This window comes from Spirillospora albida, from assembly GCF_000718255.1.
Lineage (GTDB): Bacteria > Actinomycetota > Actinomycetes > Streptosporangiales > Streptosporangiaceae > Spirillospora > Spirillospora albida.
This window is the reverse complement of sequence record NZ_JOFJ01000016.1, coordinates 1-55410: the sequence shown is the minus strand read 5'-3', so window position 1 is coordinate 55410 and position 55410 is coordinate 1. Positions and strand designations below refer to the sequence as shown.

Genomic DNA, 55410 nt, shown 5'->3' with positions numbered 1-55410 from the left:
CGATGACGCGCAGCGGGGCGCCGGTGTCGACGGCCGCCTGCACGGCGGCCTGCACCTGCTCCTCGCTGGAGACGTCCGTCTTGACGAAGACGCCGCCGATCTCGTCGGCGAGCTTCTTGCCCTTGTCCTCGTTGAGGTCGGCGACGACCACCTTGGCGCCCGCGGCGGCCAGCGTGCGGACGCAGGCCTCACCGAGGCCGCTCGCGCCACCGGATACGACGGCGGAAACTCCGTTCAGTTCCATAAGCAGCACCTTACGTCAGGGACCGAATGTGGTTCGGGGTGATGTTACCCAGACGTCACCCCGGGCTCTGCGCACGGCCCGCCCTCTAGCGGACCGCGAAGTTACCTGTGGGTCACCATACGGGGATGTTTGCCCCCCGCGCCTCCGGGCACCCGCCCGCCAGGACGGATCCCAGGGGGAGGAACGACCGGATGAGCGGAACCCCGCGCGCACAGACCCAGCCCTACCCGGGGCGCACCGAGGACATGTCGCCCGAACCGCGCGACGAGATGCGCGACTACACCGGCGCGGGGCATCTGGCCGGCCGCCGGGCCCTGATCACCGGCGGCGACTCCGGCATCGGCCGCGCGGTGGCCGTCGCGTTCGCCAAGGAGGGCGCGGACGTCGCGCTCACCTACCTCAGCGAGGACGACGACGCCCGGCGCACGGCGGAGCTCGTCCGGGCCGAGGGCCGCACGTGCGCGACCTTCGGCGGCGACCTCGCCGAGGAGCGGCACTGCCGCCAGGTGGTCGAGCACACCGTCCGCGACCTCGGCGGGCTGGACGTGCTCGTCCTGCACCACGGCACCCAGGCCCCGGTGAAGGACGTCCGCGAGATCGACGACGCCCAGCTGCGCCGGACCTTCGAGGTCAACGTCTACGCCCTCTTCTGGACGGTCCAGGCCGCGCTCGACCATCTCGGGAAGGGCTCGTCCATCATCATCACCGGCTCCATCAACGGGCTGCGCGGCAACAAGGAGCTGATCGACTACGCGGCCAGCAAGGGCGCCGCGATGGTGCTGGCCCAGTCCCTCGCGCAGAACCTCCAGGATCGCGAGATCCGCGTCAACTGCGTCGCGCCGGGCCCCGTCTGGACGCCCCTCATCCCCGCCACGTTCCCCGACGAGAAGGTGGAGGGGTTCGGGAAGCAGGCTCCCATGGAACGGGCGGCCGACCCGGACGAGATCGCGCCGTCGTACGTCTTCTTCGCGTCCAACCGCCTGTCGTCCTACTACACCGGGCAGACGCTGGTGCCCGCCGGCGGCGAGATCCACCCGGGCTGAGCGGATGGATCTGCGGCGCAGCGACCCCGCCGAGCCGGGACTCAGGCGGGTGAAGTGCGGCAAGGGGTTCCGCTACATCGGGCTGGACGGGCACCCCCTGAAGGACCCGGCCGAGAAGGCGCGCATCAAGGCGCTCGTGATCCCGCCCGCGTGGCGGGACGTGTGGATCTGCCCCGACCACGACGGCCACATCCAGGCGATGGGCACCGACACGGCCGGGCGCCGCCAGTACCTCTACCACGACGCCTGGCGGGAGCAGCGCGACAAGGAGAAGCACGACCACGTCCTGGAACTCGCCGAGCGCCTGCCCGATGTGCGCGCGACCATCGCGACCCATCTGGCCGGACGCGGGTACACGCGCGAGCGCGTCCTCTCCGCCGCCGTCCGCCTGATCGACCTCGGGTTCTTCCGCATCGGCAGCGAGGCGTACGCGGCGGAGAACGGCACCTACGGGCTCGCCACCGTCCTGAGGGAGCACGTCACCTGCGGCAAGGGCGAGGTCGCGTTCGACTACCCGGCCAAGGGCTCCAAGGAGCGCTTCCAGCGCGTCGCGGACGAGGAGGTCTGCAAGGTCGTCCACGGGCTGCGGCGCCGCCCGGACGACTCCCCCGAACTCCTCGCCTACCGGACGGACCGCGGCTGGCACGACGTCACCGCGTCCGACATCAACGACTTCATCCGGGAGATCACCGGCGGCGACTTCACCGCCAAGGACTTCCGGACCTGGCACGCCACCGTCCTCGCCGCCGTCGGCCTCGCCGTCTCGGTGCGGGCCGCCGGCAGCGACACGGCGCGGAACCGGGCCATCGTCCGGGTCGTCAAGGAGGTCGCGCGGTACCTCGGCAACACCCCCGCGGTCGCGCGCGCGTCCTACATCGACCCCAGGATCATCGAGCTGTACGAAGAGGGCAGAACGATCGCGCCCGCCCTGGGGGAACTGGGCGTCGACGCGGAGGTCGGCCAGCTCGCCACCCAGGGCCCCATCGAGCAGGCCGTCCTCGACCTGCTCCGCGAACGCGGGTCCTAGACCGAAACGGGCTCCTCGGAGAGCGAGTGCGCTCCCGCCGACTCGCCCAACTCCAGGCAGTACACCGCGTACGCGTGCTGGAGCACCGGCAACGCCACGTTCCTGACCCGGACCCCGCCCTTCGTGAGGCCCTTCTCCGTCCCCTTGTGGGCGTGCCCGTGGACGGCCAGCGCCACGTCCCCCGGCGCGTCGATCGCCTCACCGATCAGGTAGCTGCCGAGGAACGGGTAGATCTCCAGGGGCTCCCCTTCCAGCGTGTCCGGAACCGGGGAGTAGTGCGTGAGGGCGACCCGGACATCGGTGTCCAGATCAAGGAGCGCGGCTCCGAGCCGTCCGGCGAAGTCCTTCGTGTGCTGGATGAACGCCTTCGTCTCCGGCTCCCCGAAATCGCTCGCGCACCGGCCCTCGAACCCGCCGCCGAAGCCCTTGCCGCCCGCGATGCCGAGGGTCAGCCCGTTGATCTCGAGGACCGTCGACTCCCCTTCCAGGACGATGACGCCCGCGTCCCGCAGCGTGTCCGTGATCTCCTCCTCCTCGTCGGAGTGGTAGTCGTGGTTGCCGAGCACCGTCACCACCGGGACGCCGAGATCGCGGAGCTCGCCCGCGGCGACCCGGCCCTCCTGGAGCGTCCCGTGCCGGGTCAGGTCGCCCGCGACGAGGAACACGTCCGCGCTGTCGCGCAGGCCCGCGAGCCGCTCCCGGTACGCCCCGGCCACCTCGGGTCCCACGTGCAGGTCGCCCGCCGCCGCCACCCGGATCATGAAAGCGTCTCCTCCCCCTCCGGCTCGATCGCCGACGTGACATGGACCTCGTTGCAGATCCGCCGGCCCTCGGCGGCGGCCCGCGCCGCCTCCTCGACCGCGTGCCGCCGGTCCTCGCTCATGACCTCGCCGCTCAGATGCACCACGTCGCCGCGGACGTCCACCCGAATGCCGAGCTCGTGCGCGTGATGCGCCACGCTCTCCTGGATGTGCGCCGACACATATCCCTCGGTCACAGCACGCTCCCTTCGATGACGTCGAGCCGGGCCAGCAGGGTGAGGAACGCGTACGCGTACGGGGACGACGCCGTCCGCTCCGCCACGTACGGCCAGTCGACCTGCTCCCGCAGCGCCCGGCTCACATGCAGGAAGCCGCTGAAGTCGCAGGCGATCTCGGTGAACGCGAGCAGCCGCATGACGACCAGCTCGGTCGCGGGCAGGACGGGCATCAGCACCGCCCCGACCGTCATCCGCTCCGCCCGTCCGAGCAGCTCGGGCTCCACGGGGCGGCCCGACGGCGTGTGGATGAGATCGATGAGGTGCTCGCCGTCGTAGACCTTCTCCAGCCAGTTCTCCGGGCTCTCCTGATGGCGCATCCCGGCGGCGCACAGCGCCTCCACCGCCGCGCCGACGCTCTCCTCGCACAATACGAAGTCGACGTCGTGGGTGGACACGGCCGCGCCGTGCGCGTAGGCGGCGAACCCGCCGGCGAGCGCGAAGTCCACCCCCGCGTCCAGCATCGCCGCCGCGGCGCGTTTCAGGGACACCAGCAGCCCGTTGCCGACGGCATCGGCGACGGTCTCGGCGACGGTCGCCTCCCCCTGCCGTGTCTGCGTCTCCCCCACGCGCTCCCCCGGGTTGTCGGTGGTAGCGATGGCGGTACCCGGTCAAGGGCGGGTCATTCGGGTCGCGGTCAATCCGGTGCGGACGGCCTGCGCGGCGCCGCCCCGGCGTCAGCGCGGCGCCACCCCGGCGGGCGGTGTCGGCGTCGTCCCGAAGCAGGTGGCGATGGGATCCTCGATCGAGCACCAGCCCGGCCTGCGCACCGGCACGTACCCTTTCGGCACCCCCCGGTTCGCGATGATCGTCCGGTAGGTGGGCACGGCGTCGGTCGGACGGCGTGTCAGCGCCGGGTCGGTCCGGACGTCCACGGTGTAGAGCCCGAACCGGGGCCGGTAGCTGCCCCACTCGTAGTTGTCGGTGAGGCTCCAGTAGTTGTAGCCGATCACCTTCACGCCTTCGGCCATGGCGCGCTGGATCCAGTACAGGTGGTCGCGGAGGTGGTCGGACCGCGTGTAGCCGTCCGCGCGGGGCTTCCCGTCGTCCATCGGCCACCCCTGCTCCACGACGTAGACGGGCAGGTGCGGCAGCCGCCGCTGGTAGTTCTTCAGGACGTGGTAGATCCCCTCCGGCTCGGGGTCGATCTTCCACAGCTCGTTCGTGAGCGTGTACACGGCCGTCAGGTTCTGCAGGTTCGCCCCGTAGTAGTAGTCGATGCCGATGAAGTCGAGCTTGTCGGTGGTGTCGTTGAACAGGGCCGCGTCGAACAGCCCGTTGATCAGCGACCCGTAGGCCACGTTCGCCGACACCGGCGCCCCCGGGTCCACCTCGTGGATCATGTCGTAGGCGGCGCGGTGCGTCCGGATGAGGGCGTCGCGCATCGTCACCACCTGGCCGACGTTCAGCGGCCGCGTCGTGAACTCCTTGAAGATGTAGGCGCTGGCCTCGTTGAACGTGATCCAGATGACGCCCTGGCCCTTGTACCGGTCGACGATGAAGCGGGCGTGGCGGAGCCAGTCCCGCTCGGTCCTCCGGTTCTGCCAGGCGTCCTGGTCGTCCACCCAGCCGGGGTAGACCCAGTGGTCGAGGGTGAGCATCGGCCGCATCCCGGCGGCTTTGATCCGCCGGACGAGATCGTCGTAGTAGGCGAGCGCCTTCGGATCGCGAAACCCCTTGCGGGGCTCGATCCGCGCCCACTCGAGGGACGTCCGGAAGGTGTTCACTCCGAGCCCCCTGGCGAGCTTCAGGTCGCTCGGGTACCGGTGCAGGAAATCGACGGAGTTCCCATAGGGATGCTCTACTCCGCGTGCCTTTCTCGCCACGTAGCGCGTCCAGTTGGAATCGGGGAAGGAACCCTCGCCCTGGAAGCCGGACGTGGAAACACCCCACAGGAATCCGGGCGGGAACGGGACGGTGGCGGGTTTCCCGGCGGACGCCGGGGACGAGAGCGAGATCACCAGAAGGGCGGCGAGGACGGCGGCGAGAGCTGGGCGCACGGGGGGCTCCTCACGACGTGACCTACACGGATCACAAGCGCCCGAGCACGGTCCGTCAACGCCGCCGCGATGACCGGATCCGGCCATCACCCGGTGTGGCGATCATCACAGAACGATTAACCAATGCGGTCGGTGTCCTTTATCACCGCCCGTAATTCCGGCACCGCTCCTCATTCTGAAGATCACGCCTCGCACCCCGTCCCAGCAGCCCCTTTGTAGAACTGTGTCCCAGCTCACAGAACTTCCGAGAAACGCCAGGCAGCGGCTTGATCAGACCTGCGCGCCGAGCACCCGCCACCCAATGCAATGGCTTCGAGATTTGCCACGCCCCGCGAACCCTGGCTACGTTCCTCAACGGTTCGCGGCATCGTCAGCCGCCCACGACAACAGAAGACGCACCCCCCGACGCGCGGCCAGTGACGCCCCGAAGGCCGTCCCCCCGCAGCGGCCGCCGTCGATTCGCCGAGTCCGTGCAGTCACGAGGCACGGAGCCGGAGGCGGCCCTCAGCGCCGCACGGCATCCCCGTCACCCTTCCAGCGGTGACGGCTGCCCCGGCAGGCATCGTCCGCGAGGTCTGGAGTCATTCTGCATACCCCCCGAAACCCCCTGAAGACCGGCATGTCCGTGGCCGGTGGCATGGTGCTCGCGCTCGGCGCGTCCCTGCTCACCGCGGCCCCCGCCGAGGCGGCCGCCCCGTCCCGGCAGGCTCCCGTCACCGCCGCGAAGCTCTCTCAGGCGAGGATCGCCAAGCAGAAGCAGCGTGCCGCGTACGCCGTCCAGTACGCCTACAAGCAGATCGGCGACCCGTACCGCTACGGCGGCACGGGCCCCGGCAAGTGGGACTGCTCGGGCCTCGCGGGAGGCTCCTGGCGGAAGGCCGGCGTGAAGGTGCCCCGCACCACGCAGCAGATCTACCGCTCGGTCAAGTACAAGGTCTCCTGGAAGGGCGCCGTCAAGGGCGACCTCCTGTTCTTCTACGGCGGCCGCACCCACATGGGCATCTACGTCGGCAAGGGCTACATGATCCACGCCCCCAGCTCCGGCAAGCGCGTCAAGAAGGTCAAGCTGAACCGCTACTACAAGCGGAACTTCAGCGGCGCCGTCCGCCCCGGCTACTGAGCCGAACGTGAAGGCCCCCGTGCACGCACGGGGGCCTTCACGTTCGCCCGGGACGCGCGTGCACCCCGAGCCCTTCCGTACCCTGCGGTCACTCGGGCACCGCGGCCCCGGCCCGGCAGGCGATAACCTCGTCGCCAACCCGTTGCCGATCTCGGTACCCTGTCACGACGGGTCGCTAGCTCAATTGGCAGAGCTCCGGACTTTTAATCCGTAGGTTGTGGGTTCGAGTCCCACGCGACCCACCTGCTTCGACCGGCGCGGACGCCGTCCGCCGCGTCCGTCCGCGCCCGCCCCGCCACGATCCGCCGAGCGGGCCGTAGCGGGGCGCGGGCCGCGAGCGGCGTCAGGCGCGGGTGCCGCGGCCCCGGGGGGCGAACAGGCCGAGGGCGATCATGCCCAGGCCCAGGACCATGTGCAGCCAGTTGTCCGCGGTGTTGAACGGGACGAAGTTGGCGGTGCTGTGGTGGTCGACGACCATCCCGTACAGCCACAGGGCCAGGTAGACGGCGCCGCCGCCGATCAGGAAGCCGCGCGCGCCGGACACGCTGCGGGCGAGCACGAGCCCTGCCGCCCCGAAGAGGACGTGCACGATGTTGTGCAGGACGGACACCTGGAAGAGGCCGAGCAGCCGGGCCTCCGACTCGTGCCCGGCGAACTTCATCGTGTCGTAGTCGGTGGTGATGCCCGGGATGAACCCGAGGATGCCGACCAGCAGGAACACCGCGCCGACCACCAGAGCGGCCAGCTGGATCGGCGTCCGGGTCGTCCCGGTTCTGCCGTGAGACATGGATATCGGTCGTGCTGACATGATCGCTCCCGCTTTGCAGAGCCGTTACCGCTGTGGCAGCGGCGAGGTGACAGCGCGGTACCCGCACGAACCAGGACTACACACCGTCCCGGCCTCCCGGCGCTGACGCGGGGCACCGGAGTTCCTCAAGAGCCGCCGGCCACCGCCGATGGACGTGCGTCACCCCGAAACGCACGGGCCGCCATCTGCACCTCCCACCCCCGCAGCGCAGGCGGCGCAGAAGATGAGGAACGCCACTTGTCCGCTCTGCCGTACCCCCTCCCAGGACGGCGCCACCTCCGCCGGACCGTCCTGCTCGGTCTCACCGGCGTGGCCGCCGCCGGCTTCGCCACCCTCTCCCAGGGCACCGCTCACGCGACCCCCGAGCCCGGGAACGCCGGCACCGCCTCCACGGGCATGCTGGGCGAACGGACGTTCGACGCGGCCCCGTCCGACTGGCTGAACTCCCGGATCTCGGAACTCAACGAGCGCATCAAGACCCCGCCGAGGCGCCCGGTACAGGTCGTGATCCCGCAGCGGGCTCCGTCCTCCACCGTCCAGCAGGGCTTGCCCGCGCAGGTCCAGCCGGTCGCTCCGGGCGGGGCCGCAACCGCGCAGCGCATCGTCGCGACCGCCCTCGGCCGGGTCGGCGAGGGAGAGGCCCGCGACGGCACCTCGTCCTTCGGGACGTGGTACGGCAAGTACACCCGGCAGGCCGGCTTCGCCGCCGCGCCCTGGTGCGACATGTTCCTCACCTGGGCGGCGGCCCAGCACGGCGCCCAGAAGGTCACCGGCGTCTTCGCCTACACCCCGGCCCACGCCGCCTGGTTCGACGAGCAGGGCCGGTTCGACCGCAAGCCCCGCCTGGGCGACTACGTCTTCTTCGACTGGAACGGCGGGCGCGCCATCTCGGGCATCGACCACGTCGGCATGGTCACCGCCGTCAACCCGGACGGCAGCGTGTCCACGGTCGAGGGCAACATCAGCGACAAGGTCGTGACCCGCAAGCGCACCATGGGAACCATCGTGGGCTTCGGGCACCCGAACTACCCCGCCTGATCACGGGATCAGTCGATCCAGCCGTCGGCGCGGGCCCGGTCGAGGACGTCGTCGGCCTCGCGGGTGTCGAGCATCTCCAGGCCCCGGGCCGCCCAGAAGCGCAGCGCCTCGTCGGTGTTCCGCAGTTCGTCCCGCAGCAGGAGGAACGCCCGCGGGGCGCGGGCCTCGGCGATGAGCTCCAGCAGCAGGCGGCGGAGGTCGTGGTCGTCGCGTTCCGCGGCGAACTCGGCGATCAGCTCGTCGGCGTAGGCGTCGGCGTGCTCGCGCAGGAAGTCGAACCCGTCCCCGCGCGCCCGCGGGTCATCGCCCCGCATGCGGAGCACGGCCTGGTCGAAACGTCGCCTGGACATGGGCCGAGCCTACGGCGGGCCACCGACAGCGGACGGTTCCGGCAGCCGGGCAGCCCGAAATCCCGGCCGGGTATCTTCACGATCTCGACCGGTTCGCGCCGCCGCCGAATTTCCTTCCGCGCCGCCGTGGAGGCGGACGTTCCGCGGCCCGTCGCTACGGGTTCTCCTAGAGCTTGTAGAGCTTCGCGAACGGGGCCAGAATCTTGACCTTGCGGGTTCCGAAGTCGACCAGGACGGCCCGTCCGGCCTCGACGGCCAGAACGCGGCCGAGACCGTACTTGTCGTGGGTGACCTGGTCCTCGAGCTCGAACTCCTTGGCCGGCGGGGCCGGAGCCGGAGGCTGGAAGGGACTGGTGGGCAGGTGGCGCCGCCTGGCGCGTGCACTGTGTTCCATTACTTGCCAGTATGCGCCTCGCCGGGGAATTTCGGGGACGTTCACCACCACCCGACGGAAAAATCTTCATGACCCGCGTCACCGGGCTGTGCCCCTCCCGGAAGCGTGTGCTACAGTCGAAGAAGTTGCGGTTCCCATAGACATTGCGCCTGCCGGATCCTTTCTGCGGGCGCTTTTTTGTTGTTCTGGATCTTCCGGATGGGCCATCGCGGCGTCACCGGCCGTGCATGTCGTACGGTCGGGACCGACCAACAGGAGGCGGCCATGGCCACCGGCACAGTCAAGTGGTTCAACTCGGAAAAGGGCTTCGGCTTCATCGAGCAGGACGGCGGCGGCGCCGACGTCTTCGCCCACTACTCCAACATCGCGGCCCAGGGCTTTCGCGAGCTCCAGGAGGGCCAGAAGGTGACGTTCGACGTCACCCAGGGCCAGAAGGGCCCGCAGGCGGAGAACATCGTTCCCGCCTAGTGGCGACATGAGCGGCGGGCGTGCCCCTTTGGGGCGCGCCCGCCGTTCGCGTTCCCGGCCCTCGTGCGGCGCCGCGTTCGCCGGCCACGAGCCCGCCGCCGGTGCCGCTGTTAGCGGGACGACGGCGGGGTAGGGGCCGCACATGGAGAGCAGCGCCGTTCATCGGTTCCTGACGATCTACCTCAACGACCACCTCGCCGGGGCGGCGATCGGTGTGGACCGGATCGCGAGCACCGCCCGGGCGCACCGGAACTCGGCCCTCGGGGGGCCGCTGCGGCGGCTGGCGACCGATATCGCCGCCGACCGCGGAGCGCTTCTGTCGATCATGGTCTCGCTCGGGGTGCCCGTCAGGCGCTACAAGAGCGTCGCGGGGTGGGCGGCGGAGAAGGCGGGACGGCTCAAGCCGAACGGCCGCATCACCGGACGCTCGCCGCTGACCGACCTGGTGGAGCTGGAGGCGCTGCGGATCGGCGTCGAGGGGAAGGCCGCGTGCTGGCGCACCCTGCTGACCTTCGCCGACGAGGCGTCCGGGCTGAGGCCGAGCGAGCTGCGGCTCCTGGAGGAACGCGCCCGGTCGCAGATCACCGTCCTGGAGGAGTTGCGCCTGTCGGCCGCCGACCGGCTCTTCCACGCCGGCGCCGCCCCGCGGAGCGCTCCGTCCACTCCGGCCCCCGCGGGCCGCGGGCACACCGTCTGACGCGGGTCGCGGGCGCGACCGCCCGGAGGACTCCGGGCTCCGGAGGCGCGGCCGATCGTCGGCCCTGGAGCGTAGAGTGAGATCTTCTACGCGGGCATGAACGATCCGCCGGCCCGCGGCGACGGACGCGAACCGTGTGCATCGCGTGGGTCGTGTGGCATGGAGGAGCGCATCCTGTACCGCTGGAGTCAATGGACGGCGCACCGGTCCCTCGGATCGATGGTGCTGGAGCGGTTCCAGCACCCGGCGCAGGTCGTCGTCACCGGGTTCGCGGTCGTGATCACGGCCGGGACGCTGCTGCTGTCCCTCCCGCAGGCGACCACCGGCAAGGCATCGGCGTCCTTCGTCGAAGCGCTGTTCACGGCCACGTCCGCCGTCTGCGTGACGGGGCTGGTCACCGTTGATCCGGGCACGTACTGGTCGACGTTCGGCCAGATCGTCCTCCTGATGCTGGTCCAGGTGGGCGGGCTCGGCCTGATGACGCTCGCGACCCTGTTCGCCGTGCTGCTGACGCGCCGGCTGGGGCTGCGGGCGCGGATGGCCGCCCAGGCCGAGACCAAGACCCTGCGGATCGTCGACGTGCGGCGCGTCGTCCGCAACGTCGTCCTGTTCACGGTGGTGTCCGAGGTGCTGATCGCCGCGGTGCTGACCGTGCGCTTCACCGCGGCGCACGGGGAATCACCGGGCCGCGCCCTCTACCTCGGGGCCTTCCACTCGATCTCGGCGTTCAACAACGCCGGTTTCGCACTGTGGCCGGACGGCATGGTCCGCTTCGCGACGGACCCGTGGATCACCCTGACGCTCTGCGCGGCGGTCATCGTCGGCGGCCTCGGCTTCCCCGTCGTGTTCGACCTCGCCCGCAACTGGCGCTGCCCGGGCGCCTGGACGGTCCTCACCCGCGTCACGCTCGGCATGACGGGGCTGCTCCTGGCCGGGGGCTGGATCGTGCTGACGGCGACCGAATGGCGCAACCCCGCGACGCTGGGCGGCCTGCCGGATCCGGCGCGGCTGACGGCGGGCTTCTTCCTGTCGGTCATGCCGCGCAGCGGCGGCTTCAACAACGTCGACATCACGCAGATGCGGCCGGAGAGCCTGCTCGTCACCGACATCCTGATGTTCATCGGCGGGGGCAGCGCCGGCACCGCGGGCGGCATCAAGGTCACGACGTTCGGGTTGCTGGGATTCGTCCTATGGGCGGAGATGCGCGGTGAGCCCCGGGTGAACGTCGGCCACCGCCGCCTCCCCGAGGGCACCCAGCGGCAGGCGATGTCGATCGTGCTGCTGGGCATCGCCCTGGTCACAGCGGGAACCTTCCTGCTGCTGATGATGACCCACCATTCGCTGGACCTGGTGCTCTTCGAGGTCGTCTCCGCGTTCGGCACCGTCGGCCTGTCCGCCGGGATCACCGCGGAGCTGCCGCCCGCCGGACATCTGCTGCTGACCGCGCTGATGTTCCTCGGCCGCATCGGGCCTCTGACGTTCGCCACCGCGCTCGCGCTGCGCGAGCGCACCAGCCGTTTCGAACTACCGGAGGAGCGACCGATCGTTGGCTGAGCGCAAGAAGGACCCGGTCGTGGTGATCGGGATGGGGCGCTTCGGCAGCGCGCTGGCCCTGGAACTGGCCAGGCGCGGCACCGAGGTCCTCGCCATCGACCACCGCGCCAAGATCGTCCAGACGCTGTCCGGGCGGCTGACGCACGTCGTCACCGCCGACGCCACCGACCTCGAGGCGCTGCGCGAGCTCGGCGTCGGCGAGTTCCGCCGAGCCGTGGTCGCCATCGGAGGCGACCTGGAGGCCAGCATCCTCACCACGTCGATGCTGACCGAGCTGGAGATACCCGACATCTGGGCCAAGGCCGTCACCCACCAGCACAAGCGCATCCTGGAGCGGATCGGCGCGCACCGCGTCGTGCTGCCCGAGAACGACATGGGCGAGCGCGTCGCCCACCTCGTCAGCGGGAGCATGCTCGACTACATCGAGATCGACGAGGACTTCGCGCTCATCAAGACGCATCCGCCGCGCGACATCGTCGGGATGTCGCTGGGCGAGACGCGGGTCCGGTCCAAGCACGGCGTGACGGTCGTGAGCGTGAAGTCGGTCGGCGAGCGGTTCACCTACGCCACCGCCGACACCGTCCTGCAGTACGGCGACGTCATCCTGATCGCCGGGCCCATCGACAAGGTCGAGCGCTTCGCCGAGCGCCTGTGACGGTCAGCGCGGCCGCAGGCCCGCCGGGGCCGCCTCCGTCGGCCTGACCGCCGCCGGGTCGGGGCGCGCGTCGGCGATGACGAACCCGCTGCGCGGCCGGGCCGGGACGCGGCGCAAGGAGATCCGCATGTCCTGCTCGGGGACGTCGTAGCGCAGCCGGACGAGCCCCAGCGCGATCTCCCTGAGCACCGCCACGGTGATCATCTCGCCGGGGCAGCGGTGGCCGGTGCGCGGATCACCGCCGCCCTGCGGAACCAGCAGGTCCGGTGCGATCGGGCCGTCGAGGAACCGGTGCGGGTCGAAGCGGTACGGGTCCCGCCAGAGGTTCTCGTCATGGTCCTGCCCGTACAGGTCGAGGAGGACGATCGCCCCCTCGGGGACGGGCTCGCCCTTCCAGGACAGGTCCCGCGCGGCCACGCCGCCGACGAACGGCGCGAACGGGTAGAACCTGCGGACCTCTTGGACGAACGCGTCGATGAGGGCGACGTCGCCGGCGGCCATGGGCGCGCGGTACCGGTGCCACCGGTGCAGCGCGTGGGCGGTGAACGCGGCGAACCAGCAGACGGCGACGGTCGGGCGCAGGACGTTGAGCAGCTCGACGGCGGCCGTCCGGGCGTCCAGCGGCACCCCGTCGGCGTCGTGGTGGCGGGCCACCACCGCCGCCGGTGACACGCCGTGTCCCTCGCGCAGCTCCTCGATGAGGCCGGCCAGCCACTCCTCGCGGCGGGCGCGCGCCTCCCGCGCCCGCCAGTGGCGCGGACCGGGCGTCGCGAACCCGTCGACCATGGCGACCAGGTCCCGGGCGAGCGGCGCGACCTCGTCGTCGGCCGGCGGCACGCCCGCCCACTCGCAGACGGCCCTGGTGAGGATGCAGGCGGTCTCGTCGAACAGCACGATGCGGGGCCGCCCCGGCCAGGTGGCGGCCGCCTCGTCCCACCGGGCGCGGACCAGGTGGGCGAGCCGCCCGACGCCGTCCCCGTCCATGAGCAGGGACACGAACAGCTGCTTGCGGACGCGGTGCGCCCGTCCGTCCAGCGTGTGCACCGCCCCGTGGCCGACCAGAGTGCTGAGCACCGGCTCCGGAAGGGCGCCGGCCCGCCGCACGTGGTCCTCGTCATAGAAGAACCGCACGGCCTCGGGACCGCGCAGCGCGACCGTGTGCCGCCCCAGCAGCCGTGTCCGGGCGAGCGGCCCGCCGGTCCCGCGCCACAGGTCCGGAAGCCAGGCGTATCCCCTGGTCAGCAGGGACAGCGAGCCGTCCCATAGGGGTGTGGGCGAAAGCTGCATGCGGGCCGGATTCCCGTCCGGCCCGCGCACAAACGCTGCCCCCGGCGCAGCGGCTCCGGGCCCGCGTGATCGTTCCGGTCATGGGTCGGCCAACGTCGGTTCAGGGGTGGGCAGGGGCCGTGGCGCGGAGGCCGGACGGGGGTAGTCCGCCCACATGAACGGGTGCGAGGCGCGCAGCCTGCTCCATCCCTATCTGCTGCTGCTGATCCACGAGCGGCCCGCGCACGGCTACGAGCTGATCGAGCGGCTCGGACGGCTCGGGGTGTCGGACGTGGAGCCCGGCCACGCGTACCGGGTGCTGCGCGGGATGGAGCGGGCGCGGCTCGTCGTCTCGACCTGGGAGGCGTCCGGGGCGGGCCCGGCGCGCCGGCGGTACGAGCTCACCGAGGAGGGCGTCCGGGACCTGCGGGAATGGGTGCCGAGGCTGAACCGCCTGGGCGAGGCCATCTCCTCGTTCCTGACCCGGTGGGACGCGTCCGGCATCCCCGGCGTGTTCGCCGGGGATGCCGGGGATGCCGGGGCGCTTCAGCGCCCGCCGGTCACGCGCGGTTCGTCCTGAAGCGGCGGATCATCGCCGGGTACTCCCGCCAGACCACCGCCGCGAACGTCGCGGCGATCAACATCGTGAACATCGGCCGGCGCTTCGGCCTTCCCTTGTCCTTCATCTGTCTCCCTCGGTTCTCGGCCAGGTCACAGGTCGCCGCCGGGCATTCCCTTCGGACGGCCGAATTCCGGGCGGCGCCGCTCCCGGTATAACAACGCCCCGCCGCGCCGGGTAAGTGGCGTCCGCCGATAGGTGACGGGGACACCTACCGGCCGCCCCCGGGCCCTGGGGCGGGCGCCGGTTACGTCCCCGATGCCGGGGAAGGCGAGACGGAGGCGGGCGCATCGAGGGGGAAGGGCACCGTGCGGACGGAAACGGGCAGGCGGGCGGCCGCGGTGACGCTGGCCGCGGCGATCGCGCTGGCGGGATGCGCGGACGGCGACGAGCCGGCGGCGCGGCGGACGACCACGGCACCGGCTCCCCCGGCCGCCGGTGACCGGACGGCGACCGACCTCCAGGAGACGTACGAGGAGGTCGTCCGCACCGTCCTGCCGTCGGTGGTGCAGATCGAGACCGACAAGGGCGAGGGGTCCGGTGTCGTCTACGACGACGCCGGGCACATCGTGACGAACGCGCACGTGGTGGCGGGGGCGAAGAAGATCCAGGTCGTCCCGGCGAGCGGCGGCGCGCCGATGGCGGCGACGCTCGCGGGCGCCTTCGACCCCGATGACCTCGCCGTGGTCAAGGTCGAGGGCGGCAGGCTGCCGAAGGCCGCGTTCGGCGACTCGACGAGACTGGCGGTCGGCCAGATGGTGCTCGCCATGGGCAACCCGCTCGGGCTGTCGGGCAGCGTCACGAACGGCATCATCTCCGCGATGGGGCGCACCGTGTCGACGCGTCCAGGCGGCGCCTTCCCCGGCTCGACGATCTCGCAGGCCATCCAGACCAGCGCCGCGATCAATCCGGGGAACAGCGGCGGCGCCCTCGTCACGCTGGACGGCAAGGTGATCGGCATCCCCACCGCAGCGGCGGGCAGCCCGTCCGGCGGCGCGGCGCCCGGCATCGGGTTCGCCACGCCCAGCGCGACCGTGACGGCGATCGTCCCGCAGCTGATCCAGGACGGGAAGGTCACCAACTCGGGACGCGCCGCCCTGGGCGTCACCGTCCGGACCGTCGTCAACCTCAGCAACGGCCGGCCGGTCGGCGCGGAGGTGGTGAAGGTGGAGAAGGAGGGCGGGGCGCTCAAGGCGGGCATCCAGCCCGGCGACGTCATCACGGCGCTGAACGGCACCGAGACCCCCACGACGCAGGCCCTCACTCAGGTGCTCGCCGCGCTGAAGCCCGGCGACGCCGCCGAGGTCACGGTCATGCGGGGCGGCGAACGCCGGACGCTGGACGTGACGCTCGGCCGGCTGCCCGCAGGGTGACGGCTACGCCTCCGGCGCCGGTGCGGCGAGCCCGGCCGTCACGAACGCGATGACGGTCCGGGTGCCGGGCGGCGCGGGCGCGTGCTCCGGATCGGGCGCCAGCGGACGGCCGTAGATCTCCAGCAGCAGCGTGAACGCGAGCCGCCAGCGCTCGGCCACCTCGCGCACCGGCAGATCGGGGCGGGCCCGGCCGAGCATCACCTCGAACGGCGCCGGGCCGAACCACGGGGAGGGATGGGGCGGGCGCATGGTGGGCAGGACCGTGCGGGCCACGAGATGGCAGAGCATGCGGCCCTTCGCGGTGCGGGACAGCTCGTCGAACGGCTCCACGATCGCGGCCACGAGGTCCTCCACGGTGAAGGAGACCTCGCCCTCCGCCTCCGCCCGCTCGGAGATCGCACCGAGGCGTCCCGCCCAGATCGGCAGAAGTTCGCGTTCCAGGAGCGCCGCGATCAGGCCGTCGCGCGAACCGAAGTGGTAGTGCACCGCGCCCGGGTTCAGGCCCGCCGCGGCGTTGATGGCGCGGACCGACACCCGGTCCGGCCCCTTCTCGAGGAACAGGCGCTCCGCCGCCCCGAGAAGCCGATCGCGCGTCGATGCCTCTGTCACGCCGCCATTCAACCCTATACAGTGATGCCAGATTTCAATCAGTGATTGAAAGGTGTCTGGAGGCCCCCATGACCGACGTGTTCGAACCGGCCCGGCTGGGGCCGCTCACCCTCCGCAACCGGACGATCAAGGCCGCCACCTTCGAGCACATGGCGCCCGGCGCCCTCGTCTCGGACGAACTGATCGAGTTCCACCGGCGGCACGCCGCCGGCGGCGTCGCCATGACCACCGTCGCGTACTGCGCCGTCGCCCCCGAAGGCCGCACCGAGGCCGACCAGCTGTGGATGCGCCCCGAGGCCCTGCCCGGCCTGCGCCGCCTCACCGACGCCGTGCACGCCGAGGGGGCCGCCGCGTCCGCGCAGATCGGGCACGCCGGGCCGGTCGCCAACGGCAGGTCGAACCGGACGCCCTCGCTCGGCCCGTCCCGCATGTTCAACATGCAGAGCCTCCGGTTCACCCGCGAGGCGACGCCCGCCGACATCGAGCGCGTCACCGCCGCGCACGCCGACGCCGCCGGGCTCGCCGTCGAGGCCGGATTCGACGCGGTCGAGATCCATCTCGGCCACAACTACTTCGCCAGCGCGTTCCTCAGCCCGCGCATCAACAAGCGCACCGACGAGTACGGCGGCTCCCTCACCAACCGCGCGAGAGTCGCCCTGCGCGTCGCCCGCGCCGTCCGGGAGAGGGTCGGCGACCGCATCGCCGTCCTCGCCAAGCTGAACATGGACGACGGGGTCGGCGGCGGCCTGCGTCCCGACGAGAGCGTCCAGGTCGCGCGGTGGCTCGAAGCCGACGCCGGCCTGGACGCCCTCGAACTGACCGCCGGCAGCTCCCTGCTGAACCCGATGTACCTGTTCCGCGGCGACGCGCCCATCGACGACTTCGCCGCCGTGTTCCCCCAGCCGCAGCGGCTCGGCATCAAGATGGTCGGCGCCAGGTTCATCCGGAACTACCCGTACGAGCCCGCCTATCTGCTGCCGACCGCGCGCCGGTTCCGCGAAGCCCTCGGCATGCCGCTCATCCTCCTCGGCGGCGTCACGGACCGCGCCACCATGGACCTCGCCCTGTCCGAGGGATTCGAGTTCGTCGCCATGGCCCGCGCCCTCCTCCGCGAACCCGACCTGATCAACCGGATCCAGGCCGAGCCCGGCACCCCGTCACTGTGCATCCACTGCAACAAGTGCATGCCGACGACGTTCAGCCGCACCCACTGCGTGTACGCGACCGACTGACCGGATCTCTCGGAGGAAGGCCCTGGAACGGCGTCAGGGGACGCGCGCCACGGCGCACCACATCGAGACGTCCTCGGCCGTGGGGCGGTGATCCTGCTGGTCGGCGCCGGGAACGAGACCACGATGCCCATGCTCGGCAACGCCCGGCACGCCGCCCGGCGCAACCCGGACCAGCGCGCGAAGGCCCTCGTCGGCCACATCACGGACCGGGTCGACGAGACCCTCCGCTACGCCCCGTCCACGCAGGCGGTCGCCCGGACCACCATCGAGGACGTCGAGCTGCACGGCGTGCGGAGCCCGGTGGGTCAGGCGGCGGCCGGCGGGGACCGCCGCAGTTCGGTCCGCATCGCCGCGAGCGACACCGCGCCGGCGAGGACGGTGCCGTCGGGGAAGCGGAAGACCGGGACGCCGGCGCCGTAGGAGCGGCGCGTCCGCACGAGCTCCGCGCGCACCCGCGCGGTCCCCCGGTCCGCGCTCCAGGGCACGCCCGTCTCGGACGCCAGCGCCCGCAGGACGTGGGGGTCGGCCACGTCGAGGCCGTCGGTGTAGTAGGCGCGGAACAGCCGGGCGGCCATGGCCTCGGCCCGGCCGTGCTCGGCGGCGAGGGCGACGAGCCGGTGGGCGTGGAAGGTGTCGGCGGCGACGACCCGGTCCAGGCTCATGATGAGCCCGTCCTCCGCGGCCGCCCGGACGATGCGGTCGGCCCTCTTCGCGGGGCCGAGGCGAAGTGCGCGGACCCCGCCGAAGGGCGCCTCCGCCGGTTCGGCGTCCGCTGCGATCCGGTACGGCCGGTAGACCACGTCGAGCTCGCCGCCCTCGGCCCGGTACTCCTCCGCCGCCCGGCGGAAGCGGGCATGGCCCAGTGCCGACCACACGCAGGCGATGTCGTGGGCGATCTCAACCTTCATGGCCGTGCTTCCTCTGCTTACGGCACGAACCGTTCCGTGCCGGAACAGAATGCCCATGTCAGCGGATCGAGTCAAGACGGCACGTTCCGTGCCGCCAGAGCGCTATACTGGCCCCATGGCCACCCGACGACCCGAGCGCCGCAACGAAGAGTCCGCCAGCGCGGTGATCCAGGCCGCGCTGGACCTGTGCCAGGAGGTCGGGTACCGCAAACTCAGCATCGAGGGCATCGCCGCCAGGGCGGGCGTCGGCAAGAACACCATCTACCGCTGGTGGCCCTCCAAGGCCGCGGTCCTGCTGGACGGGCTGCTGTCCACCATGACGATGGACGCGTCCTTCCCCGACACCGGGGACGTCCGCGCCGACCTCAAGACGCAGATGGCGGCGGGCATCCGCACCCTCGGCGGCCCGGGGCTCCTGCCCCACTACCGGGCGCTGATCGGTGAGGCGCAGCACGACCCCGAACTCCACCAGGCCCTCTGGGACCGCTTCGTCTCCAAGCTGTCGGCCGCCGCCGCCGCGCGCATCGAGCTCGCGCAGAAGCAGGGGCAGATCCGCGCCGACGTCGATCCCGTCCTCATCATCGAACTGCTCTACGGCGCCGGCTACTACCGCCGGCTCCTCACCCCGCGCACCGTCGACCAGGAGCAGATCGACGCCATCGTCGACCTCGCCTTCCAGGGCCTCGCCCCCTGACGCCGAGCCGCCCTCCAGCGGCCCTTCCGGACACCCGCCAAAGGGAAAGGCCCCTTCCGACCGAGCGGTCGGAAGGGGCCTTTCGCCGAGGTGTTACCGGTTGTACTGGCCGAAGTCGTACTCCTCCAGCGGGACGGCCTCGCCGGAGCCCTGACCGAAGGCGTACTCGGCGCCGTCATCGTAGGAGCCGACGGAGTAGACCGCCGCCTTCGCCTCCTCGGTCGGCTCGACCCGGACGTTGCGGTACTGGGGCATGCCCGTACCGGCCGGGATGAGCTTGCCGATGATGACGTTCTCCTTGAGGCCCAGCAGCGGGTCGCTCTTGGCGTGCATCGCGGCCTCGGTGAGGACCCGGGTCGTCTCCTGGAAGGACGCCGCCGACAGCCACGACTCGGTCGCGAGCGAGGCCTTGGTGATGCCCATCAGGACGGGACGGCCGGCGGCGGGGACCCCGCCCTCGGCGACGACGTTGCGGTTCGTCTCCTCGAAGATCGGACGCTCGACCAGGTCGCCCGGCAGCAGGTCGGTGTCACCCGACTCGAGGATGTTCACCCGCTTCAGCATCTGGCGGACGATGATCTCGATGTGCTTGTCGTGGATCGACACACCCTGCGACCGGTACACCTCCTGGACCTCGTGGACCAGGTGGAGCTGGACGGCCCGCGGGCCGAGGATGCGGAGCACCTCGTGCGGGTTGATGGCACCGGCGATCAGCTTCATGCCGACGTCGACGTGCTCGCCCTCCTTGACCAGGAGGCGGGAGCGCATCGGCACCGGGTAGGCGATCTCGTCGGAACCGTCGTCCGGGACGATGACGACCTTGCGCGACTTCTCCGACTCGTCGATCTTGACGCGGCCGGCGACCTCGCTGATCGGGGCCACACCCTTCGGGATGCGGGCCTCGAACAGCTCCTGGACACGCGGCAGACCGTGCGTGATGTCGCCACCGGCCACACCACCGGTGTGGAAGGTGCGCATCGTCAGCTGCGTGCCGGGCTCACCGATGGACTGCGCGGCGATGATGCCGACGGCCTCACCGACGTCCACCCGCTTGCCCGTGGCCAGCGAACGGCCGTAGCAGGCGGCGCAGACACCGATCTTGGCCTCGCAGACCAGGGCGCTGCGCGTCCGGACCTTCTCGACGCCCGCCTCGAACAGCCGGGTGACGACCGCGTCCGACAGGTCGGTGTCGGCCGGGTAGATCACCGTGCCGTCGACGACGACGTCCTCGGCGATCGTGCGGCCCGACAGGCTGGTCTCCGTGGTCGGCAGCTTGATCACGCTGCCGTCCGGCTGCCGCTCGACGATCTCGAAGGGGATCGTGCGGTCGGTGCCGCAGTCCTCCTCGCGGACGATCACGTCCTGCGCGACGTCCACCAGACGGCGGGTCAGGTAGCCCGAGTCGGCGGTGCGCAGCGCGGTGTCGGCGAGGCCCTTGCGGGCGCCGTGCGTCGAGATGAAGTACTCGACGACCGACAGGCCCTCGCGGAACGACGACTTGATCGGACGCGGGATGGTCTCGCCCTTGGGGTTGGAGACCAGGCCGCGCATACCGGCGATCTGGCGGAGCTGGAGCGGGTTCCCGCGCGCGCCCGACTGGATCATCATCCAGATCGGGTTCGTCTTCTGGAACGCCTTCTCCATGTCCACCGCGACCTCCGCGGTGGCCTTGTTCCAGATCTCGATGAGCTCCTGCTTGCGCTCGTCATCGGTGATCAGACCGCGGTTGAACTCGCGCTGCACCTTGTCGGCGCGCTGCTCGAAGCCGCCGAGGATCTCCTGCTTGTTCGGCGGCGTGATGACGTCGTCGATGGAGATCGTGACGCCGGACCGCGTCGCCCAGTGGAAGCCCGCGCTCTTCAGCGCGTCCAGGGCGTTCGCGACCTGCACCTTCGGGTAGGTCTCCGACAGCTCGTTGACGATCGCGGAGAGCTGCTTCTTGCCGATCTCCGCGTCGACGAACGGGAAGTCGTCCGGCAGCGTCTCGTTGAACAGGGTGCGGCCGAGCGTGGTCTCCAGCCGGTACGGCTGGCCGGGCTCGTAGCCCTCGGGCGCGATCCAGTCCCGCGGGGGCGGGACGTCCTTCAGCCGGATCTGCACCTTGGCCTGCAGGTCGAGCTCGCCCCGGTCGTAGGCCATGATCGCCTCGGCGCCGGACGCGAACGAGCGGCCCTCGCCGAGCGCGCCCTCCTTGTGCGTCGTCAGCCAGTACAGGCCGATCACCATGTCCTGGGTGGGCATGGTGACGGGCTTGCCGTCGGACGGCTTGAGGATGTTGTTCGTCGACAGCATCAGGATCCGCGCCTCGGCCTGCGCCTCGGCGGACAGCGGCAGGTGCACCGCCATCTGGTCGCCGTCGAAGTCCGCGTTGAACGCGGTGCAGACGAGCGGGTGGATCTGGATGGCCTTGCCCTCGACGAGCTGCGGCTCGAACGCCTGGATGCCCAGGCGGTGCAGGGTCGGCGCCCGGTTCAGCAGGACCGGGTGCTCGGTGATGACCTCTTCGAGGACGTCCCACACGACGGGGCGGGCGCGCTCGACCATGCGCTTGGCCGACTTGATGTTCTGCGCGTGGTTGAGGTCGACCAGCCGCTTCATGACGAACGGCTTGAACAGCTCCAGCGCCATCTGCTTGGGCAGGCCGCACTGGTGCAGCTTGAGCTGCGGGCCGACGACGATGACCGAACGGCCGGAGTAGTCGACGCGCTTGCCCAGCAGGTTCTGCCGGAAGCGGCCCTGCTTGCCCTTGAGCATGTCGGACAGCGACTTCAGCGGGCGGTTGCCCGGCCCGGTGACCGGGCGGCCGCGGCGGCCGTTGTCGAACAGCGCGTCGACGGCCTCCTGCAGCATCCGCTTCTCGTTGTTGACGATGATCTCGGGCGCGCCGAGGTCGAGCAGCCGCTTGAGGCGGTTGTTCCGGTTGATGACGCGCCGGTACAGGTCGTTCAGGTCGGACGTGGCGAACCGGCCGCCGTCCAGCTGGACCATGGGGCGCAGGTCCGGCGGGATGACCGGGATGCAGTCCAGGACCATGCCGAGCGGGCTGTTGCGGGTGTTGAGGAACGCCGAGACGACCTTGAGCCGCTTGAGGGCGCGGGCCTTCTTCTGGCCCTTGCCGGTGCGGATGATCTCGCGGAGCTTCTCGGCCTCGGCCTCGAGGTCGAAGTTCTGGAGCCGGGCCTGGATGGCCGCGGCGCCCATGCCGCCCTCGAAGTACCTGCCGAACCGGTCGCGCATCTCGCGGTAGAGCAGCTCGTCGCCCTCGAGATCCTGGACCTTGAGGTTCTTGAACCGGCTCCACACCTCGTCGAGGCGGTCGATCTCGCGCTGCGAGCGGTCCCGCAGCTGCTTCATCTCCCGCTCGGCGCCGTCGCGGATCTTGCGCTTCTGGTCGGCCTTCGCGCCGGCCTCCTCCAGCTCCGCGAGGTCGGCCTCCAGCTTCTGCTGGCGGGCCTCGACCTGCGCGTCGCGGGCCTGCTCGATCTGCTGGCGCTCCACGGAGATGTGGGCCTCCAGCGTGGGCAGGTCGCGGTCGCGCCGCTCCGCGTCCACGCTGGTGATCATGTACGCCGCGAAGTAGATGATCTTCTCGAGGTCCTTGGGGGCCAGGTCCAGCAGGTAGCCGAGCCGGGACGGGACGCCCTTGAAGTACCAGATGTGCGTGACCGGCGCGGCCAGCTCGATGTGGCCCATCCGCTCACGGCGCACCTTCGCGCGGGTCACCTCGACGCCGCAGCGCTCGCAGATGATCCCCTTGAACCGGACGCGCTTGTACTTGCCGCAGTAGCACTCCCAGTCCCGGGTCGGACCGAAGATCTTCTCGCAGAAGAGCCCGTCCTTCTCCGGCTTGAGGGTCCGGTAGTTGATCGTCTCCGGCTTCTTGACCTCGCCGTGCGACCACTGGCGGATGTCGTCAGCGGTCGCCAGGCCGATGCGTAGCTCGTCGAAGAAGTTGACGTCAAGCAACTTGATTCCCCTTGAGTTGATCAGACCTCTTCGACACTGCTCGGCTCGCGCCGGGACAGGTCGATGCCGAGCTCCTCCGCGGCGCGGAAGACGTCCTCGTCGGTGTCGCGCATCTCGATGGACATGCCGTCGCTGGAGAGCACCTCGACGTTCAGGCACAGCGACTGCATTTCCTTGATGAGCACCTTGAAGGACTCGGGAATGCCGGGCTCGGGGATGTTCTCGCCCTTGACGATGGCCTCGTAGACCTTGACCCGGCCGAGGACGTCGTCGGACTTGATGGTCAGCAGCTCCTGCAGGGCGTAGGCCGCGCCGTACGCCTCCAGCGCCCACACCTCCATCTCACCGAAGCGCTGGCCGCCGAACTGGGCCTTACCGCCGAGCGGCTGCTGGGTGATCATGGAGTAGGGGCCGGTCGACCGGGCGTGGATCTTGTCGTCGACCAGGTGGAGCAGCTTGAGGATGTAGATGTAGCCGACCGAGATCGGGTCCTTGTAGGGCTCGCCGGTGCGGCCGTCGAACAGCTTCGCCTTGCCGCCCGGACCGACCATGCGGTTGCCGTCGCGGTTCGGCAGCGTGCTCTCAATCAGGCCGGTGACGTCGTCCTCGCGGGCACCGTCGAACACCGGCGTGGCGGTGTTCGTCCAGGGCCCGGCCTCGTCGGCGCCGATGGCCTTCAGCGCGCGCTTCCAGTCGGTGTCGTCGCCCTCGACCTTCCAGCCGCGGGAGGCGACCCAGCCGAGGTGCGTCTCCAGGACCTGGCCGACGTTCATGCGGCCCGGGACGCCCAGCGGGTTCAGGACGATGTCGACCGGGGTGCCGTCCTCCATGAACGGCATGTCCTCGACGGGGAGCACCTTGGAGATGACGCCCTTGTTGCCGTGCCGGCCGGCCAGCTTGTCGCCGTCGGTGATCTTGCGCTTCTGGGCGACGTACACCCGGACGAGCTCGTTCACGCCGGGCGGGAGCTCGTCGCCCTCGTCCCGGGAGAACACCCGGACGCCGATGACCTTGCCCTGCTCGCCGTGCGGCACCTTCAGGGAGGTGTCGCGGACCTCGCGGGCCTTCTCACCGAAGATCGCGCGCAGCAGCCGCTCCTCCGGGGTCAGCTCCGTCTCGCCCTTGGGCGTGACCTTGCCGACCAGGATGTCGCCGGGGACGACGTCCGCGCCGATGCGGATGATGCCGCGCTCGTCGAGGTCGGCCAGGACCTCCTCGGAGACGTTCGGGATGTCCCGGGTGATCTCCTCGGGGCCCAGCTTGGTGTCGCGGGCGTCGACCTCGTGCTCCTCGATGTGGATCGAGGACAGGACGTCGTCCTGGACGAGGCGCTGCGACAGGATGATCGCGTCCTCGTAGTTGTGGCCCTCCCACGGCATGAACGCCACGAGGAGGTTCTTGCCGAGCGCCATCTCGCCGTTGTCGGTGCAGGGCCCGTCGGCGACGACCTGGCCGAGCTCGACCCGCTGGCCCTCGGCGACGATCGGCTTCTGGTTGAAGCAGGTGCCCTGGTTGGACCGCTTGAACTTGGCGACCCGGTAGGTGGTGCGGGTGCCGTCGTCGTTCATGACGGTGACGTAGTCGGCGGAGACCTCCTCGACGACACCGGCCTTCTCGGCGGTGATGACGTCGCCCGCGTCGACGGCGGCGCGGTACTCCATGCCGGTGCCGACCAGCGGCGCCTCGCTGCGCAGCAGCGGGACGGACTGGCGCTGCATGTTGGAGCCCATCAGCGCGCGGTTGGCGTCGTCGTGCTCCAGGAACGGGATCATCGCGGTGGCGACCGAGGTCATCTGCCGCGCCGACACGTCCATGTACTGGACGTCCCGCGGCGGCACGAGCTCGACCTCGCCGCCCTTCTTGCGGATCAGGACCTTGGACTCCGCGAAGGAGCCGTCCTCGTTCAGGGCCGAGTTGGCCTGCGCGATGACGTAGCGGTCCTCCTCGTCGGCGGTCAGGTAGTCGATCTGCTCCGTGACGACACCCTCGGTGACCTTGCGGTACGGGGTCTCGACGAAGCCGAACGGGTTGACCCGGCCGAACGCGGCGAGCGAGCCGATGAGGCCGATGTTCGGGCCTTCCGGCGTCTCGATCGGGCACATGCGGCCGTAGTGCGACGGGTGGACGTCGCGGACCTCCATGCCGGCCCGCTCACGGGACAGGCCGCCCGGGCCGAGCGCGGACAGGCGCCGCTTGTGCGTCAGTCCGGCCAGCGGGTTGGTCTGGTCCATGAACTGGGACAGCTGGCTGGTGCCGAAGAACTCCTTGATGGAGGCGACGACCGGCCGGATGTTGATCAGCGTCTGCGGCGTGATCGCCTCGACGTCCTGGGTGGTCATCCGCTCGCGGACGACCCGCTCCATGCGCGCGAGGCCCAGGCGGACCTGGTTCTGGATGAGCTCGCCCACGGTGCGCAGGCGGCGGTTGCCGAAGTGGTCGATGTCGTCGACCTCGATCGGGACCGGGACCGCGCCGAGCGTGGCCTCCTCCTCGCCGGCGTGCAGCCGGACGAGGTACTCGATCGTGCCGACGATGTCGTCCTCGGTCAGCGTGCCCTGGTTCATCTCCAGGTCGAGGCCGAGCTTCTTGTTGATCTTGTACCGGCCGACCTTGGCGACGTCGTAGCGCTTCGGGTTGAAGTACAGGTTCTCCAGGAGCGTCTGCGCCGACTCGCGCGTGGGCGGCTCGCCCGGGCGCAGCTTGCGGTAGATGTCGAGGAGCGCCTCGTCCTGGCTGGTGGTGTGGTCCTTCTCCATCGTGACGTTGATCGACTCGTAGGAGCCGAAGCGCTCGCGGATGCGCGCCTCGTCCCAGCCCAGCGCCTTCAGCAGCACGGTGACGGGCTGCTTGCGCTTGCGGTCGATGCGCACGCCGACGTTGTCGCGCTTGTCGATCTCGAACTCGAGCCAGGCGCCGCGGCTCGGGATGACCCGGCAGCCGTAGATGTCCTTGTCGGACGCCTTGTCGAGCGCCCGGTCGAAGTAGACGCCCGGGGAACGGACCAGCTGCGAGACGACCACGCGCTCGGTGCCGTTGATGATGAACGTGCCCTTCGGGGTCATGAGCGGGAAGTCGCCCATGAACACCGTCTGGCTCTTGATCTCACCGGTGGTGTTGTTGATGAACTCCGCCGTGACGAACATCGGGGCGGAGTAGGTCATGTCCTTGTCCTTGCACTCCTCGACGGAGTACTTGGGCGGCTCGAAGCGGTGGTCGCGGAACGAGAGGGACATGGTCCCGGAGAAGTCCTCGATGGGACTGATCTCCTCGAAGATCTCCTCCAGCCCCGACTGGGTCGGGACGCTCTTGCTTCCGGCATTCTGGGCCGCCTCGACCCGGGCCTTCCACCTCTCGTTGCCGAGCAGCCAGTCAAAGGAGTTGGTCTGCAGAGCAAGGAGGTCCGGGACTTCGAGCGGCTCCTTGATGCGCGCGAAGGAGACGCGGTTCGGACCGGTTGCGGTGTTCGAGGCGTTGCGCGAGGCTGCCAAGAGGTGGTCCTTCCGAGGGCTCGCGGCGTAACTGACGACACGCACGCCAGACGATCCACGTCCAAGACCCACACGAAAGGGTCCACAACGGACCCCGACAGGGGAGCTCTCACACGTGGATAGTCAGAGGGCAGCGCAAAGGGGCAGTGTAGCCGACTGCCACACCGCTCGCAACTGTCGCGCCGCTGTATGCATCACGTTGCCTTGGAGCATCGCCCCTCAGGGCCCCGCAGTCAAGACCGCACTTGGACTTTTCGGGCTCTGACCTGCAGTGAGGAAGGCCATAGTTTGGGATCGGCGGCCCTACCTGCCGGTAGCCCCGGAAACGCCGGCGGGCGACCGCCCCGAGAGGGGTGGTCGCCCGCGCTGGTCCGCCGTCCGGACGCCGTCCGGACGCGTGGTTCAGGAGATGACGGCCAGCTCCGATGCCAGCCACTTGCCCTTGACCTTCTCCATCGTGATCTTGATGCGGAGGGGCTCGGGGAGCCGCTTCTCCTTGTCGGTGTTGGTGGCCGACGAGCGGTTCGCGTAGACGAGCGCGACGACCTTGTCCGGGGTCGCGCTGACCGCGCCGGCCTTCATCACCGTCGTCGTCGACACGGCCTGCTGCTGCGTCGCCGCCACCTTCAGCTCCGCCGCCAGCTTCTCGAACTGCGGCTTGAGCTTGCCCGTGGTCATCTGCGACGCCGACTTCAGGTCGGTGTCGAGCGTCCGGTAGTCGTAGGACGACAGCTGCACCACGGCCCGGGACGCGGCGAACACGCCCTCCCTGGCGGCCGTCTCCTTCGCCTCGGCCTCGTTCAGCTCGAGCTTGAGCACGACCGCCCCGGCGACGAGCGCGACCACCAGGACGGCCAGGAGCGTCACGAGCGCCGGAGAACCGAACCGCCCGGACGAACCGGAGGAGGCCGCCGCCTTGCGGACCTTGCCGACCTTGCCGGCCGGCGCGAGGGGCTCTTCCTCCTCGTCGTCGCTCTCGTCCGCGACGGGCTCGTCCGCGACGGGCTCGGCCTTCTTGAGCTTCTTCCGGGCCTTGCCCGCCTTCTCGCCGGTCTTCGCCGCCTCGACGGGCTCGTCGCCCTCATCCTCGGCGCCGTCCTCTTCCTCGGCCTCGCCGGCGTCGGCCGAGTCGGCCTCCTGTGGCTCCGAGTCGTCCTCTGCGGCCTCTTCGGCGCCGTCCTCGGCCTCGGCCTCTGCGGCCTCCTCGGCGGCCTTCTGCGCGAGCAGCGCCGCCTCGCGGGCCTTCTCGGCCGCCTCCTCGGCGAGCCGGGCCGCCTCGGCGGCCTCCTCGGCCTTCGTCGCCTTGCCGGCGGGCTTGTCCGCGGCCTTGCTGCGCGCCGTCACGGGACCATCTCCATCTCGGACACGAGCCAGCGGTCACCGGTCCGCGTCAGGTCCATCAGGTACCTGTACGCCCGCGGCGCCCCGTCCTTCACCTTGGCGTTCGTGACGATGCCGTTCAGGGACACCATCACCTCGGCGGAGTCTCCGTCCATGGAGACGAGCGCGGCGTCCACCTGGCTGACCGTGGACTTCGCGCCGGTCTTGGCGAGCTGGTCCAGAAGCGCCTTGGACTGGGTGCCGAGCTTGTTCTTCAGGTCGCCGGTGCTGCCGGCCACGATGCGGTCCAGGTCGCGCTTGGCTGTGGCGTGGTCGAGCGTCATCAGGTTGACGCCCATCTGCCGGGCCGACTGGACGGCCCGCTCCCGCTGGTCCTGCTCGCCCCTCTTCTGCATGAGCTGGACGCCGAGCACGCCGACGGCCACGGCGGCCCCGATCGCCAGCACGCTGAGGGCGATCGCGACGACCTGGCGCCTCATCGGTTCGGCCTCACTGGCTCACGGGTCCGAGCAGGAGCCACTTCCACGACGATTCCTCTCCCAACTGCCGGGTTCCGGCGCTGCGCGGCATCACGTAACGCTTGCCGTCCGGTCCGTAGACCGCGCCGGTCGAAGGATCGTATCCAGCGAATTCGACTGAATTGGCCGGATACGAGAGGTAGAGCTGGCCGTCCGCGAGCCGCGCGGCGCCGGCGTTCGCGCCCGCCGCCCCGGTCTTCGCGCCGGCCTTCCCGCCGTCCTTGCTCCCGCCGTTCTTGGAGGCGGCCTCCGAGCCCGTCCCGGAGGTGCCGTAGGCGCCGCCCGCCGGGAACCCGGCGCCGGTGGTCGCACCGGCCGGGACCTGCGGGAACGGGGAGATCGCGTCCTTGGGCGCGTTGCGGGAGCCCCGCACCGCGGTCTCGCTGTTGCGCGGCAGCTTGCAGCCGGCGTTCAGCACGGGGGCCTTCGGGCGGGTGTCCTGCGGCCAGCGCCGCTTCACCTGCTCGTAGCCCTTGGTGCAGTTCGGGGGCGCGCTGATGTTCAGGGCGAGACCCAGGTGCTGGGTGCCGTCGCCGGGCGTGACGGTGAACGCGCCCGCGACCGTCACCGGGTACAGGATGAACAGCGACCGCAGCCCCGCCTGCCGGGATGAGATGATCTGCCCGGTGGTCGTGAGGTTTGCCAGCAGCACCGGCAGGGTGGGCGACAGGTCGTTGATCGTCCCGTGCACCTGCGACACGGCGCCGGGGGCCGCGTCGATGGTGTTCCGCAGGGCGGGGTCGTCCTTGCGCAGCGACGTCGTCAGCTCGTTCAGGTTCCGGGCGAAGCCCTGGATGTTGGCGCCCTGCTGCTTCTGCGTGCCGAGGACGGTGACGCTGTTGTCGAGGAGCCGCTTGGTGTCGGGGTAGGCCTGCTCGGCGGTCTTCAGCAGCCGGTCGGTGTCGTCCAGGATCGACTGGAGCTCCGCGGCCGAGCCGGTGAACGCCCTGTTGAGCTCGTCCACGACGATGCCGAGGTGCTTGGTGTTCACCGAGCCGACGAGCGCGTCGACGTTGCGGAGCAGCTCCGCCGTGGACACCGGCAGCCTCGTGTTCTGGCGGGGGATCGTGTAAGGGTCGCCCTCGTCCAGGTACGGGCCGGTCTTCTTCGCCGGCTCCAGGTCGATGTACTGCTCGCCGACCGCCGACCGGTTCGCCACGACCGCCGACAGCCCCTCGCGCGGGATCCGCTTGCCCTCGCCGCGCTCCAGGAGGAGCTTGACGCGGATGCCGTCGTCGGTGAGCTCGATCGGCCCGACCCGTCCGACGGGGACGCCGCGGTAGGTGACCTCGGCGTTGCTGAACACGCCGCCCGAGTCGGTGAGGTCGACGTAGGCGACGTACTGCTTGCCGAGGAGGCCGCGCCCGATACCGATGTAGTTCACCGACACGATGGTCACGCCGATGACGGTGATGAGCGCGAACACGACCAGCTGCAGCTTGACGCCGCGCTTGAGGATCACGAGAGGCCCCCCGTCATCAGGGTGTGGAGATCGCCGCCGCCGGCGCCGAGCGCGCCCGTCCGGGTCTTGGTCTTCGGCTTGCCGGTGGGCGTGGTGGACGGCGTCGGCGTGGCGCCTCCGTCGGTCAGCCCCGGCAGGCCGCCGCCGGGGGCCTGCGGCAGGACGCCGAGCGGCGACTGCGGCAGCGTCACGTTCGGGACCTGGAGCTGGTTGCGCATCTGCGCGCCGTTGCCGAGCATGCCCTCCAGATCGGTGCCGCCGAGCAGGTTGTTGGCGATCGACTCGAAGTCGAGGTCGACCGTCAGCTTGACGTTGCCGAAGTCACCGGCGATGACGTTCTCGAACGTCGCCGGGAACGGGAAGGTGATCAGCGACTCCAGCGCGTTCGGCAGGTCGGAGCCGGCCTTGTTCAGGTTGCGCAGGATGGTGTCGAGGTCCTTCAGGTTGGCCAGCAGGTCGGCCTTCGAGCGGTCGATCACGCTCGTCGTCGTCCGGCTGAGCTTGTCCAGCGCGACCAGCATCTTCGTGAGGTCGGCGCGGTTGCGGTTGAGGATCGTGACGGCCGGGCCCGTCTCGTCGATCGTCTCGGTGATCGTCACGCGCTCGGCGGACAGCTTGGTGGTGAGCCGGTCGATGCTGTCGAGCGCCCGGGTGATCGCGGCGCGGTTGCGGTCCAGGGTGCCGACGAACGTGTTGATCCGGTCGAGGACCGACTTGATCGTGGCCTCGCGGCCGTTCATCGCGGCCTGGAGCTCGTGGCTGATCGTCGCGATCTGCTCGATGCCGCCGTTGTTCAGCAGCAGCGACATCGCCGACAGCACCTCTTCGATCTCGGTGCTGCGGCTCGTCCGCGCCAGCGGGATCAGGTCGCCGTTGCCGAGTTCGCCGACGGCGGCCTGGTCCTTCGGCGCGGCCAGCGACACGTACTTCTCGCCGAGCAGGCTGGTCTGCCCGATGGACGCGACCGCGTTGTCGGGGAGCCTGACGTCCCGCCGCACCTTCACGGTGACGACGGCGTGCCAGTCGCCGCCCCGCCCGCCCGGCGCGCCGGCCAGCTCGATCTCCTCGACCTTGCCGACCGACACGTCGTTGACCTTGACGACCGACTGCGGGACGAGGTCCAGCACGTTCGAGAACTCGATCCGCACGGTGCGGGGGTTCGAGCCGACGTCGGGGCCGCCCGGCAGCGGCAGCGACTCGGCGCCGCGGAAGGAGCAGCCCGACACCGCCGCCGCGCCCGCGAGGGCGGACACCCCGAGCAGCACGGCCCGGTGCCGCAGCGGCCCTCTCCACGTCCTGCTCATCGGGTACCTCCGGGCAGCAGAGCGGTGATGTCCTGGGGCTTGCCCTGGGCGCCGGCCGTCTTGTTCTTCGCGTTCTTGCCGGCGCCGGGGCGGCCGCCGGGCCCGTAGGCGTCCGGCGGGATCGGCACCGGGTCGTAGTGCGTGGTCAGCGCGGTGATCCAGGACAGGTCCAGGTGCAGGCCCGTCAGTGCCTTGCCGATGCCGTTGTAGGGCTTCATGAAGTCCAGGCACTGCTTGGCGGGCGTGCCGACCGAGTAGGCCAGCGAGCAGACCCAGTCCGCGAGGTCGTTGAACTGGCGCAGGTCGGCCCGGTTGTGGATGGTGCCGCTGATCGGGTCGTAGGCGCGCGCCAGGTTGTTGATGGCGAGCGGGCCGACGTCCAGCAGCTCGGCGAGCGCGTCCTTCTCCTTGACCAGCACGCCGGTGATCTGGGCGAGCTGCCGGACGTTGTCGGACAGCTGGCCGCGGTTGTCCTTGATGAACCTCTGGACGTTCCGCAGCGTCGGGCCGAGGGTGTTGAGGGCCGCGCTGAGCTCCTCCTTCTCCCCCGCCAGCTGCCCCGACACGCCGTTCAGGTGCGTCGTGAACCGCTTGATCTGCTGGTCGTTGGCCTTCATCGCGTCCGTGATGATCCGGAGGTTCTCGATCGTCTCGGCGATGTCGCCCCGGTTGTCGCTCAGCGTGCTGAGCATCTTGGACGTGTTGCTGATCGTCTGCCGGATGTCGTCGCCCTGGCCCTCCAGGTTCGCGGCTCCGACGGCCAGCAGCCGCGACAGCGAACCGGTGCCGGACGCGTCCGGGGCGTTCGCGCCCTGCGGCCCGAGCGCCTTGCTGAGGTCGTTCAGGCTCTGCCCGACCTGGTCGACCTCGACCGGGACGACCGTGTCGGCGAGCGTGAAGGTGTGGCCGTCCCGGATGGTCGCGCCGCCCTTGAAGACGGGCGTGAGCTGGATGTACCGGTCCGAGACGAGCGCCTGGTTGACGAGGACAGCCTGCGCGCCCGCCGGCACCTTGTACTTGGCGTCGTACCTCATCTTGACCAGGACCGAGTCGCCGACCGGTTTCACCTCGGTGACCTCGCCGACCGGGATGCCGAGGATGCGGACGTCGGCGCCCGCGTACAGGCCGATCGACTTCTTGAAGTACGCCGTCGCGTGGCGCTGCTTCGGCTCCTGGAGCAGCAGCACCAGCACGGCCGCCAGCACCGCGACGGCGAGGATCGCGCCGCCGAGGCGGAGGATGGTTGCTGAGTTACGCACGAGTGACCTGCCTGCCGCTCACGGGAGGAAGGGAAGCGGGTTGCCGCCGCCCTGGTTGCCGTTGCCGGTGCCGGGCTGCCGCTGGGTGCCGCCGTTCCGGGTGCCGTTCGCCGCGTGCCCGCCGTTCTTCGGCGCGTCCTGGATGGACGCGGGGATCGGGATGAGGTTCTGGAGCCAGGCGTCGAACCAGCGGCCGGTGCCGGTGACGTCCGAGAACTGCCGCGCGAACGGCCCGAACCGCTGGAGGATCAGGTCCAGGTTGTTCTGGTTCTTCAGCAGGATCCGGTTGACCTTCTCCAGGTTGTCCAGCATCGGCTTCAGCTGCGCCTGGTTCTCCCTGATCAGGGCGTTCACCTGCTGCGACAGCGTGACCGTGCGGATCAGCAACTGGTGGATGACGGCCCGCCGCGCCTGGACGGCCTGGAGCACCTTGTCGCCGTCCTGGATCAGCCGCTCGAAGTCCTTGTTGCGGTCGGCGAGCAGATCCGTCACGTTCCGGGCCTTGTCGGTGAGCTCATGGAGATCGTCGTCCCGGGACGCGATGGTGTCGGACAGGCGCCGCAGCCCCTGCAGCGACGCCCGGATCTCCTCGGGGGAGTTCTGGAACGTCTGCGACAGGACGTCGAACGACTGCGCCACCTGCTTGTGGTTGATCTGCGACACCTGCTCGGTCAGCCGGCTGATCGCGGGCACGACCTCGAACGGGACGTGCGTCCGCTCGAGCGGAATGCTGCGGCCCAGCTTGCCGGTGCCCTTCGGCTCCAGCGACAGGAAGTGCGAGCCCAGCACCGTCTTGATCTTGATGCTGGCCTCGGTCCGGGCGCCGAGCCGCACCCCGTCGTCCACCCGGAAGGTGACCTTCACGCGGTCGCCGTCCAGTTCGAGCCCGGTGACCTTGCCGACCTTGACGCCCGCGACGCGGACCTCCTCGCCGGACTTCAGGCCCGCCGCCTCCTTGAACGCCGCGGTGTGGGTGGTGCCGCCCGCGATGAACGGGATGCTCTCCAGGTTCATCGCGATCGCCAGGGTCACGATGATGATCGCGAACGCGGAGAGGCCGATGGGGACCGGGTTGCGCTCCCGGAAGGGGATCCTCATCTACTTGCACCTCGCGTTCTCGTTCACGATCGCCGGCGTCTGGTAGATCGGTCCGCCCGGCAGCCGCACGCGCGCGTCGAGGCCGCAGACGTACATGTTGAACCAGGAGCCGTACGACGAGATGTTGATGAGCTCCGCGAGCCGGTTCGGGGTCCGCTTCAGCCCGCTGTCGAGGGTCTTGCCGTTGGCGCTCAGCGTCCCGGCCAGCTCCCGCAGCCCCGCGATGTCCTTCTTCAGGCCCGGCCGGGCGTCGCGCAGCAGCGCCTCGGTGGTGCCGGTCAGGTCGTTGATCGCGGCGATCGAGTCGAAGATCGCCACCCGGTCGTCCGAGACCCCGCCGACGAACCCGCGCAGGTCGGTGATCAGGCGGTTGACCTCGGTGTGCCGCTCGTCGATCGCGCCCAGCACGTTGTTCAGGTTGGTGATCACTTGGCCGATGACGCGGTCGCGGTCGGCGAGCGTGTTGGTCAGGGACGCCACGTGCGCGAGCAGGCTGTTGATCGTCCCGCCCTCGCCCTGCAGGGTCTGGATGATCTGCATGGACAGGGTGTTGACGTCCTTGGGCTCCAGCACCTGGAACAGCGGCTTGAACCCGTTGAACAGGACCGTCAGGTCGAGCGCCGGCGTCGTCTGCGAGATCGGGATCGTGCCGCCCGGCCGCAGGTAGGCGTTGGCCTGCCCGGCGCCGTCGGACAGCGCGATGTACCGCTGTCCCATCAGGTTCCGGTAGCGGACCTGGAGCCTGGTGGACGAGGGCAGACCCGCGTTGAAGATCCCGGCCTTCTCGACGCTGAACGTCACCTCGGCCTGGTTGGCGCGGTTCAGCCGGATCTTCTCGACCTGGCCGACCCGGACTCCGGCGACCCGGACGTCGTCCTTCTCCAGCAGCCCGGCGACGTCGGAGAGGATCGCCTTGTACTCGCGCTTCTCCCCGAACCGGGTGTTCGCGATCGTCATCGCCAGGATGCCCGTCACGAGCGTGGTGAGGACGACGAAGATCGTGAGCTTGATCGCGGCTCCGGTGGTCTTCACTTGACCGTCACCACCGATCCCTGGAGCACGGGTCCGAACAGCAGCGCGGCCACATCGGAGAGGTCGTCCGCCGGGGTCCGCGTCATCGGGCCGACGACATTCTTGATCTGTTCCTTCTCGTTCATGGAACCCATGTCGACGAACACGTTGGAGGCCGCCCGGCCGCGGTTCCCGCCGCCGCCGTTCGGGTCACTGGGGTTCTTCCACCACAGGTCGTCCTCGGTTCCGTCCAGCGCCAGGTAGTCCGGGAAGGGGATCTTCGGGTTCGGCAGGCCGTAGCAGCGCGGATTGCGCTGGTCCTTCGCCTCGGGCGCGTCCAGCGGGTACTTGTAGGCCGGCCGCGGCTTGACGATCTCGATCGTCAGGTTGAAGCTCTTGCCGCCGTTGCCGCCGGCGACCCGCTCGGCCTCGGGCTTCAGCTTCACCATGCCCTCCAGCACGCAGGGCAGGGACGGCGAGTACCGCGCGACGAGCGCGAGCCCGTCCCGGTTCGCGATGTTGAAGCCGATGATCTTCGGCCCGTTCACCCGCATGAACGTGTTCCCGTCGGTGGCCAGGGCCGTGGTCGCCGGGATCAGCGCCTCGATCGTCGCCCGCTTCGAGGTGATCGTCCGGCTGGTGACGTTCAGGTTCCGGAGCGTCTGCAGCAGGTCGGGGGCCGCGGCGGAGTAGATGTCCGACACGTCCGCGAGCGCGTGCAGGTCGCTCACCAGCGTGGGCAGCTGCGGGTTGATCTTCCGGAGCAGCGAGTCGGCCTGCTCCAGGTTGCGGCCGATCTGGTCGCCGCGGCCCTGCAGCGCGGTGGCGATCGCGTTCAGCGTCGAGTTCAGCTTCTCCGGCTGCACCGCCTGCAGAAGGGGCAGCAGGTTGTCCAGCACCCTGTCGATCTCGACCGCGGTCTGCGACCGGTCCTGCTGGATCACCTGGCCCTTGCTCAGGCCGAGCGGCCCGGCCTGCGCCGGGATCTGCAGGTCGACGTACTTCTCGCCGAAAAGCGTCTTCGGCAGCAGCCGCGCCTGCACGTTCTTCGGGATCAGCTTCGCCTTGTCGGGGTCCAGGGCGAGGTTCAGGACGGCGCCGTCCGCCCGCACCTCCGTGCTGCGGACCTCGCCGACGATCAGGCCGCGGACCTTGACGTCCGAGTGGGGCAGCAGCTGCAGCCCGGCCCGCTCCGTCGCGACCTCCACCTTGACGACCGGGGTGAACGTCTTGTTGTAGAGCGCGACCGTCAGCGCGAGCAGCAGCAGGATGACCAGGATCATCGCGCTGCCGAGCAGGCGGTACTGGATGCGTGTGCTCATCTCGCCGTCACCCCGCGATCCGGACGCTGGTGGTCGTGCCCCAGATCGCCATGCCGAGGAACAGGTCCGCCACGTTGATCACGACGATGCTGGTGCGGACCGCGCGGCCCACCGCGACGCCGACGCCCGCCGGGCCGCCGCTCGCGTGGTAGCCGTAGTAGCAGTGGATCAGCATCACCAGCACCGAGAAGATGATCACCTTGCCGAACGACCACAGGATGTCGTTCGGTGGCAGGAACAGATGGAAGTAGTGGTCGTAGGTGCCGGTCGACTGGCCGTAGAACACCGTCACGATCAGCCGCGTCGCGCCGTACGAGGCGAGCAGGCCGACGATGTACAGCGGGACGACCGCGATCATCCCGGCGAGCATCCGCGTCGTGACGAGGAACGGCATCGACGGAACCGCCATGACCTCCAGCGCGTCGATCTCGTCGGAGATCCGCATCGCGCCGAGCTGGGCGGTGAAACCGCAGCCGACCGTCGCCGACAGGGCCAGCGCCGACACCAGCGGCGCGATCTCGCGCGTGTTGAAGTAGGACGCGACGAAGCCGGTGAACGCGGCCGTGCCGATCTGGTTCAACGAGTTGTAGCCCTGGAGGCCGACCTGGCTGCCGGTGAAGAACGTCATGAAACCGACGATCACCACGGAGCCGCCGATCACGGCGAGGCCGCCGGTGCCGAGGCTGACCTCGGCGAGCAGCCGCAGCACTTCCTTCCGGTAGCGCCGCAGGACCCGGAACACCCAGGCGAACGCGCGCGCGTAGAACGACAGCTGGTGGCCGAAGTCGTCGAGACGTTCGAGGGGTCCGTTCACCACCCGGGAGACGGCCTTCCCCGGTTTCGTTGGGGCTGCCATCACATGCCCTTCGAGGGAACGAACTGGAAGTACAGCGCGGAGATGATGAAGTTCTCCAGGAAGAGCAGCATGAAGGTGATGACCACGGTCTGGTTCACCGCGTCGCCGACGCCCTTCGGGCCGCCCTTCGCGTTCAGGCCCTTGTAGGCCGCGACGAGGCCGGCGGTGATACCGAACACGAACGCCTTGAACTCCGCCTGCAGCAGGTCCGGCAGCTGCGCGATCGCGTTGAACGACGCCAGGTACGCGCCGGGCGTCCCGTCCTGCAGCATGACGTTGAAGACGTAGCCGCCGACCAGGCCGACGACCGACACCAGGCCGTTGAGGAATAGCGCGACGAACGCGCACGCCAGCATCCGCGGCACGACCAGGCGGTGCAGCGGGTTGATCCCGAGCACCTCCATCGCGTCGATCTCCTCGCGGATCTTGCGGGAGCCGATGTCGGCGCACATCGCCGAGCCCGCGGCGCCCGCGACCAGCAGCGAGGTGACCAGCGGGCTGGCCTCCCGGACGATCGCGACCACCGCGGTCGCACCGGTGTAGGACTGCGCGCCGAGCTGCCGGATGAGCCCGCCGACCTGCAGCGACAGGATGCCGCCGAACGGGATGGCGACCAGCATCGTCGGCACGACCGTGACGCTGACGATGAACCAGGACTGCTGGATGAACTCGCGCCATTGGAACGGCAGCTTGAACATCGCCCGGAACGTGTCCAGGACCAGGGCGAAGAACCGCCCCGGTTCCCGGATCACGACATTGGCGGCGCCGTCACCGACCTTGCGGAGCGTGCCGGAGGAGCCGCCGCCCTTCCGTCGTCTCCCTCGCTGGTCCGCGCCGATACCAGGAGTGGACATCAGTACCGCGCACCCGCCCCGGGCTGGCCAGGGGGCATGTCACCGGGGTAGTGCCCGCCGCCCGGCGGGTATCCGCCGGGGGCCGCCGCGCCGGCGCCCGCCGACATCGACGCCACGTACCGCGGCCACTCCTCGATCCAGTTGCGGCCGAGCTCGTCGATGAACGAACCGGGCGGCGGCGTGACGCCGTGCGCCGCGCACCACGCGCCGGGCGCGTGCATGCCCCGGCGCACCAGGCCGTTGCTCGGCATCTGCTGCGGCGGGATCGGGGGCAGCATGCCCGAGTCGAGCCCCATCTTGGCCTCGGCCTCGAGCTCGGACTCGTCCTTCTCCTCGGACATGCCGATCGGGCCGATCTTGCTGGCGTTGAGGAACTGCCGGACGACCGGCTCCTCGCTCGACAGCAGCATCTCGCGGGGACCGAACATCGCCAGGTGCCGCTGGTAGAGCAGGCCGATGTTGTCCGGCACCGTCCGGGCCGTGTTGATGTCGTGGGTGACGATCAGGAACGTCGCGCCGATCTGCGCGTTGAGGTCGATGAAGACCTGGTTCAGGAACGCCGTGCGGACCGGGTCGAGACCGGAGTCCGGCTCGTCGACCAGAAGGATCTCGGGGTCCAGGACGAGGGCGCGGGCGAGGCCGGCGCGCTTCTTCATACCGCCGGAGATCTCGCCGGGCAGCTTGTGCTCGGCGCCGATCAGGCCCACCAGGTCCATCTTCTCGAGGACGATGCGCTTGACCTCGGACTCGGACTTCTTGGTGTGCTCGCGCAGCGGGAAGGCGATGTTGTCGAAGATGTTCATCGACCCGAACAGCGCGCCGTCCTGGAAGAGGACGCCGAACAGCTTGCGGGTCTCGTACAGCTGCGCCTCGGGGAGGTTGGGCAGGTCGCGGTCGCCGATCCAGATGTGCCCGCGGTCGGGCTTGAGCAGCCCGACGAGCGTCTTCAGGAAGACCGACTTACCGGTACCGGACGGGCCGAGGAGAACGGAGATCTCCCCAGCGGGAATGGTCAGCGATACGTCCTGCCAGATCACCTGGCGGCCGAATGCCTTGGTCAGGCCCTCGACTCTGATCTCGACGCCCACTCGTCACCTTTCGTCCAGGCCGGGGGAATCCCGAACCAATGAGCGAGTAGCACTCAGGCTCTTTCTGTCGTCACGCCGCGTGTCCGCCCTGTTGCTACTGTCCGGTAGCCGTGACGGGTGCCACTACCGTAGCGGCCCACCTTCCAAATGGAAGAGGTTCCACCTGAGATCAGCGGCTAAATCCGACGTCGTAAGACAATCGTTACTTACGGCGCCTGTGAGACTAGTGGTCCGACAACCGGCGTCTCAAGCCAGGGGGTGGCCATGGCCGCTGAGGGGACGGTGGAGGCCCGGTGGGGCCACTGCGTCAGAACGGGACGGTACGCCGCGCGCCGATAGCAGCACAACCCGCCCCGGCACACGCTTTTCCGCAGGTGTTTATCACTCCCGTACAGGAAACGGGCGTCCCGATTGCTCCTCGCGGACAACCCGTCCCGCAACGCGAGAAGGCGGCCGCCCCACCCTGTGGTGGGACGGCCGCCTCCTGCGAGAGCGGTGGAGCCGCGACGGCTCCGAAGGCTCCGGAGCGCCTTACTTGACGGTGACCGTCGCGCCGGCCTTCTCCAGGGCCTCCTTGGCCTTCTCGGCCGTCTCCTTGTTGACCTTCTCGAGCAGCGGCTTCGGCGCGTTGTCGACCAGGTCCTTGGCCTCCTTGAGGCCCAGGCTCGTGAGGGCGCGGACCTCCTTGATGACCTGGATCTTCTTGTCGCCGGCGCCCTCGAGGACGACGTCGAACTCGTCCTGCTCGGCGGCGGCCTCGGCCGGGGCGCCCGGGGCGGCACCGCCGGGGGCGGCGACGGCGACCGGCGCGGCGGCCTTGACGTCGAAGACCTCTTCGAACTGCTTCACGAACTCGGACAGCTCGAGGAGGGTCATCTCCTTGAAGGCGTCGAGCAGATCGTCGGTGCTGAGCTTCGCCATGGTGTTTCCTCCGCTATGGCTGAAAATCTGGTTTGAACGGGTACCGCGGGTGTGCCTACTCGGCGGACGCCTCGGTGCTCTCGGCCGGCGCCTCGTCCGCCGCCTCGGCGGCCGGAGCCGCGGCGGCGGGGGCCTCGGCGGTCTCGCCGGCGGCCTCGCGCTTGGCGCGCAGCGCCTCGGCGAGCTGGGCCGCCTGCGTCGGCAGGGCGTTGAAGAGGGCCGCGGCGTTCGCCATCGAGCCCTTCATCGCACCGGCCAGCTTGGCGAGGAGCACCTCGCGCGACTCGAGGTCCGCGAGCTTGCCGATCTCGGACGCGTCCATCGACTTGCCGTCGATGAAGCCGCCCTTGATCACCAGCAGCGGGTTGGCCTTGGCGAAGTCACGCAGGCCCTTGGCGGCCTCGACCACGTCGCCCTTGACGAACGCGATGGCCGACGGGCCCTGCAGCAGCTCGTTGAACTGCTCGTCGACACCGGCCTCGGTGGCGGCGCGCTTGGTCAGCGTGTTCTTCACCACGGCGAACCTCGCGGTCTCGCCGAGGTTGGTGCGCAGCTCCTTGAGCTGCGCCACCGTGAGCCCGCGGTATTCGGTCAGCACGGCGCCGCTGGAGCTCTCGAACTCGCTCTTGAGCTCCGCGATCGCCGCGGCCTTCTCGGCCTTGGCCATGGGGCCTCCTTCCGAACTACCTGGGTTGGAAGCCGCCGGGGCGTGAAGTTCTCAGAAAAAACAGGAACGCCCCGGCGCAGGCGCACGGGGCGTGACATGGCGCGGAGGCCATGCGGAAGCTCTCGTCTCACCTACGCGGGCCGCCCGAATCTCTTCGGGTCCTTCGGCCGCCCACGAGGGCGGCGACCGGCGGTCTTCGGCAGAGAACAGAGTACGCGCACTCCGGCCGTTACCCCAAATCGCGGGGAACGGCGCGGGGCCGCGCCCGTCCGGACGCGGCCCCGCCACATGCTGTTCGGGCGGGCTCAGGCGCGCGGGACCCCGCCGCCGCCGAGGTTCTTCATCATGGCGCCGAAGTCGCCGACCTGGTCGGCCGGCGGCGCGACGATCTCGACCGGCTTGCCGTAGTCCCGGTAGGTCATCGACATCGACATGGTGCCCTGGGCGGTCTTGTTCGACTGCATCGTCATCTTGCGGGGCAGCTGCTGCCCGTCCACCCACAGGTCGAACGTCATCGAGCTCATGCCGGACTGCGCGAAGCTCTTGCGGGCCGCCTCCTGCTGCTCGGCAGGCAGCTTGGCGAGGGCGTCCTGCATGTTGTAGGTGCCCGCGTAGTGCGTCGTCTGGACGCCGTCGATCGTCTCCTTGCCGACCTCGCGCACGTCCTTCGACGCCGTCAGCATCTTCGTGTTCTGGACGGGGTCCATCTGCTGGGACTGCTGCATCATCTCGGTCAGGTTCACGCCCGACTGCTTGCTGAGCTCCTCCAGCGAGAACTTCATCCACGGCTTGGCGGACCCGCCGCCGAGCTGGGACAGCATCGGCATCTTCATGTACATGGTCTGGCCGATGAGCCGCTGCTCCATGCCGCCCATCGACTTGCCGGCGGCCTCCATGGCGTCCATCTTCATGCTGAACGCCAGCTCCGGCTTGAGCCGGTACTGCATGTCGCCGGAGGCGGTCACCTGCTGGGCGCCGCCGGCCATCTTCATCGAGAAGGCGGCCTTGAACGAGTCGATGCTGCCGGTCTTCTCGGCGGCCTTGCCGAGCACCTGCGCGGCCGTGAGCTGGATGTTCTCACCGGCCTCGTTCACCTTGTTCCCGGCGTCGCCGAGACAGCCTGCGGTGGTGAGGACGAGGCCGGTGGCCAGCGCCGTGCCCGCGACAAAGCGACGGATCATCAGGAGCTCTCCCTTTGTGAATGCGTCTGGGGGCGTCCGCCACGGGCGTGACGCTTGTGAACATTGAGACGCAAGAGAGAGTAGTCCGGTTTCAGGTCAGCTGCCGCCCAGCAGCGAACCCAGCGACAGCCGTCCCACCTGGTCGGCGGGCGGCGGGTTCACGCCGAACGACTTCCCGTAGTCGCTGTAGAGGACCGTCACCGAGCCGCCGTCGCCCTGCTTGTCCGCGCCCTTCCACACGATCTTGCGGGGCAGGCTCTGGCCGTCCGCCCACAGGTCGAACCGGATCCGGCCCTCGCCGGCCTCCGGCGGCAGCCAGCCGCGCACCTTCTGCCGGGCCTCCGCGTCCAGCCGGTTCAGCGCGTCCCGCACCGTCACCGTGCCGGTGTAATGGATCGTCCGGACGCCGTCGACCTGCTCCGTACCGACCTTGCGGGCGTCCTTGGAGCCGGTGAACATCTTCGTCTGGTCGGCCGGGTCCACCCGGTCGACCTGCTTCAGCAGCCCCTGGACGTCGAGGCCCGTCCGCTGCGCCACCTCGTTCACGTCCAGCCGCAGCCACGGCTTGCCCTCGCTGACGAACTTCGCCAGCTTCGGCACCTTCGCGTACAGGACGTTGTCCTTGAACAGGGCCTGGCCCGAGACGCCCGGGAGCGTCCGGCCGCCGCGCTGGACGTCGTCCAGCCGCGCGCTGAACTGCAGCGCGGGACGGACGCGGAACTGCCCGGCCGCGTGCAGCCGGCCCGCCTCGCCGCCCGTCGTCGTCACCGTGAGGTCGGCGCGGAAGACGTCCGCCGCCTCCGCCTTCTGAGCCGATTTGAGCAGCGCCTGGTTCGCGCTCAGCCGCATGTTCTCCGTGCCGGTCGTCCCGTCCCCGTTACATCCGGACAGAACGAGGGCCGCCCCGACGGCCGTGCTGCCCGCCGCCACCACGAGTCGTCGATTCATGAGGATGATCCTCCTTTGTCGCCCTGCTGGTGTTCCCCAGTCTCGCGGGGCGGTAACAGGGCCACATCCCCCGGTGGTACGAACGGCGACCACCGCGGTACGACCTCCGGCGTACCCCGCCGGAGTTCCTCGCGGAAAGCGAACGCAGGGTCAGCGGTACGAGCGGAACGTCATCGAGCCGGTGAACTTCCCGCCGGGCGCCTCCGACGCGAACCCGATCCGCGACGGCCTGCTCCCGGCGTCCGCCCACAGGTCCAGCGTCACCCCCGCGTTCGTCGGGATCACCTGGCTGATCTCGTCGGCCGCCTCCTCCGGCATGAACGGGTACACGTTGCCCATGAGCCCGTTCGCCAGATAGTGCGTGCGACCGTCCTTGTCCGGCCCGGTCGCCGTCATGCCCGGCACCGACCTGATCAGATGCGTGAACTGGCGCGGATCGGACTCGTTCTGCAGCTTCGACAGCTGCGCCCTGGTCAGCGTCGACCGCGTCCACTTCGCGCCGTCGTAGGACTTCATCGTCGACCCGCTCACGATCACCTTCTGCGTGATCTTCGTGAGCGTCCCGGCCTCCATCGTCTCCCGGACACCGGTCGCCGTCATCGCGAAGCTCGGCCACACCCGGATCGTCGCCGTCTCCGACTGATGCTGGTAGTCGCCGCCCTCACCCGTCGTCAGCTTCACGTCCGTCAGCCGCGTGAACGACCTCAGCTCCGGACCCGGGACGGGCTTCTTCGCCGTGTTCGTCCCCGGCGTGCCGGGACCGTTCGGCACGGCCGCGCCCGGCGTGCCCGGCAGCGGCGACGCGGAACCGGCGGGCGCCGCCGCCTGCCCCTCCGCGCTGTTCGGGTTCCGCGCGGACGGATCCTGCTGCGGGGCCGCCGCCGGCGGCGCGTCACCCGCGCCCACCAGGGCCGCGACGTCCGTCTTGATCGCCACCAGGGAGACCGTCGGCACGACGGCCACGGCGGCGATGGCGGAGATGGCGATGACCCGGTCGGTTCGACGCTTCACGGGGACGATTCAACACCAGATTCCCCACCGGTAACAAAACAATCCGATCACCGATTTGTCCTGAACCGGACCGCGATCTATGTATCCATCGCATTGCCTGCTAATGAAACGCGAAAAGCGGCGGAACATCCCCGGAAGAACCGGGGACGCCCCGCCGCTCTCGACGGTCGTTCGATCAGGCCTCGTCGAGCTCGGCCGTCAGGTTGCGGACCGCGTTCGGGTCGACCGGGATGCTCGGGCCCATCGACGTCGTCAGCACGGCCTTCTTCACGTACCGGCCCTTCGCCGCCGACGGCTTCAGCCGCTGGATCTCCTCCACCGCCGCGGCGTAGTTCTCCACCAGCTGGCGCTCGTCGAACGACGCCTTGCCGATGATGAAGTGCAGGTTCGCGTGCCGGTCCACCCGGAACTCGATCTTGCCGCCCTTGATGTCGGACACGGCCTTGGCCACGTCCATCGTCACGGTGCCGGTCTTCGGGTTCGGCATCAGGCCGCGCGGACCGAGCACCCGGCCCAGCCGGCCGACCTTGCCCATCTGGTCCGGCGTCGCCACGACCGCGTCGAAGTCCAGGAAACCGCCCTGGATCCGCTCGATCATGTCGTCGGAGCCGACCAGGTCGGCACCCGCCTCACGGGCCTCGTCCGCCTTCGCGCCACCGGCGAAGACCAGCACGCGGGCCGTCTTACCGGTGCCGTGCGGCAGGTTGACGGTGCCGCGCACCATCTGGTCGGCCTTGCGGGGGTCGACGCCTAGCCGCAAGGCGACCTCGACGGTCGCGTCGAACTTCGTGACCGCGGTCTCCCGGGCGAGCTTCACGGCCTCGAGCGGGCTGTAGAGCCGCTCGCGGTCGATCTTCTCCGCCGCGGCGCGGTAGCCCTTGCTGCGCTTCATTCCGGTTCCTCCTGGGAACGTGTGGTACGGGCCGCGCGCGACCCTGCCACGGTTTCGTGTTACTTGACCTCGATGCCCATGGAACGGGCGGTGCCGGCGATGATCTTCTCGGCGGCCTCGATGTCGTTGGCGTTGAGGTCGGGCATCTTGGTCTGCGCGATCTCGCGGACCTGCGCGGCCGTGATCGAGCCGACCTTGGTCTTGTGCGGCTCGCCGCTGCCCTTCTCGACACCCGCGGCCTTGAGGATCAGCTTCGGCGCCGGCGGCGTCTTCGTGACGAAGGTGAACGACCGGTCCTCGTAGATGGTGATCTCTACGGGGATGACGTTGCCGCGCTGGGACTCCGTGGCAGCGTTGTACTGCTTGCAGAAGTCCATGATGTTGACGCCGTGCGGACCGAGCGCGGTACCGACCGGCGGCGCCGGAGTCGCGGCGCCGGCCTGCAGCTGCACCTTGACGATCGCCGAGACCTTCTTCTTGGGAGGCATGCCTCTCCCTCAATGTTCCGTTTAACTGTGGTCCCGACTCCCGGACGACCCGGGCAACACGGCGGGCGGAACGTAACCACCGCGTTAGGACCCTGCTGTGCAGCATCCCCGCGTGCGCGGGGAGCGAGAATGAACCTTGACCACGGCCAAGATCTTGGGGTCATCCCCGCCCGCGCAGGGAGCGTGTATTCGGATGCGAGACCCGTCGAACCCTCCGGGACAACCCCGCGTGCGCGGGCGCGACCCGTCCAGGATACGGCCTGGCGGGAGCCGGATCGGTCAGATCTTGGAGACCTGGTTGAAGCTCAGCTCGACCGGGGTCTCGCGACCGAAGATCGACACCAGCACCTTCAGCTTCTGCTGCTCGGCGTTGATCTCGTTGACCGTGGCCGGGAGGGTGGCGAACGGGCCGTCCATGACGGTGACCGACTCGCCGACCTCGAAGTCGACGGTGGCGGTGACCTTGGCGGCCTCCTTGGCCTTGGCGGCCGGGTGGCCCTCCTCCGGCTCGGGCGCGAGGAGGTTCGCGACCTCGTCCAGGCTCAGCGGGGACGGCTTGTTCAGCAGGCCGACGAAGCCGGTGACGCCGGGCGTGTTGCGGACGGCGGCCCACGACTCGTCCGTGAGCTCCATCCGGACGAGGATGTAGCCCGGCAGGACCTTCTCGTTGACCTTCTGGCGCTTGCCGCCCTTGATCTCGGTCACCTCGTGCTGCGGGACCTCGATCTGGAAGATGTAGTCCTCCATGTTGAGGGTCTGGGTGCGGGTCTCGATGTTGGTCTTGACCCGGTTCTCGTATCCCGCGTAGGAGTGCACGACGTACCAGTCGCCCGGCTGCATGCGCAGCTGCATCTTGAATTCGGCGTACGGGTCGGCCGGCGGCCCGGGGGCCTCCTCCGCCTCGTCGGCCTCTTCCGCGCCCTCGACCGCCTCGGCGAGGTCGGCGGCGCCCTCGGCGGCGTCGGCGGGCGCTCCGGTCTCGTCCTCGAGCTTGACGTCGGCGGGCGTGTCCTCACCGGCGGCGACGGCGGCCTCGGCCGTCTCGTCGGCCGGCTCGGCCGCGGGGCCAGCCGCAGCAGCCGCAGCGGACTGGGCCTCTTCGATGGCCTCGTCGTAGGGCTGTGAGGGCTCGGACACGGCGACTCTTTCTCTCGGACGGGCTGCGGTGATGGACTTGCCGCGATGCGCTGCGCGGTTCGGCGGGGGCCCGGCGCCGCCGGGCGGCGGGCTCAGCCGAAGATCATGAAGGTGAGCTTCTGCAGGCCCCAGTCGGCGCCCGAGACGATCCCCATCATGATCAGCACGAAGACCAGCGAGACGACCGTGTAGGTGACGAGCTCGCGCCGGGTGGGCCAGATGACCTTGCGCAGTTCGGCGACGACCTGCCGCACGAAGAGGGCGGGCGAGGTCCGCTTGTGCGCGGACTTCCCCTTGCCTTCGTCCTTGGCCGCGGCGTCGCCGCGCGTCTCAGTCGCCATTGTGCCGCCGTTCACCTCATAGGTCGTGATCCAACCACGTCGTGGTTGCCGCGCAGGACGCGCCGTTCACCGCGGATCGACCGCGATGCGCCGGCACGGGTGCGCGCACCGCACCTCGCAGGGCAGGAGGGACTCGAACCCCCAACCGCCGGTTTTGGAGACCGGAGCTCTGCCAATTGAGCCACTGCCCTTCATTCTCCGGCTAAGGAGAACACCCGGCCCGGAGGCCGGATAGCGCCGGTCACAGCTTACGGCCTCCGCGCGATGCCTTCGCGCGGACGGATCGCATGCCGATGACGCGTCACTAGGAGGGTGAGTCTACGTCCCCGCGGCCTCCGCGTCGAACCGGAATCGCGCGGAACGCTAGGCGGAGCCGGAACGGGCCGCGCGGCCCGCCGATCGCGGCGCCGCCGACCGGCCGGATATCGCTCGGGTCCGGGCCCACGGTCTGTAACGATAGGGGTATGAGCATCGACCGTCCTCGCATCTCCCAGCGCATCGCCGCGATCTCCGAGTCCGCCACGCTGGCCGTCGACGCCAAGGCCAAGGCGCTGAAGGCGGCGGGCCGCCCGGTGATCGGGTTCGGCGCGGGCGAGCCCGACTTCCCCACCCCCGACTACATCGTCGAGGCCGCGGTCACCGCGTGCCGGGTACCGCGGTTCCACAAGTACACGCCGGCGGGCGGGCTGCCGGAGCTGCGCACCGCCGTCGCCGAGAAGACCCTGCGCGACTCGGGCTACCGGGTGGACGCCTCCCAGGTCCTCGTGACCAACGGCGGCAAGCAGGCGGTGTACGAGGCGTTCGCGGCGCTGCTCGACCCGGGCGACGAGGTGATCGTCCCGACCCCGTACTGGACGACCTACCCCGAGTCGATCAAGCTGGCGGGCGGGGTGCCGGTCGACGTGGTCGCCGACGAGACGACCGGCTACCGGGTGAGCGTGGAGCGGCTGGAGGCGGCCCGCACCGACCGGACGAAGGTGCTGCTGTTCGTGTCGCCGTCCAACCCGACCGGCGCCGTCTACACGCGCGACGAGATCGAGGCGATCGGCCGCTGGGCCGCCGAGCACGGGCTGTGGGTCGTCACGGACGAGATCTACGAGCACCTCGTGTACGGGGACGCGGAGTTCCACTCGATGCCCGTCGTGGTGCCGGAGCTCGCCGACCGGACGCTGGTGCTGAACGGTGTCGCCAAGACGTACGCGATGACCGGCTGGCGGGTGGGCTGGCTGATCGGCCCGCAGGACGTGGTGAAGGCCGCGGCGAACCTCCAGTCGCACGCGACGTCCAACGTGGCGAACGTGTCGCAGGCGGCGGCGCTCGCGGCGGTCACCGGCGACCTGTCGGCGGTCGCGGAGATGCGCAAGGCGTTCGACCGGCGCCGCCAGACGATGGTGCGGATGCTGAACGAGATCCCGGGCGTGCTCTGCCCCGAGCCGGAGGGCGCCTTCTACGCCTACCCCTCGGTCAAGGAGCTGCTGGGCAAGGAGATCCGGGGCAGGCGGCCGGAGACGTCGGTGGAGCTCGCGTCCCTCATCCTGGAGGAGGCCGAGGTGGCGCTGGTGCCGGGCGAGGCGTTCGGCACCCCGGGCTACTTCCGCCTCTCCTACGCGCTGGGCGACGAGGACCTCGTCGAGGGCGTGTCGCGCGTGGCGAAGCTGCTCTCCGAGGCGAGCTGACCCTCCCGCCTCCCGCCTCCCGCGAACACCGGCCGCCGGAGCGGAACGCCATGGCCCCGGAACCCTCGGTTCCGGGGCCGTTCCGTGTCCGGGACGGCCATGCCCGGATGGCCGCCGCGTGCCATGCGGAGTAGTCCGGTGTGGTGATCCTCAGGGGCGCGGGTCCGGCGGCGGGCGGCATCCGGCAACATTGATTCATGGAGGCCCGTACCGTTACCGCTCGTCCGGCCCTTGATCGTCGCGTGCCGGACGGCCCGGGGCCCGCGCCGCATCCGGCGCCCGGCTCCGCCCGCCCGGACGTGGCCCTGCTGCCGAAGGCCCATCTGCATCTGCACTTCACCGGCTCGATGCGGCACAGCACGCTGGTCGAGCTCGCCGCCGAACGCGGCGTCCACCTGCCGGACGCCCTGGTCGAGGACTGGCCGCCCCGGCTGCGGGCCACCGACGAGCGGGGCTGGTTCCGGTTCCAGCGGCTGTACGACATCGCCCGGTCCGTCCTGCAGACCCCGGACGACCTGCGGCGGCTGCTGCGGGAGACGGCCGAGGACGAGGCGGCGGAGGGGTCCGGCTGGCTGGAGATCCAGGTCGACCCGAGCGGGTACGCGGCCCGTTTCGGGGGCCTGACGCCGACGGTCGAGCTGGTCCTGGACGCGGCGAAGGCGGCGGCCGACGCGGTCGGCATCGGAATCGGCGTGATCATCGCCGCGAACCGGACCCGGCACCCCCTGGACGCCAAGACGCTCGCGCGGATCGCCGTCCGGTACGCCGATCAGGGCGTGGTCGGGTTCGGCCTCTCCAACGACGAGCGGCGCGGCCGCGCCTACGACTTCGAGGGCGCGTTCCGGATCGCGAAGCGGGGCGGGCTGCTGTCGGACCCGCACGGCGGTGAGCTGCTGGGTCCCGCGAGCGTCCGGGAGTGCGTCGACACCCTCGACGCCGACCGGATCGGGCACGGCGTGCGCGCCGTGGAGGACCCGCGGCTCCTGGAGAGGATCGTCGATCGCGGGGTGACGCTGGAGGTGTGCCCGACCTCGAACGTGGGCCTCGGGGTGGCGCTGACGGCGTCCGACGTGCCGGTGCGGCGGCTGTTCGAGGCGGGCGCGTCCATCGCGCTCGGAGCCGACGACCCGCTGCTGTTCGGCTCGCGGCTGGCGCGGCAGTACGACCTCGTCCGGGCCGAGCACGGTTTCTCGGACGCGGAGCTGGCGGAGCTGGCCCGCCAGTCGATCCGCGCGTCGGCCGCGCCCGGGGACGTCCGCAGGCGCCTCCTCGACGGTGTCGACGCCTGGCTGACCGGCACCTGAACCCCGCGTCAGCGGACCTGGGCGATGCCCTCGGCGAGGAGGATCACGCCGAAGGCCGCGAAGCCCGCCGCGGCCCCGTACTTGATCACGCGTTCGGGGAGCCGGCGGCCGAGCATCCGGCCCGCGACGATCGCGAGGGCGTCGGCCGCGACCATGCCGATCGTGGAGCCCAGCCAGACGCCGGTGAGCGCGAGGAGGCCGCCGTGGTCGGCGGCGAGGGCGACGGTCGCGAGCATCGTCTTGTCGCCCAGCTCCGCCAGGAAGAACGCCCCGCCGACGGCGAGGACGGCGGAGCCCGTCGCCCGTCGCGCCTTCTCGCGCTCGTCCGCGTCCAGCTCGTCGCCGCGGAGCGTCCACAGCGCGAAGCCGAGGAACGCGACGCCCGCGATGATCGAGATGGGCCCGGTGGGGAGGGCCGCGCCGAGCGCCGCGCCGAGGGCGACGCTGGCGAGGTGGACGAGCGCGGTCGCCGCGGTGATCCCGATCAGGACGTGCAGCGCCCGGAACCGGGTCGCGAAGGTCATGGCCATGAGCTGGCTCTTGTCGCCGAGCTCGGCGACGAAGATCACGACAAGGCTGATGATGAAGGCGGACACCGGGGTCCCTTCCGCTCGGATGCCGGGCGGAGGGCGGGGGACGCGCCGGTTGCGCGGACACGACGACCTCGGCCCGGCATCGCTGCCGGGCCGAGGGTCTCGTCCGCCTCAGGCTCTGAGGCCCGCGTGACCGGGCGCCGTCGGCGGCGCCAGCATGTCGATCACGCGATTGGGACTACTCCCCCTCGACGCGCCCCAGGCTACCAGCGCGCCTCAGAGCGCCACGCCCACGAACACGGGCTCGTTGACCAGCTCGACGCCGAAGGCGTCCTTCACCCCGGCGCGGACCTCGCGGGCCAGGGCGAGGAGGTCGTCGGTGCGGGCGGCGCCGGGGTTGGTGAGGGCGAGGGTGTGCTTGGACGAGATGCGCGCGGGACCGTTCCCATGGCCCTTGGCGAAGCCGGCGCGGTCGATGAGCCAGGCGGCGGACGTCTTGGTGCGTCCGTTCGGCTCGGGGTAGCGGGGGAACGTCGCGTCCGGGCCGAGGCGCTCGGCGACGCGGCGCTCCAGCTCGGCGAGCTGGGCGGGGTCGAGGATCGGGTTCGTGAAGAAGGAGCCGGCGCTGCGGGTGTCGGGGTCCGCCGCGTCCAGGACCATGCCCTTGCCGCGGCGCAGCTCCAGGACGGCGTCGCGCGCCTCCTTGAGCGTCACTCGCTCCCCCGGCCCGACCCCCAGTCGCCGGGCCAGCTCCGCGTAGGCGATCGGCTGCGACTCCTCCGACTCGCGGAGCTCGTACGTCACGTCCAGGACCACGTACCGGTCGTCGCCCTTGAAGACGCTGTGCCGGTACGTGAAGCGGCACTCCTCGCGGTCGAGGGTGACGCACGCGCGCGCGCGGCGGTCGTACGCGCGGACGGCGACGACCGTCTCGCTGACGTCCTGCCCATAGGCGCCGACGTTCTGGATGGGGGTCGCCCCCACGCGCCCGGGAATGCCGGACAGGCACTCCACGCCGGCGAGGCCGTCCGAGACGCACCGGGCGACGAAGGGGTCCCAGTCCTCTCCCGCCTGGACGCGGACACGGATCCGGTCCCCTTCGGCGGCGGCCTGCTCCATGCCGCGGGTACCGATGTGGACGACCGTGCCGGGGAACCCGTCGTCCGACACCACGAGGTTGCTGCCGCCCCCGAAGACGAGGACCGGCTCACCGTCGGCGTCGGCCTTCCGGACGGCGGACACGACCTCCGCCTCCGTCGTGGCCTCGACGAAGCGCCGGGCGGGACCGCCCAGGCGCAGCGTGGTGTACCCGGCCAGGTTCACCTCTTCAGCGAACACCGCCACGTGGACCTTCCCCTCCCCCTCGGCCCGCGGCCCGTCCGCGCCCCGTCGCGGCGCGGACGGGAACGGCGTGCCGTCCGTCTCAGGCGAGCCGGACGACCGCCTTGGCGCGCGTCAGGACCTTCTGGTCCGCGGACTTGGCGGTGAGCGCCACGACGACCTTGTTGTCGTCGAGCTTCTCCTCCACCTTCCCGCTGATCTCGAGGGTCGCGCCGCCCTCGTCGGGCACCACGACCGGCGAGGAGAACCGTACCCCGTAGTCCACCACGGCGCCGGGGTCGCCCGCCCAGTCCGTCACGAACCGGCCGCCCTGCGCCATCGTGAACATGCCGTGCGCGATGACGTCCGGCAGACCGACGGCCTTGGCGAAGCTCTCCCGCCAGTGGATCGGGTTGAAGTCCCCGGAGGCGCCCGCGTACATGACGAGGTTCATCCGGTCGACCGGGTAGCTCTGCGCGGGGATCTCGGTGCCGACCTCGACGTCGGCGTAGTTCACCTTGGCGGTCATCAGGCCCCCCGCTCCACGATCGTGTTGTACGTCTTGCAGATGAGCTCGCCCTCGACGGTCTTGACGTCCGTCTCGACGACCATCTTCTCGTTGCTGCCGATCGACTTGATCTCGGTGATCGTCGACGTGCAGGTCACGACGTCCCCGGCGCGCAGCGGCCGGGAGTACTCGAAGCGCTGCTCACCGTGGACGACCATCGCGTAGTTGAGGTTGAGCGCCGGGTCCGCCAGACCCGCGTTGCCGAGCGACACGACGATCGGGAAGGTCGGCGGGGCGATCACATCGGGGTGCCCTGCGGCCTTGGCCGCCTCCGCGTCCCGGTAGATCGGGTTCCGGTCGCCGATGGCGTCCGCGAACTCCCTGATCTTGACGCGGCTGACCTCGTACGGGTCGCTGGGCGGGAAGCTCCGCCCGATGAAATCACGGTTGAGTGCCATGCAATCCCGTCCCTCCAGGTAGACCTGGGTGCCACCGCCCGCGCCCCGCCGTCGGGCGGCGCGCAAGCACACGCTTTCGTTCTCGCACGGACCGTAACAGAACGAGATTCAGCCCGTCCCCACGGGTCTCGGTGAGAACGGGCTGATCTTGTTGCTGCGGGCCCACGGAGGGAGCGACCGCCGCCGATCGCGCGCGATGCCGCCGCGGGAAGGCCCTCAACGCCCGGCGCCGAGGGCACTGCCATGGCCCCTACGGGTCTCGCGGTTCGGGCGGTGGGTGCCGGCCCCGTGCGAGAGCGCAGCGGGCAGTACTTCGCCGTCGCGGCCTCGGCTAGCGGGTTTCGCGGTGCGGGCGGTGGGTGCGGCAGTTGGGGCAGTACTTCTTGATCTCGAGGCGGTCCGGGTCGTTGCGCCGGTTCTTCCGCGTGATGTAGTTGCGGTGCTTGCACTCCTGGCAGGCCAGCGTGATCTTCGGCCGGACGTCGGTGGCAGCCACGATGGAGTGCCTTTCTGGGCTAGGGACATGGACTACGTACGGCCGCCCGGGATGGACGGCCGGCGATTCGACCCAGCCTTCTCACCCCCAGGTGGGGGTGAGAGACATGGGTAGTAGCGAGGGCCGGACTTGAACCGGCGACACAGCGATTATGAGCCGCTTGCTCTGCCTGACTGAGCTACCCCGCCGTGCTGGTCTGCGTGACCGGTTCGTAAGGATACCGGATGCACACCGAACCCTGGAAACGCGAATACCCGGACGAAGATCGGGGCTTCGGCTTCGCGGGGTTCCCGCGGACGCGTACCCAAGGCTACCCGCTGTGCCGGTGACCTGCGAAACGTCCCGCTGGAACCGGTCGGACGCTACCACAGCGGACGGTCGCGGGCGAATCGCGGCACGTCGGTTAACGACGAAGGCCGCCGTCCGGATGATGTCCCGGAGGCGGCCTTGCTGCCGTTGAGCCCCTTTACGGAATCGAACCGTAGACCTTCTCCTTACCATGGAGACGCTCTGCCGACTGAGCTAAAGGGGCTTGCGTCGTTCGCGCAGTGATGACAATACACGGCTCCGCCGCCACTTGCGAAATCGATTCGCCCCACCCTGTCATCCCAGGTCAGCGGAGCAGATGGCGGCCGATGACGAGCTGCTGGATCTGGCTCGTCCCCTCGTAGATGCGGAACAGGCGGACGTCCCGGTAGAAGCGCTCAACGGCGACGCCGCGCATGTAGCCCATTCCTCCGTGGACCTGCACGGCCCTGTCGGCGACGCGTCCGACCATCTCGGAGCAGTAGTACTTGGCGCAGGACGGCCCGAGCTTGGTGTCCTCGCCGGCGTCGTAGGCCCTGGCGGCCTCCAGGACCATCGAGCGTCCCGCGAACAGTTCCGTCTGCGAGTCCGCGATGAGCGCTTGGACGAGCTGGTATTCGCCGATCGTCTTTCCGCCCTGGCTGCGCTGCCTGGCATAGGCGACCGTCTCGTCCAGGATCCTTTGAGCGAGACCCACGCAGAGGGCCGAGATGCTCAGGCGGCCGTGCGCGAGCGAGGCCATCGCGGTGCGGAAACCGGTTCCCTCATCGCCCACCATGGCGTCGACGGGGACACGGACATCGTCGAAGAAGACCTCCGCCGTGTGCGCTCCGCGCTGCCCCATCTTCTCGTCGGACGGTCCCACCTGCAGCCCTTCGGCGCCCTTTTCCACGAGGAACGTGGAGATGCCCTTGCCGCCGGGTCCGCCCGTCCGGGCGAAGACCATGAAGAGGTCCGCCTCAGGGGCGTTGGTGATGAACCGCTTGGATCCATTGATGACGTACTCGTCCCCGTCCCGCCCGGCGGTCGTGGACAGCGTGCTCGGGTCGGACCCCGCCTCGGCCTCCGTGAGCGCGAACGCGCCGACGACCTCGCCGGACGCCAGGCGCGGCAGCCAGGCGTCCTTCTGCGCCTCGCTCCCCGCCTTGGCGAGGACCTGCCCGGCGATGCCGTTGCTCGTCCCGAACATGGACCGGAACGCGGGGCTGGCGTACCCGATCTCGAAGACGAGCCGGACCTCCTCCTCCATCGAGAGCCCGAGCCCGCCGTACTCCTGCGGCAGCGCGTACCCGAACAGGCCCATCTCCTGGGACGTGCGCCGGATCCCCTCTGGGATGGCGTCCGTCTCCTCGATCTCCTCCTCGCGGGGAAGGACCTGTTCACGGACGAAGGCGCGGACGGACGCGAGCACATCGGCGAAATCCTGAGGTTCCATGGCACTCATTCTAGAATTTGATTCCAAAATGGGCCATCGTGTCGCTAGGGCTGGGGTCCCGGCGTGTGGTCCGGGTGCCCGTGGGTCCGGCGTTCCTCCTTGAGCCGCGCTTCGTGGAGGTGCCTGCGGCCGCCGGTCAGCGCGTCCCGCACCCGAGACTCATGGTGGCGGAGCGGCCCGTAGTAGGTGTCCTCGTACTCCTCGACGACCTGGAAGGTCCAGCGGTCCGGGAGGACGTTGCGGCCGACCATCTCACGGGACAGCTCCTCGGCCGGCTCACGGTGTCCCGCCTCGGCGAGCAGGGCCACCGCGTCCTCCAGCTGGAAGTCCGCCGTCCCGGTCAGCTGATGCCACGCGTAGAGATGCCCGCGCGCCCGCTCGATGGTCTCCAGCGCCTCGCTCAGCTTGCCGACTGCCGTCACGGTCGCCTCGTCGGGCTCCGGGGTCGCACCAGGACTCATGCCCCGCTAGTGCCCCGCCGCGCCGCGGATGATGCATCGTCCCGCCGGACCAGCGCCTGCGCGACGATCACACGCTCGCCGTTGAAGGTGAGTGCGGGCGACCCGTGCAGCTCGTATCCCAGCTCGAGCGCCGCGCTCACCCGCCGGCAGAACGCCTCGTCATCGGGCCCGGTGAGAATTCGATACCGCGGAAGATCCGTTGCCTCGGACATGCCGGACAGGTTATGCCGCGCCTCAGGGCCGGACCAGCGGCAGGGTGAGGTGGGCGTCACGGCCCCGGCCGCGACGAGCCGGTTCCGCCGCCATAGCTGCCGCCCGCCATTGCGAGTCGCGGGTCACCCGGACGATCGAGCCGGACCTCCGGCTGCCGGGCGATCCAGTCGACGAGTACCCCCGCGTCACGCCCTTCGACCCGCGGGTCGTCCACACGTTTCTCGTCGCTTGCGAGGGACGACGCCCTGCGAAAAAGGGCGACGCCCCGGGGCCGGGTCGGCCTCGGGGCGTCGTTGGGGGGTGTGGGCTGGTCAGTACTTGGGGTGGCCGAAGCCGACGATGGTGCCCATGGTGCGGGTGCGGACCATGACCTTGTCGCTGACGTTGCCTTCGACGGTGGTGACGGTGCCGT

General features: G+C 70.1%; 57 protein-coding genes and 4 tRNA genes (1 of these 61 only partly in view). 15 read left to right on the top strand and 46 right to left on the bottom strand.

Features of this window, described 5'->3' with window-relative positions; genetic code table 11:
* Positions 1-244 carry the 5' portion of an SDR family oxidoreductase gene (locus tag IE99_RS0120985; protein ID WP_030173429.1) on the bottom strand. Its footprint begins 530 nt before the window's first position, so the window shows 244 of its 774 coding nt (coding positions 1-244); the start codon lies at positions 242-244; its stop codon lies off the left edge, out of view.
* A 191-nt stretch (positions 245-435) separates the two neighbouring features.
* Between IE99_RS0120985 and IE99_RS0120980 the strand changes: the two genes are divergently transcribed.
* A complete protein-coding gene (locus IE99_RS0120980) occupies positions 436-1287 on the top strand; it encodes an SDR family oxidoreductase (RefSeq protein WP_030173426.1) in 852 nt (283 codons plus the stop codon).
* Between the two features lie 4 nt (positions 1288-1291).
* Positions 1292-2314 carry a DNA topoisomerase IB gene (locus IE99_RS0120975; protein ID WP_030173423.1) on the top strand — a complete coding sequence of 341 codons (1023 nt, stop codon included), beginning with the start codon at positions 1292-1294 and terminating at the stop codon, positions 2312-2314.
* On the opposite strand, the gene IE99_RS0120970 is transcribed toward IE99_RS0120975, so the two are convergent.
* The 4 genes from IE99_RS0120970 to IE99_RS0120955 all read right to left on the bottom strand — a co-directional run bounded on the left by IE99_RS0120970 (position 2311) and on the right by IE99_RS0120955 (position 5350).
* Entirely contained in the window at positions 2311-3075 is a 765-nt protein-coding gene (locus IE99_RS0120970) for a metallophosphoesterase family protein (RefSeq protein WP_030173421.1), read from the bottom strand. The genes IE99_RS0120975 and IE99_RS0120970 overlap by 4 nt on opposite strands.
* The gene (locus tag IE99_RS0120965; RefSeq protein ID WP_030173419.1) at positions 3072-3311 is read right to left on the bottom strand and encodes a BON domain-containing protein; all 240 of its coding nucleotides are present in this window, start codon (positions 3309-3311) and stop codon (positions 3072-3074) included. Before IE99_RS0120965 ends, IE99_RS0120970 begins: the two co-directional genes overlap by 4 nt.
* The gene (locus tag IE99_RS0120960; protein WP_245623294.1) at positions 3308-3919 is read right to left on the bottom strand and encodes a nucleotidyltransferase; all 612 of its coding nucleotides are present in this window, start codon (positions 3917-3919) and stop codon (positions 3308-3310) included. The genes IE99_RS0120965 and IE99_RS0120960 overlap by 4 nt, the downstream gene beginning before the upstream one ends.
* Before the next feature lie 108 nt (positions 3920-4027).
* On the bottom strand, positions 4028-5350 hold the full coding sequence (locus tag IE99_RS0120955) for a family 1 glycosylhydrolase (RefSeq protein WP_037559845.1): 1323 nt from the start codon (positions 5348-5350) through the stop codon (positions 4028-4030).
* Positions 5351-5969: 619 nt separating this feature from the next.
* Between IE99_RS0120955 and IE99_RS0120950 the strand changes: the two genes are divergently transcribed.
* Together IE99_RS0120950 and IE99_RS0120945 are read left to right on the top strand one after the other, a co-directional pair.
* A complete protein-coding gene (locus IE99_RS0120950; RefSeq protein ID WP_030173412.1) occupies positions 5970-6470 on the top strand; it encodes a C40 family peptidase in 501 nt (166 codons plus the stop codon).
* A 169-nt stretch (positions 6471-6639) separates the two neighbouring features.
* Positions 6640-6712: transfer RNA gene (locus tag IE99_RS0120945), tRNA-Lys, on the top strand.
* Positions 6713-6813: 101 nt separating this feature from the next.
* Here the strand turns inward: IE99_RS0120945 and IE99_RS0120940 are convergent.
* On the bottom strand, positions 6814-7257 hold the full coding sequence (locus IE99_RS0120940; protein ID WP_030173410.1) for a DUF4383 domain-containing protein: 444 nt from the start codon (positions 7255-7257) through the stop codon (positions 6814-6816).
* A 258-nt stretch (positions 7258-7515) separates the two neighbouring features.
* Here IE99_RS0120940 and IE99_RS30540 point away from each other — a divergent pair, with 258 nt between their 5' ends.
* A complete protein-coding gene (locus IE99_RS30540) occupies positions 7516-8316 on the top strand; it encodes a CHAP domain-containing protein (protein WP_051712929.1) in 801 nt (266 codons plus the stop codon).
* 8 nt (positions 8317-8324) lie between these two features.
* On the opposite strand, the gene IE99_RS0120930 is transcribed toward IE99_RS30540, so the two are convergent.
* A complete protein-coding gene (locus IE99_RS0120930; RefSeq protein ID WP_030173406.1) occupies positions 8325-8666 on the bottom strand; it encodes a HEAT repeat domain-containing protein in 342 nt (113 codons plus the stop codon).
* 166 nt (positions 8667-8832) lie between these two features.
* Positions 8833-9060, bottom strand: a complete 228-nt coding sequence (locus tag IE99_RS0120925) for a hypothetical protein (protein WP_030173403.1) — start codon at positions 9058-9060, stop codon at positions 8833-8835.
* Positions 9061-9324: 264 nt separating this feature from the next.
* Between IE99_RS0120925 and IE99_RS0120920 the strand changes: the two genes are divergently transcribed.
* The 4 genes from IE99_RS0120920 to IE99_RS0120905 all read left to right on the top strand — a co-directional run bounded on the left by IE99_RS0120920 (position 9325) and on the right by IE99_RS0120905 (position 12434).
* Positions 9325-9528, top strand: a complete 204-nt coding sequence (locus tag IE99_RS0120920; protein ID WP_030173400.1) for a cold-shock protein — start codon at positions 9325-9327, stop codon at positions 9526-9528.
* Positions 9529-9670: 142 nt separating this feature from the next.
* Positions 9671-10225, top strand: coding sequence for a hypothetical protein (locus IE99_RS0120915; protein WP_051712927.1), 555 nt, complete (start codon positions 9671-9673; stop codon positions 10223-10225).
* Positions 10226-10384: 159 nt separating this feature from the next.
* Positions 10385-11779, top strand: coding sequence for a TrkH family potassium uptake protein (locus IE99_RS0120910; protein ID WP_245623293.1), 1395 nt, complete (start codon positions 10385-10387; stop codon positions 11777-11779).
* The gene (locus IE99_RS0120905) at positions 11772-12434 is read left to right on the top strand and encodes a potassium channel family protein (protein ID WP_030173391.1); all 663 of its coding nucleotides are present in this window, start codon (positions 11772-11774) and stop codon (positions 12432-12434) included. Before IE99_RS0120910 ends, IE99_RS0120905 begins: the two co-directional genes overlap by 8 nt.
* A gap of 3 nt (positions 12435-12437) precedes the next feature.
* On the opposite strand, the gene IE99_RS0120900 is transcribed toward IE99_RS0120905, so the two are convergent.
* The gene (locus tag IE99_RS0120900; RefSeq protein ID WP_037559843.1) at positions 12438-13721 is read right to left on the bottom strand and encodes a cytochrome P450; all 1284 of its coding nucleotides are present in this window, start codon (positions 13719-13721) and stop codon (positions 12438-12440) included.
* A 154-nt stretch (positions 13722-13875) separates the two neighbouring features.
* On the opposite strand from IE99_RS0120900, the gene IE99_RS0120895 reads away from it, so the two are divergent.
* A complete protein-coding gene (locus tag IE99_RS0120895; protein WP_051712924.1) occupies positions 13876-14280 on the top strand; it encodes a PadR family transcriptional regulator in 405 nt (134 codons plus the stop codon).
* Here the strand turns inward: IE99_RS0120895 and IE99_RS33475 are convergent.
* Positions 14261-14386 carry a hypothetical protein gene (locus IE99_RS33475; protein WP_281176566.1) on the bottom strand — a complete coding sequence of 42 codons (126 nt, stop codon included), beginning with the start codon at positions 14384-14386 and terminating at the stop codon, positions 14261-14263. The genes IE99_RS0120895 and IE99_RS33475 overlap by 20 nt on opposite strands.
* A gap of 241 nt (positions 14387-14627) precedes the next feature.
* Here IE99_RS33475 and IE99_RS0120885 point away from each other — a divergent pair, with 241 nt between their 5' ends.
* Positions 14628-15692, top strand: a complete 1065-nt coding sequence (locus tag IE99_RS0120885; RefSeq protein WP_037559841.1) for a S1C family serine protease — start codon at positions 14628-14630, stop codon at positions 15690-15692.
* A gap of 3 nt (positions 15693-15695) precedes the next feature.
* Here the strand turns inward: IE99_RS0120885 and IE99_RS0120880 are convergent, their stop codons facing one another.
* On the bottom strand, positions 15696-16301 hold the full coding sequence (locus tag IE99_RS0120880) for a TetR/AcrR family transcriptional regulator (RefSeq protein ID WP_030173380.1): 606 nt from the start codon (positions 16299-16301) through the stop codon (positions 15696-15698).
* A 68-nt stretch (positions 16302-16369) separates the two neighbouring features.
* On the opposite strand from IE99_RS0120880, the gene IE99_RS0120875 reads away from it, so the two are divergent.
* Positions 16370-17533 carry an NADH:flavin oxidoreductase gene (locus IE99_RS0120875; RefSeq protein WP_030173377.1) on the top strand — a complete coding sequence of 388 codons (1164 nt, stop codon included), beginning with the start codon at positions 16370-16372 and terminating at the stop codon, positions 17531-17533.
* Positions 17534-17566: 33 nt separating this feature from the next.
* Here IE99_RS0120875 and IE99_RS0120870 read toward each other — a convergent pair whose 3' ends face one another.
* Entirely contained in the window at positions 17567-17818 is a 252-nt protein-coding gene (locus tag IE99_RS0120870; RefSeq protein WP_030173374.1) for a hypothetical protein, read from the bottom strand.
* Positions 17819-17838: 20 nt separating this feature from the next.
* Positions 17839-18441: a DsbA family oxidoreductase gene (locus IE99_RS0120865; RefSeq protein ID WP_051712922.1), complete on the bottom strand. Its 603-nt coding sequence runs from the start codon at positions 18439-18441 to the stop codon at positions 17839-17841.
* Between the two features lie 115 nt (positions 18442-18556).
* Here IE99_RS0120865 and IE99_RS0120860 point away from each other — a divergent pair, with 115 nt between their 5' ends.
* On the top strand, positions 18557-19135 hold the full coding sequence (locus IE99_RS0120860; RefSeq protein ID WP_030173368.1) for a TetR/AcrR family transcriptional regulator: 579 nt from the start codon (positions 18557-18559) through the stop codon (positions 19133-19135).
* Positions 19136-19228: 93 nt separating this feature from the next.
* On the opposite strand, the gene IE99_RS0120855 is transcribed toward IE99_RS0120860, so the two are convergent.
* From IE99_RS0120855 to IE99_RS0120745, 23 genes are all read right to left on the bottom strand, one after another.
* Positions 19229-23101: a DNA-directed RNA polymerase subunit beta' gene (locus tag IE99_RS0120855; RefSeq protein WP_030173365.1), complete on the bottom strand. Its 3873-nt coding sequence runs from the start codon at positions 23099-23101 to the stop codon at positions 19229-19231.
* A 20-nt stretch (positions 23102-23121) separates the two neighbouring features.
* Complete coding sequence (rpoB, locus tag IE99_RS0120850; protein WP_030173362.1) at positions 23122-26589, bottom strand: DNA-directed RNA polymerase subunit beta; 3468 nt, start codon at positions 26587-26589, stop codon at positions 23122-23124.
* A gap of 402 nt (positions 26590-26991) precedes the next feature.
* Entirely contained in the window at positions 26992-27933 is a 942-nt protein-coding gene (locus IE99_RS32035) for a hypothetical protein (protein ID WP_030173359.1), read from the bottom strand.
* Entirely contained in the window at positions 27930-28409 is a 480-nt protein-coding gene (locus tag IE99_RS0120840; RefSeq protein ID WP_030173356.1) for a hypothetical protein, read from the bottom strand. The genes IE99_RS32035 and IE99_RS0120840 overlap by 4 nt, the downstream gene beginning before the upstream one ends.
* A 10-nt stretch (positions 28410-28419) precedes the next feature.
* Complete coding sequence (locus IE99_RS29540; RefSeq protein WP_030173353.1) at positions 28420-29910, bottom strand: MCE family protein; 1491 nt, start codon at positions 29908-29910, stop codon at positions 28420-28422.
* Complete coding sequence (locus IE99_RS0120830) at positions 29907-31214, bottom strand: MCE family protein (protein ID WP_030173351.1); 1308 nt, start codon at positions 31212-31214, stop codon at positions 29907-29909. Before IE99_RS0120830 ends, IE99_RS29540 begins: the two co-directional genes overlap by 4 nt.
* On the bottom strand, positions 31211-32473 hold the full coding sequence (locus IE99_RS29535) for an MCE family protein (RefSeq protein WP_051712920.1): 1263 nt from the start codon (positions 32471-32473) through the stop codon (positions 31211-31213). Before IE99_RS29535 ends, IE99_RS0120830 begins: the two co-directional genes overlap by 4 nt.
* Positions 32474-32491: 18 nt before the next feature.
* Positions 32492-33571 carry an MCE family protein gene (locus tag IE99_RS0120820; RefSeq protein ID WP_030173347.1) on the bottom strand — a complete coding sequence of 360 codons (1080 nt, stop codon included), beginning with the start codon at positions 33569-33571 and terminating at the stop codon, positions 32492-32494.
* A complete protein-coding gene (locus tag IE99_RS0120815) occupies positions 33572-34603 on the bottom strand; it encodes an MCE family protein (RefSeq protein ID WP_030173345.1) in 1032 nt (343 codons plus the stop codon).
* Positions 34600-35904 carry an MCE family protein gene (locus IE99_RS0120810; RefSeq protein WP_030173343.1) on the bottom strand — a complete coding sequence of 435 codons (1305 nt, stop codon included), beginning with the start codon at positions 35902-35904 and terminating at the stop codon, positions 34600-34602. Before IE99_RS0120810 ends, IE99_RS0120815 begins: the two co-directional genes overlap by 4 nt.
* A 7-nt stretch (positions 35905-35911) precedes the next feature.
* Complete coding sequence (locus IE99_RS0120805; protein ID WP_030173341.1) at positions 35912-36760, bottom strand: MlaE family ABC transporter permease; 849 nt, start codon at positions 36758-36760, stop codon at positions 35912-35914.
* Entirely contained in the window at positions 36760-37614 is an 855-nt protein-coding gene (locus IE99_RS0120800; protein WP_030173339.1) for an MlaE family ABC transporter permease, read from the bottom strand. Before IE99_RS0120800 ends, IE99_RS0120805 begins: the two co-directional genes overlap by 1 nt.
* Positions 37614-38702: an ABC transporter ATP-binding protein gene (locus IE99_RS0120795; protein ID WP_030173334.1), complete on the bottom strand. Its 1089-nt coding sequence runs from the start codon at positions 38700-38702 to the stop codon at positions 37614-37616. The genes IE99_RS0120800 and IE99_RS0120795 overlap by 1 nt, the downstream gene beginning before the upstream one ends.
* 531 nt (positions 38703-39233) lie before the next feature.
* Positions 39234-39623, bottom strand: coding sequence for a 50S ribosomal protein L7/L12 (gene rplL, locus IE99_RS0120790; RefSeq protein ID WP_030173327.1), 390 nt, complete (start codon positions 39621-39623; stop codon positions 39234-39236).
* A 55-nt stretch (positions 39624-39678) separates the two neighbouring features.
* Entirely contained in the window at positions 39679-40290 is a 612-nt protein-coding gene (gene rplJ, locus IE99_RS0120785; protein ID WP_030173325.1) for a 50S ribosomal protein L10, read from the bottom strand.
* Positions 40291-40595: 305 nt separating this feature from the next.
* Positions 40596-41471 carry an SCO4651 family lipoprotein gene (locus tag IE99_RS0120780; RefSeq protein ID WP_051712913.1) on the bottom strand — a complete coding sequence of 292 codons (876 nt, stop codon included), beginning with the start codon at positions 41469-41471 and terminating at the stop codon, positions 40596-40598.
* Between the two features lie 96 nt (positions 41472-41567).
* Positions 41568-42419, bottom strand: coding sequence for an SCO4651 family lipoprotein (locus tag IE99_RS0120775; RefSeq protein ID WP_157610421.1), 852 nt, complete (start codon positions 42417-42419; stop codon positions 41568-41570).
* Between the two features lie 150 nt (positions 42420-42569).
* Positions 42570-43430, bottom strand: coding sequence for a hypothetical protein (locus tag IE99_RS0120770; RefSeq protein ID WP_030173319.1), 861 nt, complete (start codon positions 43428-43430; stop codon positions 42570-42572).
* Between the two features lie 175 nt (positions 43431-43605).
* Positions 43606-44322 (bottom strand): 50S ribosomal protein L1, encoded by a 717-nt coding sequence (gene rplA / locus IE99_RS0120765; RefSeq protein ID WP_030173313.1) that lies wholly within the window; start codon positions 44320-44322, stop codon positions 43606-43608.
* 59 nt (positions 44323-44381) lie between these two features.
* Positions 44382-44810 carry a 50S ribosomal protein L11 gene (gene rplK / locus IE99_RS0120760; protein ID WP_030173311.1) on the bottom strand — a complete coding sequence of 143 codons (429 nt, stop codon included), beginning with the start codon at positions 44808-44810 and terminating at the stop codon, positions 44382-44384.
* Positions 44811-45089: 279 nt separating this feature from the next.
* Positions 45090-45947 carry a transcription termination/antitermination protein NusG gene (gene nusG / locus IE99_RS0120755; RefSeq protein ID WP_030173307.1) on the bottom strand — a complete coding sequence of 286 codons (858 nt, stop codon included), beginning with the start codon at positions 45945-45947 and terminating at the stop codon, positions 45090-45092.
* Between the two features lie 92 nt (positions 45948-46039).
* Complete coding sequence (secE, locus tag IE99_RS0120750) at positions 46040-46288, bottom strand: preprotein translocase subunit SecE (RefSeq protein WP_030173304.1); 249 nt, start codon at positions 46286-46288, stop codon at positions 46040-46042.
* A gap of 118 nt (positions 46289-46406) precedes the next feature.
* A tRNA-Trp gene (locus IE99_RS0120745) sits at positions 46407-46479 on the bottom strand.
* A gap of 273 nt (positions 46480-46752) precedes the next feature.
* Here IE99_RS0120745 and IE99_RS0120740 point away from each other — a divergent pair.
* Both IE99_RS0120740 and IE99_RS0120735 read left to right on the top strand, forming a co-directional pair.
* Positions 46753-47964: a pyridoxal phosphate-dependent aminotransferase gene (locus IE99_RS0120740; protein ID WP_030173301.1), complete on the top strand. Its 1212-nt coding sequence runs from the start codon at positions 46753-46755 to the stop codon at positions 47962-47964.
* A 299-nt stretch (positions 47965-48263) separates the two neighbouring features.
* Positions 48264-49268 carry an adenosine deaminase gene (locus IE99_RS0120735; RefSeq protein ID WP_030173298.1) on the top strand — a complete coding sequence of 335 codons (1005 nt, stop codon included), beginning with the start codon at positions 48264-48266 and terminating at the stop codon, positions 49266-49268.
* Positions 49269-49276: 8 nt separating this feature from the next.
* Here the strand turns inward: IE99_RS0120735 and IE99_RS0120730 are convergent, their stop codons facing one another.
* From IE99_RS0120730 to IE99_RS0120685, 10 genes are all read right to left on the bottom strand, one after another.
* Positions 49277-49864 carry a TMEM165/GDT1 family protein gene (locus IE99_RS0120730; RefSeq protein ID WP_030173295.1) on the bottom strand — a complete coding sequence of 196 codons (588 nt, stop codon included), beginning with the start codon at positions 49862-49864 and terminating at the stop codon, positions 49277-49279.
* Positions 49865-50077: 213 nt separating this feature from the next.
* Entirely contained in the window at positions 50078-51145 is a 1068-nt protein-coding gene (locus IE99_RS0120725; protein WP_030173292.1) for a UDP-N-acetylmuramate dehydrogenase, read from the bottom strand.
* Positions 51146-51224: 79 nt separating this feature from the next.
* Entirely contained in the window at positions 51225-51650 is a 426-nt protein-coding gene (locus IE99_RS0120720; RefSeq protein WP_030173289.1) for a MaoC family dehydratase, read from the bottom strand.
* Positions 51650-52087 carry a MaoC family dehydratase N-terminal domain-containing protein gene (locus IE99_RS0120715; RefSeq protein WP_030173287.1) on the bottom strand — a complete coding sequence of 146 codons (438 nt, stop codon included), beginning with the start codon at positions 52085-52087 and terminating at the stop codon, positions 51650-51652. The genes IE99_RS0120720 and IE99_RS0120715 overlap by 1 nt, the downstream gene beginning before the upstream one ends.
* 331 nt (positions 52088-52418) lie before the next feature.
* Entirely contained in the window at positions 52419-52583 is a 165-nt protein-coding gene (gene rpmG / locus IE99_RS0120710; RefSeq protein WP_026404241.1) for a 50S ribosomal protein L33, read from the bottom strand.
* Positions 52584-52697: 114 nt separating this feature from the next.
* Positions 52698-52771 (bottom strand) — tRNA-Met (locus IE99_RS0120705).
* Positions 52772-53042: 271 nt separating this feature from the next.
* A tRNA-Thr gene (locus IE99_RS0120700) sits at positions 53043-53115 on the bottom strand.
* A gap of 81 nt (positions 53116-53196) precedes the next feature.
* Entirely contained in the window at positions 53197-54324 is a 1128-nt protein-coding gene (locus IE99_RS0120695) for an acyl-CoA dehydrogenase family protein (protein WP_030173282.1), read from the bottom strand.
* Positions 54325-54368: 44 nt separating this feature from the next.
* The gene (locus IE99_RS0120690) at positions 54369-54785 is read right to left on the bottom strand and encodes a hypothetical protein (protein WP_030173279.1); all 417 of its coding nucleotides are present in this window, start codon (positions 54783-54785) and stop codon (positions 54369-54371) included.
* Positions 54782-54997, bottom strand: coding sequence for a DUF1737 domain-containing protein (locus IE99_RS0120685; protein WP_030173278.1), 216 nt, complete (start codon positions 54995-54997; stop codon positions 54782-54784). The genes IE99_RS0120690 and IE99_RS0120685 overlap by 4 nt, the downstream gene beginning before the upstream one ends.
* Between the last annotated feature and the right edge of the window lie 413 nt (positions 54998-55410).

Bases quoted from the DNA above. Each gene is read 5' to 3' on its own strand.
- IE99_RS0120980 (WP_030173426.1), top strand. From the start codon at position 436: ATGAGCGGAACCCCGCGCGCACAGACCCAGCCCTACCCGGGGCGCACC.
- IE99_RS0120975 (WP_030173423.1), top strand. From the start codon at position 1,292: ATGGATCTGCGGCGCAGCGACCCCGCCGAGCCGGGACTCAGGCGGGTG.
- IE99_RS0120970 (WP_030173421.1), bottom strand. From the start codon at position 3,075: ATGATCCGGGTGGCGGCGGCGGGCGACCTGCACGTGGGACCCGAGGTG.
- IE99_RS0120950 (WP_030173412.1), top strand. From the start codon at position 5,970: ATGTCCGTGGCCGGTGGCATGGTGCTCGCGCTCGGCGCGTCCCTGCTC.
- IE99_RS0120940 (WP_030173410.1), bottom strand. From the start codon at position 7,257: ATGTCTCACGGCAGAACCGGGACGACCCGGACGCCGATCCAGCTGGCC.
- IE99_RS0120930 (WP_030173406.1), bottom strand. From the start codon at position 8,666: ATGTCCAGGCGACGTTTCGACCAGGCCGTGCTCCGCATGCGGGGCGAT.
- IE99_RS0120925 (WP_030173403.1), bottom strand. From the start codon at position 9,060: ATGGAACACAGTGCACGCGCCAGGCGGCGCCACCTGCCCACCAGTCCC.
- IE99_RS0120920 (WP_030173400.1), top strand. From the start codon at position 9,325: ATGGCCACCGGCACAGTCAAGTGGTTCAACTCGGAAAAGGGCTTCGGC.
- IE99_RS0120915 (WP_051712927.1), top strand. From the start codon at position 9,671: ATGGAGAGCAGCGCCGTTCATCGGTTCCTGACGATCTACCTCAACGAC.
- IE99_RS0120910 (WP_245623293.1), top strand. From the start codon at position 10,385: ATGGAGGAGCGCATCCTGTACCGCTGGAGTCAATGGACGGCGCACCGG.
- IE99_RS0120900 (WP_037559843.1), bottom strand. From the start codon at position 13,721: ATGCAGCTTTCGCCCACACCCCTATGGGACGGCTCGCTGTCCCTGCTG.
- IE99_RS0120895 (WP_051712924.1), top strand. From the start codon at position 13,876: ATGAACGGGTGCGAGGCGCGCAGCCTGCTCCATCCCTATCTGCTGCTG.
- IE99_RS33475 (WP_281176566.1), bottom strand. From the start codon at position 14,386: ATGAAGGACAAGGGAAGGCCGAAGCGCCGGCCGATGTTCACGATGTTG.
- IE99_RS0120875 (WP_030173377.1), top strand. From the start codon at position 16,370: ATGACCGACGTGTTCGAACCGGCCCGGCTGGGGCCGCTCACCCTCCGC.
- IE99_RS0120865 (WP_051712922.1), bottom strand. From the start codon at position 18,441: ATGAAGGTTGAGATCGCCCACGACATCGCCTGCGTGTGGTCGGCACTG.
- IE99_RS0120860 (WP_030173368.1), top strand. From the start codon at position 18,557: ATGGCCACCCGACGACCCGAGCGCCGCAACGAAGAGTCCGCCAGCGCG.
- IE99_RS0120840 (WP_030173356.1), bottom strand. From the start codon at position 28,409: ATGAGGCGCCAGGTCGTCGCGATCGCCCTCAGCGTGCTGGCGATCGGG.
- IE99_RS0120830 (WP_030173351.1), bottom strand. From the start codon at position 31,214: ATGAGCAGGACGTGGAGAGGGCCGCTGCGGCACCGGGCCGTGCTGCTC.
- IE99_RS0120820 (WP_030173347.1), bottom strand. From the start codon at position 33,571: ATGAGGATCCCCTTCCGGGAGCGCAACCCGGTCCCCATCGGCCTCTCC.
- IE99_RS0120810 (WP_030173343.1), bottom strand. From the start codon at position 35,904: ATGAGCACACGCATCCAGTACCGCCTGCTCGGCAGCGCGATGATCCTG.
- IE99_RS0120805 (WP_030173341.1), bottom strand. From the start codon at position 36,760: ATGGCAGCCCCAACGAAACCGGGGAAGGCCGTCTCCCGGGTGGTGAAC.
- IE99_RS0120800 (WP_030173339.1), bottom strand. From the start codon at position 37,614: ATGTCCACTCCTGGTATCGGCGCGGACCAGCGAGGGAGACGACGGAAG.
- rplL (WP_030173327.1), bottom strand. From the start codon at position 39,623: ATGGCGAAGCTCAGCACCGACGATCTGCTCGACGCCTTCAAGGAGATG.
- rplJ (WP_030173325.1), bottom strand. From the start codon at position 40,290: ATGGCCAAGGCCGAGAAGGCCGCGGCGATCGCGGAGCTCAAGAGCGAG.
- IE99_RS0120780 (WP_051712913.1), bottom strand. From the start codon at position 41,471: ATGATCCGTCGCTTTGTCGCGGGCACGGCGCTGGCCACCGGCCTCGTC.
- IE99_RS0120775 (WP_157610421.1), bottom strand. From the start codon at position 42,419: ATGAATCGACGACTCGTGGTGGCGGCGGGCAGCACGGCCGTCGGGGCG.
- rplA (WP_030173313.1), bottom strand. From the start codon at position 44,322: ATGAAGCGCAGCAAGGGCTACCGCGCCGCGGCGGAGAAGATCGACCGC.
- rplK (WP_030173311.1), bottom strand. From the start codon at position 44,810: ATGCCTCCCAAGAAGAAGGTCTCGGCGATCGTCAAGGTGCAGCTGCAG.
- secE (WP_030173304.1), bottom strand. From the start codon at position 46,288: ATGGCGACTGAGACGCGCGGCGACGCCGCGGCCAAGGACGAAGGCAAG.
- IE99_RS0120740 (WP_030173301.1), top strand. From the start codon at position 46,753: ATGAGCATCGACCGTCCTCGCATCTCCCAGCGCATCGCCGCGATCTCC.
- IE99_RS0120720 (WP_030173289.1), bottom strand. From the start codon at position 51,650: ATGACCGCCAAGGTGAACTACGCCGACGTCGAGGTCGGCACCGAGATC.
- IE99_RS0120715 (WP_030173287.1), bottom strand. From the start codon at position 52,087: ATGGCACTCAACCGTGATTTCATCGGGCGGAGCTTCCCGCCCAGCGAC.
- IE99_RS0120695 (WP_030173282.1), bottom strand. From the start codon at position 54,324: ATGGAACCTCAGGATTTCGCCGATGTGCTCGCGTCCGTCCGCGCCTTC.
- IE99_RS0120690 (WP_030173279.1), bottom strand. From the start codon at position 54,785: ATGAGTCCTGGTGCGACCCCGGAGCCCGACGAGGCGACCGTGACGGCA.
- IE99_RS0120685 (WP_030173278.1), bottom strand. From the start codon at position 54,997: ATGTCCGAGGCAACGGATCTTCCGCGGTATCGAATTCTCACCGGGCCC.